The sequence below is a fragment of the Winslowiella iniecta genome (assembly GCF_001267535.1).
Lineage (GTDB): Bacteria > Pseudomonadota > Gammaproteobacteria > Enterobacterales > Enterobacteriaceae > Erwinia > Erwinia iniecta.
In genome coordinates, this window is the sequence record NZ_JRXE01000003.1 from 57,672 (window position 1) to 115,342 (window position 57,671).

The following is a 57,671-nucleotide window of genomic DNA, read 5'->3' on the forward strand; positions in this document are numbered from 1 at the left end:
TTGTTCCGCAGGTATTCCCGGATATATTCCGCTTGATATTCCACCACCAACAACACTAACGAATCAGCATTTCTGAGCACCACCTTGAGTAATTTGCGCCGGTCGGCGACCAGCTCACTCAAAAATTGTGCCGGGGTGTGGTATTCCAGCCCGGCTATCTCTGCGATGCATTCCCATAATTGGTGATCGGTAACAGAGCTGCGTAAGTTATTCAGCCAGGATTCGGAAGCCTGATAACTTTCCTGCATTTCCTGCAGGAAATCTTGCCACTGGCCGTCATCCAGTATCGCTTCTTTGGCGCGTTCAAACACCCGGCTATGTTGCGCCAGCGTCAGGTGGGGCGGTCTGGCGCTGCCAGACTGGATGGAATCAAAAATATTAGAGAGAATTAAGTCCCGGAACCCAAGTGGCGTGTAAGCCAGCGAGTTCTCTTCCAATATATCGGATAAGAGGGTTTCAGTGGTGGTGCTGTTATTCGCAATACCATAATGCAGCACATAGAAAAGGTCTTCGGCACGATTATCGCCATCCATCATATGGCTTATTTCATGGGGAATAGCGCGCAGTATCTGGATAAAAGGAGAATTTGTTATGCCGCTGGTGAGAATAATCCGTTTGTGCGGATCGTCAGGAAAGGCTTCAGCCAGCACACCGCGACAGGAATCATTAGCCGAAGAGAGAATAAACTGGTTACCATACTCTTCTGTATAGCGCGCGGTCATCTGCTGGTATTCCACCAGATGCGCCCGGGTTTCCTGAATCATCTCCTCGCTCACCTGAGCCAGTCCAAGATTCAGCTGGCGGGCAAGCAGTTTTTTCAGACGCGCACTGTCGTGGCTGATATTAACCAGCATATGCCATAAACAGTCGTCAAACAGCCGCAGCGCTTCACGAAGCTGCGGCATTTGCCGATGGGTGTCCTCCCCTCTGGCACGTACAGTAAATCCCATCTGCGGCAGGTTTTGTTCAAAGGGATCATTATTGCCCTGATAAGGAAAATCCGTTACCACCGGCCCCGGCATCCAGTGCCGGAAATGCTGATTAATATAATACTGGCAGGGTTCATCGTCCGCCAGCAGTGCCGACAACTGCTGGCGAAAGCGTAAGACTTCCATGCTACCAATTTGATGTGGCATCGAATGATATCTGGCGGCACAGAGCGCGATAAGCAATTGATCGCCATACACAGGTGAGGTTATTTCTTCGAAATAATCGGCGATTAAAGGCCGAAAGAAACGTTGATGCGAGGGGCTTTGCTGCTGCTGCAACACCACCAGATTATCGGCAACACCCGACGCCGCCGGCAAAAACAGGATTTCATGATTGTTCTCATCCTCAATACGCAGCGAAAAATTTTGCCAGTCGGGAAGATTAAGCGCAATAAATGGCACCATTTCCATCGCCGCAGTGCTCCACAGCCCGGGATGGTTGATATCCTGGATAATATTATCCCGCTGTGAGGCGCTAAGAGTATGCAGATAATTGTTCATTACGGGTCTGGCGACAGAGAAAGAATATAACGATGTGCTGCCCCCACTTACCGGAGTATTGATTTCCATGTCATCACCTGGTTTATTTAGAACGACGTACTATAAGCTGAGTACCGGTTTAGACAGCTATTATAAAAAGCTCATCGCTGTCATCTCTGACAGGCAAAAAAAAACGCCCGGTGAGAGCACCGGGCGTTGATTAATACTGCTGTCGCTTAGCGATTATTTCTGGTCAGGCAGCGCGTAAGCAACAATATAGTCACCCAGCTTAGTACCAAATGAACCATGGCCACCGGCCGCAATCAGCACATATTGCTTGCCGTTAACTTCATAGGTCATTGGTGTCGCCTGGCCACCTGCCGGTAAACGCGCTTCCCACAGTTTTTCACCGTTAGAAACGTTAAAGGCACGCAGATAGTTATCCGCCGTTGCCGCAATAAAGAAGATGTTACCAGCAGTGGTGATTGGCGCACCCAGCATTGGCATCCCCATTTTAAACGGCAAGGGAACCGGAGAGCTGTCGCGAACGGTACCGATGCGCTTTTTCCACACGATATCGTTAGTTTTCAGGTCAACCGCAGAAATGTAGCCCCATGAAGGTTGCTTACAAGGGAAGCCCAGCGGCGACAGGAACGGGTTCAGCGTCACGCCATACGGCACGCCGTACTGCGGCTGAATGCCGGATTCAGAACCGGTACCGCCTTTGTCGTTCTCGTCTGGCTCGATTGGGTTACCCGGACCACGTGGGATCAGGCGGGAAACAAACGGCAGCGCCATTGGGTTAGCCACGGCAATCTGACGGTGAGTATCCACCGAAATACCGCCCCACTCGAACATACCGAGGTTGCCCGGGAATACCAGCGTACCCTGCTCGGACGGCGGTGTGAACGGACCTTCATAACGCAGGCTGTGGAACATCACACGACAGATCAGCTGATCGTAGATGGTCGCGCCCCACATATCTTTGCCCTTCAGATGCTCTTTCGGACGGAATGACAGCTCAGAGTATGGCTGGGTCGGCGACAGTCGGTCACCTTTCGCCGGGCCCTGCGGTACTTTCATTTCCGGTGCCGGAGTGACAGGCTTACCGTCGCGACGATCCAGCACAAAGATGTCACCGGTTTTGGTCGGAATGTAGATTGACGGCACTTTATTACCGTTCTTATCGGTAATATCAGCCAGCGTCGGCTGTGCCGGTACATCCATATCCCACAGATCGTGATGCACAGTCTGATAGAACCACGCCAGTTTGCCCGTGGTGGCATTCAGCGCCAGCATACCGGTCGCGTAACGCTCCATTTCCGGGGTGCGGTTACCGCCCCAGATATCCGGCGTTGCCACGCCGATTGGCAGGTAGACCAGATCCAGATTCGCATCATAGGCCGCCGGTGCCCATGAGTTTGGCGAGTTTGGCGTGTAGTGTTCATCAACGCCTGGCACTTTATTGGGATCTTTCGCGCCGGTGTCGAATGCCCACAGCAGTTTACCGGTATTCACATCAAAACCACGGATGACGCCGGAAGGCTCGCGGGTTGAGTAGTTATCGGTCACCGCGCCAGCAATAACAATCACTTTATCGGTGATTACCGGTGGTGAAGTCGGCTCATAAGCGCCCGCTTTGGCAAACGGCATATTCGCTTGCAGATTCACATCACCGTTATCACCAAACTCCGCACAACGTTCACCGGTTTCTGCGTCCAGCGCATAAAGGTGGCCGTCATTGACCGGCAGAATGATGCGACGTGAACAGATAGCCGGTTTCGCGCCCTGACCTTCAGCTTGCGCCACTGCTGGCGTTTCATGATAAGAAACACCACGACAGGTGACGTGCTGGAAAGTCGGGTTAGTTTTCATCTGCGGATCAAAACGCCATTTCTCTTTACCGGTGGCCGCATCCAGCGCAATCAGCTTCTGGTGAGGCGTACACAGGTAGAGTGAGTCACGGATTTTGATTGGCGTCACTTCATCGGTGATTTCGCCCGGATCGTTCGGGCCTTTCAGATCGCCAGTACGGAAGGTCCAGGCTTCTTTCAGCTCGCCAACGTTTTTGTCGTTAATCTGCTTCAGCGGTGAGTAACGGGTACCTTCCTGGGTACGGCCATAAGCTGGCCAGTCGGCATCAGGAATACCCTGCGCGTTTTTCTCAATTTCCGCCGTCTGCTGCTGACTCAGGGTGCCGTTGATCTCTTGCGGATCGTTAAACACGGAGTAAGCCAGCACAATAACGGTGAACACCAGCGAAGCCGCCAGCGCACCGCGCGGCAGCTTGCCGCTGGAGGCGACGCCGCGCCAGATAAATGGCAGCGCAATCCACAGGCCGAAGAAGAAGGTCACATCCAGACGCGGAGTCAGCGCCCAGAAATCAGAGCCGACTTCCCACAGTGACCAGATCGTGGTGGCCAACAGGAAAACAGCGTACAGCAGCAGCGCAGTGGCGCGACGACGATACAGTAACCAGGCAGTGATCAGCATCACCAGGCCCGCAACGATGTAGTACAGCGAGCCTCCCAGTTTTGCCAGCCAGATGCCGCCCACTAACAAATATACTCCGCTCAGGGCTGCGAACAGCACCGTGAGTATCACCAGAATTCGTGATAACGAAGTTCCATTTTTCATAGTTTAACCTTACCGAAATTTAAGAGCGTCGATTTAGCGTAAGCTAAATCGTCAAAAACACCCGATTACTGCTCAATATCCACTCGGGTGTTCCTAACCCGCCTTCAGACATCACCTGGTGTTGTTGTCCGGGGCTGGCTTTTTCTGGATTCTGTTTTGCATGTTACTCAAAGGTATAGCTCAGCGTGGCACCCACGCCATAATTTCGACCCGGTGCCGGTTCGAAGTAACGACCGTTACCTTCATTGACGATCACCGAGCCGACATATTCACGATCGAACAGGTTATCCACCCGGGTGAACATATCCAGCGACCAGTTGCTGCGCCAGTTCAGACGGTAACCGCCACTGAGGCCGACCACGGTATAGCTCGGTGCCTGGGCGCTGTTCTGGTCATCGACCTGAATATCGCTCATGTAACGCACATCCGCACCGGCGTGGAAGCCCTCTTCCGGTGCCCACTCCATTGAAGCGTAACCCATATTGCGCGCAATGCCTGGCAGGCGATTACCCGCCGGGGTGCAGGAGGCAGCACAGGTTTCATTACGATAGGTGGCGTCGAGCAGAGTCCACGCCATTTTCAGCCGCCAGTCCTGCGCGAACTGCTGGTCGAGCGCGAGTTCAACACCGCGACGACGGGTTTTACCGGCATTGGTATAACTGGTGCGCCCACCGGCACTTTCCGCCACCACCAGTTCATTATCGGTATTGGTCTGAAACAGCGCTGCCGTCACCAGTCCGTTACCGACACGGGTTTTACTGCCCAGTTCGTAAGTATCGCTGGTGGAAGGTTTCAGTCCGATATTCAGCCCTGACTGACCGTCCGAACGGTAGGAGAGTTCGTTAATGGTCGGCGTTTCAAAACCGCGACCCGCGGAGAAATAGAGATTCCACGCCGGGGTGACAGCATAGTTTATCGAAGCCATCGGCAGTAATTTGTGATAACGCGTGCTGCCGCTGTCATCGCCATTGGTACTGGTGATGTAATAATCTTCGGAATCAAAGTTGACGGTGCTGTAGCGCAGTCCGGCATCCAGCGTCCACTGTGACGTCAGGCTCCAGCTGGTTTGCAGATAAGGATCGAGGTTCCACATCTTATTTTTTTCATTACGACGCTGCGCCCCCTTCTCACCATATTCCGGCACACCGTTGTTCAGATTAAAGTTTTCAAAACCCTGACGGCGTTCGGTCATGGTTTCATAATCGAGGCCCGCAATCAGGCTAAACGGCACCGAACCGAGATTGTCCTCGTGTTTCCAGCGCGTATCAATTCCCTGATATTTTCTCTCCAGCACGATTACGCCACCGGCATGGGTTGGCCGTAGCTGGGGAGCCATCGGGATCGACTGATACTGAGTGGTATGACGCTCGCCGTGCCACGCGGTCATCGTCAGCTGGTCGTTTTCACTGATTTCGCGCTGATAACGCAGGCCAAACTGGGTCTGGTCGAGGGATTTACGGGTATTGTATTGATCGCCGCGTGGCGACTGGCGTGGATTATCTTTCCATTCCGCTTCAGACAGGCCGCCGGGATCGTTAGCATCCACCGAGACACTGTTAAACAGCAGCGTCAGGGTGCTGACGTCATCAAGACGCACACCAAATTTACCGTTGCCGAGACTCTTCTGCGTACCGCTGTGATCGCGATAGCCGTGGGTGGTAAAGCGTGAACCGGAGATCGCGTAATTGACGTCGCCCGCCTGGCTGCCGTCACCGGTTGCACCGGTCGCTTTGACACTGTTACGCCAGGTATTGTCACTGCCAAAATAACTCCCGGCTTCCAGCGTGGTCGGCTGAGTACCGGTCTGGGTTTCGATATTGACCACCCCACCGGAGGCATTGCCATACAGTGCGGAATAAGGGCCGCGCAGCACTTCGACTTTTTCAATCGAGTTAATATCGATATTCGAGGTCTGACCCTGTCCGTCCGGCATGGTGGCCGGAATGCCATCGACATAAATACGCACGCCGCGCACGCCATACATTGAACGACTGCCAAAGCCGCGCACCGACATTTGCAAATCCTGTGCGTAGTTCTGGCGGTTCTGAATCTGTAGACCAGGAACGCTGCCAAGGCTTTCTGACAGGTTAACTTGCGGTTTACTGTTGCGCAGCTGCTGCCCTTCGACCACGCTGACGGCAGCCGGCGTATCCAGTTCGGATAAACCACTGCGTTGCTTAACCACCATTAGCGTGGAATCCTGCGCGGTGACAGAATCATGGCTGACACCGGAAACTGAAGTCTGAGCGTAACTGAGCGCGAGCGGTTGCATCATCAACAACGGCGTCAAAATAAAAGCAGAGGTTTTTTTGTTCACTGGAATGGTTCGATTTTTTTAGTTAATACTTCAACAATTTTTCCCGACCACCTGAGCCGGAGAAAAGTCACCCGCTGATCATCTGCATCGTGCTGAGCAGCAACGGTAAATCACCGCTGCCGAAAGTATAAAAGCTATTGACTGATTTGCCGGGTTTTTATCCGTCGGGCGTCAACGCTGTTCACCCCTGACCGAACGCCTTATGCAAACGAAACTGTTATGTTGCATAAAAACGTGATCATTGTAACACTTCATAGTTCGCTTGCGAACTATTTATCTCTTCAGGCTGAATCAATTCAGCCTGAATGCATGCCTTCGGCCCTTTACCTTTACGGCTGAGCTGCCTCTTCCAGTACCTGATGGATCACCTGTGATAACTCATTCACCTCAAACTTTGCCACATAGCCATTGGCACCAACCTTGCGCACGTGATCTTCATTGGCGCTGCCAGAGAGCGAAGAGTGAATCACCACCGGAATATTTTTCAGCCGGTGATCGGATTTAATATTGCGCGTCAGAGTAAAACCATCCATCTCCGGCATTTCCAGGTCGGTCAGTACCAGCGAGATTTTGTCGTGGATCGACTGCCCCGCCGCTTTCGCCTCGTCGGCCATCAGCTTGATTTTCTCCCAGGCTTCCAGACCGGTATTAAACATCAGCGCCGGAATGCCCATCTCTTTCAGTCCCTGCTCCAGCATTGATCGCGCCACCTTCGAATCTTCCGCCACAATCGCCAGCGCACCGGGCTTGAGGTTGAAGCTGCGCACGGCGACCGGTTCGCTCTTCACATTGCGCGCCGACGGAATAATGTCATACAGGATCTGCTCAACATCCAGCACCAGCGCCATTTCATTGCGGTTTTCTTCATTATTTAGTAGCGCAATACTGGTGACATTACGATTGCTGACACCAGCATCCGCAGCATGCACCTGGCTCCAGTCAAGCCGCACAATATTATCCACCGACTCGACGGCAAACGCCTGAGTATTACGGGCGTATTCGGTGACCAGCAGCAGCTTCAGACCGGAACCCGGCGTACAACCGGCAACGGCGGCGAGATCAATAACCGGGATAATCTGCCCCCGGATATTTGCCATCCCCAGCAAGGGTGACTTCATCCCGGCCGCTTTGGTAATGGTGGTCATCGGCACAATTTCGCGCAGCTTAAACACATTGATACCAAACAGCTCGGGTTTTTCGCCCTCAGCCGCCGCTCCCAGCCGGAACAACAGCATTTCAAATTTATTGGAGAGGGTGAGATTCGCTCTGTCATCGATATCTTTCTGAAAGTTATCCATTTTTTCCTCTGAATACTCATTTTTACAGGTGGACTTATCGCGATATCCAAAGCAGAGCGCGGCTTGCGGTACGGGCTGGCGTGCCTGAAATCACTGTCAGAGGTTATCGGCAGAAAGCGGAAAAAATAGAGGGGAGGATTCGGCTTAATCAGCTAAATGCCTCAGCCCTTTAGCCACCCGACAAAATGGTTTACCCTGTAGTATGCGCGCGCAGCCTCTGCGTGCCAGCTCATTTTGTGACAGGGACATTTACCGTGAAACAGCCAGCCAGTCAGCCAACCTTTCTCTTCCATGATTATGAAACCTTTGGAAAAAGTCCGTCACTGGACCGTCCGGCGCAGTTTGCTGGCGTACGCACCGATATGGATTTCAATATTATTGGTGAACCGGAAGTGTTTTATTGCCAGCCCGCTGACGACTATCTGCCGCAGCCGGAAGCGGTGATGATTACCGGCATCACGCCGCAGCAGGCGAAAGCACGCGGCGTCAGCGAAGCCGAGTTTGCCCGCCGTATTCACGCCCTGTTCAGCGAACCCAACACCTGCATAGTGGGCTACAACAATGTGCGCTTCGATGATGAAGTCACGCGCAATATCTTCTATCGCAACTTCTACGATCCCTATGGCTGGAGCTGGCAAAACGGCAATACGCGCTGGGATCTGCTGGATGTGATGCGTGCTTGCTATGCACTGCGCCCGGAAGGGATTAACTGGCCGGAAAACAATGATGGTATGCCGAGCTTCCGCCTTGAGCATCTGACCAAAGCCAACGGTGTCGAACACGCCAATGCGCACGATGCAATGTCAGACGTTTACGCCACTATTGCCATGGCAAAACTGGTTAAACAGCAGCAGCCAAAGCTGTATGACTATCTGTTCAGCCATCGCAGCAAACAGAAAATCACCACGCTGGTGGATATTCCACAAATGAAGCCACTGGTGCATATTTCCGGGATGTTTGGCGCATTTCGCGGCAATACCAGCTGGATCGCCCCCCTTGCCTGGCACCCGGATAACCGCAATGCGCTGATTACCTGCGATCTCGCCGGTGATATGTCGCCGCTGCTGGAGCTGGATGCTGATGCACTACGTGAACGGCTGTACACGCCACGCGACCAGCTGGGCGACGCGGCGGCGGTGCCGATTAAACTGGTACATATTAATAAATGTCCGGTACTGGCACCGGCCAATACCCTGCGACCGGAAGATGCGCAGCGCATTGGCATTGACCGTCAGCGCTGTCTGGCGAATCTGGCACTGCTGCGTCAGCACCCGGAGATCCGCGAAAAAGTGGTCACGCTGTTTGCCGAAGCAGAACCTTTTGCCGCCGTCGATGATGTTGATGCCCGGCTGTATGATGGCTTCTTCAGTGATGCCGACCGGTCGGCAATGAATATTATTTTGCAGACGGATTCGTCAAATTTACCGGCGCTGGATTTGACCTTTAACGACTCGCGTATTAAGCAGTTGCTGTTCCGTTATCGGGCACGTAACTTCCCCGGCACGCTGGATGATGCTGAACAGCAGCGCTGGCTGCAACACCGTCGTGAAGCGTTGAACCCGGAACGGGTACAACGTTATGTGCTGGAACTGGAGTCGTTGTTTAATTTGTATGAAGGCGATAACGATAAAATGGCGCAGCTAAAAGCGCTGTTTGATTACGCCCGCGATCTGGTTTCCTGAGCATAACCGTGGCCGCAAAAGCGGCCACCTGCTCCACCCGTTGAGCTTTTACACACTACTGGTGGTCGCTTGATCTGCCTCAATCGCAACCGGCCTCACGGCCTTTTTCTGCGGCAAACAATCAACGATGGCCTGCAACTTATTGAGATAATGAATCATTATCTCAATAACGATTTCCAGTTGTGCCGTCCCTGCGGTTTCCAGACTATCCACTCGCTCCTTCAACAGGCGGGTCACTTCAAGCAAGTTGGCGTGCGCTGACTCGGCATTTTTGACGCTTTTGACACTGGAAATATTCGCCGACGCTTCGGCCAGAGACAGCACAAATTCGATGGCGACTTTTACATCACTACACACTTCGTGCCAGATTTTAAGATTTTTCGGCGTGTCGAAGGGCACAATCCTGCCGCTTAAAACGGTTACCGTGGCACGGATAAAACGATAAATATTACTGCCGACAATCGCAATACTTTGTGAAGAAGTCTCAGAGTAACCATATTTCGTCGCGCTATAAAACAGAATGTTACCGAACATATCGGCATCCATCGGCCAGCCTTTTTCACCCCTCGCCTTCGCCGACCAGTTTCTCCAGGCACACCAGGCATCCGCCCCCGCTGAGCAAACCCAAACGAGATTTACCCCCATTGAAATCTTACCAAATATCCCGTTGGTAAATACGGCCACCAGCACAGAAGGTATGGATAACGCCGCCGTCGCCAATAGCAGCAATGTCTGTTTATAAAATGTTCGCTCAGCCGCATCAACGCCATGTAGCTTTGCTTTCTCCAGGCAGTCATTGGCTTTTTTAGCCACATTATCAATAAATATGTTAACCGCATCAGGGCTATTAAAGTTGTCAGGTGCCGTCATCCCCAGTGTGGCGGTTAACGATGTACCCGAAACAGTACTGGCGAGAGAATGCGCGCTATCCTGGCGTCTAACTAAGCGGTTTAAATTTTCAGTGCTAACATTTCGTGGACACATTAAACCTCCAAAAGTTTAATAGCTTAAATCAGCCAGCAGGCTTTTCGCCTGCTGATGGAGCCAGTGGTGACTGGCGGCGTCATTGTTTAGCGAGCGGCATAAAGTGAGCGTGGACTCCAGTGCGTCACAGGCCTCGGTGATATTGCCCAGCGTATTAAGGCAACCGGCGATATGAAAATAAGCCCAGGGTTCATCGGCCTGGAGAAAAATGCAGTGCATAAAGAGTTTCAGTGCTTGCTCGGTCTCGCCTTGTTGCTTAAGTGCGCAAGCAAAAGCAAACAGGAAGCGGCGTTCCAGTGGGTGGTAAATGGCAGCTTCAGCAAAACATTCCGTGGCTTGTTCAAAAAAACCGTCATTCCAGAGGTTGTAACCACGCTCATAGATTTCCTCCAGCTCATTGTCGGGCGGAGGGTGACATTCATTAACGATGGTTGGATTTTTCATCTGTTATTGTTATCCGAATTGAGCATTAATTATCTAATTTAAAAATCATTCATATTTAAATTATCAATTAGCGCATAATAAATGTTTATTGCCGACTCAGGATAAGTTGAATTAATCACAGTTAATTGACGAAATTGTCATGAGAATTGAATTATGATTTTTAAAATTCTTACACGCCTAAAACATCTGTTTTGTAAGCATAAAAAAACGCCCATGAATTATCATGAGCGTTTTATTTTACTCGCTGTCGGTCACTCTGACCGTTTTCAGATTACATCAAATCTTCACTGCACTGCGGCACCGGGTTACGGAAGCTGCGTGTCACCACGGCCAGATAGGTCAGGCCAATCGCCCCCCATACCAGGCCGAGAATCATCGAGCTCTCTTCAAGGTTAACCCACAGCGCGCCAACGGTTAACGCACCGCACAGCGGCAGAATCAGGAAGTTGAAATTATCTTTCAGCGTTTTATTGCGACCTTCACGGATCCAGAACTGCGAAATTACCGACAGGTTAACAAAGGTAAACGCCACCAGCGCACCGAAGTTAATCAGCGCAGTCGCCGTCACCAAATCAAAGGTGATGGAGGAGAGCGCAATTACGCCGACCAGCACCACGTTCAGTGCCGGAGTACGCCATTTCGGATGGATATAACCGAAGAAACGCTCCGGGAACACGCCATCACGACCCATCACATACATCAGACGGGAAACGCCTGCATGTGCTGCCATACCGGAAGCCAGTACCGTTACGCAGGAGAAGATCAAAATGCCGAACTGGAAGGCTTTGCCTGCCACATACAGCATGATCTCAGGCTGTGACGCATCCGGGTCTTTAAAGCGGCTGATATCCGGGAAGTACAGCTGCAGGAAGTAGGAGACCACAATAAAGATGACCCCACCAATCAACGCGGTCAGGAAGATCGCTTTCGGGATCACCCGGCCTGCGTCTTTGGTCTCTTCCGACAGCGAGCTGATGCCGTCAAAGCCGAGGAACGAGAAGCACAGGATAGTCGCACCGGTAATCATCGGCACCACATGCGCATTCTCAGACCAGAATGGACGACTGCTGGTCAGCGTGCCGGCACCTTCGCCGTGCGCAACGCCGTACACCACCATGCCCATAATCGCGACCATCACTGCGACCTGCAACACCACAATCACGCTGTTAAAGTTAGCAACGGTTTTGATGCCACGCAGGTTGGAAATGGTCATAAAGCCCACCAGCAGCACGACAAATATCCACGAAGGAATGCCGGGCACCAGTGCTTCAAAATAAATTTTCGCCAGCAGAATGTTGATCATCGGCATAAACAGATAATCAAGCAGTGACGACCAGCCCACCATAAAGCCAACGTGCGGGCTGATCGCTTTCTGTGCGTAAGTGTAAGCGGATCCCGCAGATGGGAAGCGGCGTACCAGCTTACCGTAGCTTAACGCGGTAAACAGAATCGCAATCAGTGCAAAGGCGTAGGCGGTGGCAACGTGGCCATCAGTCAGACCTGAAACGATGCCAAAGGTATCGAACAGTGTCATCGGCTGCATATAGGCCAGACCCATCATTACAACAGGTAACAGCGTCAGCGTTTTTTTCAGTTGCGCGCGCGACTGTGGCGCAGCAGAGGCGGAATTATGCGTCATGATTCAGCCTCCCCATAGTGCCAACCTTTCTGGGTTGAACCACAGGGAAACTTCGCGAGGTGCGATAGAGACTACTTTTCAGAGGGGAATTACTGGAACAGGCAGGCGAAATACGTCCCGCAGCGGCGCCGTAGTCATCACGTTGGCGAATACCGGTAGATACCGGTGCAGTGTTAAAATGTTGCCCCATCTTTCTTTTCCTCAACAAGACACGTTCATGCGTGCTTAAAGCGACTATCTATCCGGAACCAGGTCCGGCCTCTGTGTGTGATTTGGTTTAATGCAAAAAATAACCGGCGCTTTACGCGTCGGTTATCATTTCTATACCCAAAATCATTATGGATGCTAAAAGCACCACCGCAAATTCATTAACTAAGGGTATGTTTTGCAGGGCGCATATTCTGCACTACCTCAAGGGCAGATGACAAGATGTTGAGACCTTCAGTAACAATTTCTTTGCTGGCGGTCAGTGGAATCAGAAATCTGATCACATTTCCGCGCACGCCGCAGGATAATAAAACCAGCCCCTGACGCCCGGCTTCCTGTACCAGCGCCTGGGTTAACACTTTATCCGGTTTGTGGCGATCGCGCTGTTCCACCAGCTCAATGGCAACCATCGCGCCGAGGCCGCGCACGTCACCAATGCAGTCAAAGCGCTCGGCCAGCTGTTGCAGATGTTGCGTCACCCACGCGCCCTGCGCCTGCGCTTTAAGATTCAGTTGCTCCTCTTCGATCAGCTCGACGACCGCCAGCGCCGCGGCAATCCCCAGCGGCGAACCGGCATAGGTGCCACCCAACCCGCCAGCCTGCGCTTTCTGCATCAGCGCCTGTTTGCCAACCAGCGCCGAGAGCGGGAACCCCCCGGCAAGACTTTTTGCCATGGTGACTAAATCCGGCTCGACGCCGCTGTGTTCAATGGCAAAGGTTTTACCGGTGCGGCAAAAGCCACTCTGGATTTCATCAACAATCAGCACAATGCCGTGCTCATCACAGAGCGTGCGCAGTTGTTGCAGAAAATGCGCCGACGCGGCGTAGAATCCGCCTTCTCCCTGTACTGGCTCAATAATAATCGCCGCCACTTCGTCCGGCGACACATCGGCGGCAAAAATGCCCTGCAACGCGCCAATCGCCTGCAATTCGCTGATGCCAAGATAACTTGCCGGATATGGAGCATGAAAAATCCCGCCGGGGAACGGGCCGTAACCTTTTTTATACGGCTGGACTTTGCCGGTCAGCGCCATACCCAGTAAGGTACGGCCATGAAACGCGCCGCGAAAGGCAATCACCGCCGTACGGCCGGTTGCCACTCGCGCCACTTTGATTGCATTTTCCACCGCCTCCGCGCCGGTCGACATCAACAGCGTTTGTGTCGGCCCGCTAATCGGCACCAGCTTATTGAGCTTTTCTGCCAGTTCGATATAGCTGCCGTAAGGCGTGACCTGGAAACAGGGATGGGTAAATTTCTCCAGTTGCGCGCTGACGGCCTCGATCACTTTTGGATGGTTATGACCGGTGTTAACTACCGCAATGCCGGACGCAAAGTCGATATAACGTTTGCCCTCCGCATCCCATAATTCCGCATTGCGCGCTTTTTCAATATAGACCTGCAACGAATTGCCGACCCCTGGCGTCACCGCCGCCTCACGACGCGCCTGCCACTGCTGATTACTTTGCTTCATCTCGTGCTCCCCTGGCAAAACTGCAAATCATCAGCATGGGCGGCAATCACGCCGCCGCTGGAAATAACGTTTCTTTATTCACGTAACGTATCAGGCATTTTTTAACATCCAGTCGATCTCTGTCGCTGTGATCAGTCGCTCAAAATGCATCAGTTCATGATGTTTACAACTGTGCCAGACAAAGCTGAAACGCTCGCCGAACAGTTTTTGCAACGGGTAACTCTGTTCAAACTCATACAGCGCATCGCTCTGGCGCGTCGGTAACGGATTTCCTGCCGCCTGATGACCGTTTCCTTTTACCGGATGCGGTAAAGGCAACGGGTTATCAATCCCGTGCAGGATCCCGGCCAGAATCGTCGCCACCACCAGATAAGGGTTAGCATCCGCCCCGGCGACCCGATACTCAACGCGATGATTATCAGCGTCACCACAGGGAATTCGCAGCGCCACCGTGCGGTTATTGTGCCCCCACGACGCCTGTAGCGGCACAAAAGCATCGGGCAGAAAGCGGCGATACGCGTTGACGTTGGGAGCCAGCAGCGCCATGGAAGCCGGCATCAGATCGATCATACCGGCCAGCGCGCGTTTCAGCAGCGGCGAATCACCGCCGTCATCGCTGGCAAAAGCGTTGTGATCGGCGGCATCCAGCATGCTGATATGCACATGCATCCCGCTACCGGCATACTCTTCGTAGGGCTTCGCCATAAAGGTGGCGTTCATTGCGTGGTTTTCCGCAACCTGACGCACCAGCCGTTTCAGCAGAATGGCATGGTCGCAGGCGCTGAGCACATTTCGCGTGTGATGCAGGTTAATCTCAAACTGACCGGGCGAGGCTTCCGCCAGCGCACCCTCTGCCGGAATCCCCTGTAACCGCGCCAGCGCGTCGATATCCCCCAGCACTTCGGCAAAGTGATCGAGATTATCCAGCGAGTAAACCTGGCTCTGCATATTGCGCTCATCGCTGCCCGGTGCGCAGGGTGGCTGGATATAGCCTTCAGCATCGCGTTTTTTATCCACCAGATAGAACTCCAGCTCTACCGCTACCACCGGAAACAGACCTCGGTTACGCAGTTGCTGCCAAAGGTTATTGAGCACGTTTCGGGGTTCAACGTCAAAGGGAGTGCCATCTTGATTACGCATGGTCAGCAGCACCTGCGCAAGATGTCTGGGATCGGAAGCTGAAGGGATAAGCGTGCCACTGACCGGAAGACAAAGATTATCGGGTTCACCCAGCGCCTGACCTAAACCGGCCTCTTCTACGGTATTGCCGAGAATATCCATGGCGAACACCGATGCCGGGAAGTAACAACCTTTTTCTGTTTTTGCCAGGCTGGCGAAGGGAATGCGTTTACCGCGAAAGACACCGTTGAGATCGTTAAGAAGGATATCGACATACTGCGTTTCAGGATGGCGTTCCAGATAGGCTTTTACCTCATTCTGGAACGCGCTGGTTCGTTTCTCTTCACTGTGTCTCGTGAAGTCTTCTACTTCCACCAGATTTGTCATGATTTCACCCGCCATTGACCAGAGATAATCGGTTGTGCGTGATGCTCAAACTAACGGCCACATCTCTAACATAGCGCCAACATAAAAAGTGTGCAAATGTTACAATTTGGTTTGAATAATGAACAACTGATTGCTAGATTGAAAATCTGATGCACAGCTTTTCGCCATGTGCGCCCTGCCGATAATGACTTCAGACAGTGCTGCGAGGGAGTAATGGGCATTATTTTTAATAAGCCATTGATCGGCGTAGTGATGTGCCAGATTGTCAACGGCGGTCATCCCAGCCAGACGGTACATAACAAATACCTCGATGCGATTCTCTCCGCCGGTGGCGTGCCGCTTGGCCTGCCGCACGGGTTGATGAATCAACCTGAATTATTGGAAAATGCGATGGCGGTGCTGGACGGGATTTTACTCACCGGCAGCCCCAGCAATATCGAACCCTTTCATTATGGTGCCACCGGCACTGAGCCACACGCTGACCCTGGCCGCGACAAACTCGCTTTTGCCCTGATTACCGCAGCGATTGCCCGGAAAATGCCGATGCTGGCGATCTGTCGCGGCTTACAGGAACTGGTGGTGGCAACCGGCGGCTCATTATATCGACAGTTACATTTGCAAGCTGGCTTGCAGGACCATCGCGAAAATGAAGCGCTGCCGCTGGAACAACAGTATGCGCCAGCGCATGACGTGCAGCCGGAACCCGGTGGATTGCTGGCGGATTTGCTTAACAGCCGCGAAAAACTGCGGGTCAATTCGTTGCATCAGCAAGGTATTCGAACCTTAGGTTCACAGCTGCGCATCGAGGCGCGCGCCGCTGATGGGCTGATTGAAGCGGTCAGCCTGCGGCAGCACCCTTTTGCTTTGGCCGTACAGTGGCATCCCGAATGGCAGAGCGATAACTCAGCGCCCTCACGTGAGTTATTTGCTGGCTTTATTCACGCCTGCAACCGCTATCAACAAGAAACCCGACGATAATCGTTTAAAACCGACATGCTGGCTCCGGAGGTGGGATGAAACACGTGGAGAGTTATTACGCGGCGACGGCCCATTGTCATCAACCCTGGCCTCAGCTCACGGAAAGTGTTCAGTGTGATGTGTGCATTATCGGCGGCGGCTTTACCGGCCTCTCCTCAGCGCTGTTTCTTACCGAAGCCGGTTACGACGTGGTGCTGCTGGAAGCCGCGCAGATCGGCTATGGTGCCAGCGGACGGAACGGCGGACAAGTTGTCAACTCTTACAGCCGCGATATTGATGTGATTGAGCGGCGATACGGTGCGAATATCGCAAAAATACTGGGCAGCATGATGTTTGAAGGCGCGGATATTATTCGCGACCGCATCGATCGTTACGCCATTGACTGCGACTATCGTCCGGGCGGGATTTTTGCCGCGCTGAATGCACGACAAATGGGGCATTTGCGTGCGCAGCACGCGCTGTGGGAAAGTTACGGTAACTCTCAGTTAACGCTGCTGGATGAAACGGCTATTCAGCGCGAAGTGACATCCGGGCGCTATGTCGGCGGGCTGCTTGACCAACGCGGCGGGCATTTGCATCCGCTAAACCTGGCGCTTGGCGAGGCCGAAGCGATTCGCCGTCATGGTGGTCGTATTTATGAACACTCCGCCGCCACTGCGGTGGCGTATGGCAGCCCCCATCGGGTAAAAACCGCCAGCGGTGAGGTCAGCGCGAAATTTGTGGTATTTGCCGGGAATGCCTATCTTGCGCCGCAGCTGGAACCACGACTCAGCAGTAAAAGTATGCCCTGCGGCTCGCAGATTATCACCACCGAGCCGCTAAGCGCAGAGCTGGCGCGCTCGTTACTGCCGACCAATCGCTGCGTGGAGGATTGTAACTATCTGCTGGATTACTTCCGCCTGACGGCCGATAACCGCCTGTTATATGGCGGTGGCGTGATTTATGGCGCAGACGAACCGCAAGATATTGATGCGCTGATTCGCCCTAAATTACTGAGGACTTTTCCGCAGCTTGACGGCATTGCATTCAGCTATCGCTGGAGCGGCAACTTCCTGCTGACGCTGTCACGCATGCCGCAGTTTGGCCGGCTGGAAAATAATGTCTACTACATGCAGGGAGACAGTGGGCATGGTGTAACCTGCACGCATCTGGCGGGCAAGCTGATTGCCGAAACGCTGCGCGGTGATGCCGAACGTTTTGACGCCTTCGCCACGATTCCACATTTGCCGTTTCCCGGCGGGCGACGTTTTAAAGTGCCATTAACCGCCATCGGTGCCGCGTGGTATGCGCTGCGCGATCGGTTAGGTGTGTAGGGGAGCCGTTTTCGGCTCCCGTGCTGAGGGGCGGCGAGAACGCCGCCCCTGCGACACGCATACCAGGATGCATTTAACTACGCCAGCGGCATCTTCTGCGGATCGGGCCAGCTGTACTCAAACCCCAACTCATGGCAAATTTTATTGCCGTCGATAATTTTACCGCTCGCCGCATCACTGTCCGCTATAAACGTCGGTGGCGTCAGCCCCAGCTGGCGGGCAACCGCCGGATAGAACTGGCTGCGCGCCGGATGCTGCGGCGCACTCAGATTGTAAACATGGCCGCCTTTCGGCGTTTGCAGCAGCAGGCTAATCGCCTCGACCACATCATCCAGATGCACTAAGTTGACGCCATGTGCGCCGTCGGCGACATCGGTTCGGCCCGCCAGGAAGCGCCCCGGATGGCGATTTGGCCCGACCAGACCGGATAAACGCACGATATCCACAGAGGTTCCCGGCAAATCATGCAGCCAGTTTTCCAGCTCCACCAGCGTTTTACCTGCCACGGTTTCCGGCTGTAGCGGGCTGTTCTCGCGCATCACTCCGCCACCTTTGCCATACACCGAAGTTGAACTGGTAAACAGAATGCGCGGCACGTTAAAGGCCAGCGCGCTGTCAACAATCTGCTGAACCGCCTGCACATAGTGCTCTCCGCCCTCAACTGTGCGGCTGGCGGGCAGCGTCACCACCAGTGCATCCACACTCAGCAACGCTTCAAGATCGTCAGCATCGCAGATTAACTCCGGCGTTAACTCCAGCTGATAACCATCAATACCGCACATGCGGGCGGCTTCGACGCCATCCGGCGTGGTCTTACTGCCGCTAACCTGCCAGCCACGTGCCGCCAGCGCCATCGCCAGTGGCATTCCCAGCCACCCCAGCCCAACTATCGCGACTTTTTTCATGCCTTAACTCCATGCAGTTTCGCCCTGAACTCTTAGGCTACGCCACAGACTCCATACTGACAATCAACGCTTAATAAGAGAATCTTTCATGGTCGATAAAAAAGGGTTGCCATTAGCGCATATTCTGGTTAGGTTATTTACACATTAAATGAATACACATTCATACGGAATTTTTATGACACGCGTTCAGTTCAACCACCATCATCACCATCACCCTGACTAGTCTTTCAGGCGATGAGTGCTGGAAGACATTTAGATCTTCCAGTGGCGCAGAACGCATAGAGAGCCCCCGGAAGATCATCTTCCGGGGGCTTTTTTTTGGACTTAACGCGGCATCAGAACCGTAACAAATACAATATTGCTAACCAGCAGACAGAGGACAGAATCGATGTTAGATAAAAGCCGTTTACGCATAGCTATGCAAAAATCAGGGCGTTTAAGTGATGATTCACGCGAGCTGCTGGCCCGCTGCGGCATCAAAATTAACTTACAGCAGCAGCGTCTGATCGCCTTCGCTGAGAATATGCCTATCGATATTATGCGTGTGCGTGATGACGATATCCCCGGTCTGGTGATGGACGGCGTAGTCGACCTGGGTATTATCGGTGAGAACGTACTGGAAGAAGAGCTGCTGACCCGCCGTGCGCAGGGCGAAGACCCGCGCTACTTCACCCTGCGTCGTCTGGATTTCGGCGGCTGTCGTCTGTCGCTGGCAATGCCGGTTGACGATGAGTACACCGGTCCGCAATGCCTGCAAAATACCCGTATCGCCACCTCTTATCCGCACCTGCTGAAGCAGTACCTTGATAAACAAGGCATCAACTTTAAATCCTGCCTGCTGAACGGTTCCGTTGAAGTTGCACCTCGTGCCGGCCTGGCGGATGCCATCTGTGACCTGGTGTCGACCGGCGCCACGCTGGAAGCCAACGGCCTGCGTGAAGTTGAAGTCATCTACCGTTCGAAAGCCTGCCTGATTCAGCGCGACGGCGAAATGCCAGCTGAAAAACAGCAGCTGATCGACAAACTGATGACGCGTATTCAGGGCGTGATCAAAGCACGTGAATCCAAATACATCATGCTGCACGCGCCAAGCGATCGCCTGGAAGAAGTGATCGCCCTGCTGCCAGGTGCAGAACGTCCGACCGTACTGCCGCTGGCTGGCGATCAGAGCCGTCTGGCGATGCACATGGTCAGCAGCGAAACGCTGTTCTGGGAAACCATGGAGAAGCTGAAAGCGCTTGGTGCCAGCTCAATCCTGGTGCTACCAATTGAGAAGATGATGGAGTAAGGCAATGAGCGCGTTCAATACCGTTATCGACTGGCAGGCATGCAGTGCCGAACAGCAGCAAAGTTTACTGACGCGTCCGGCTATTTCGGCTTCTGAGACTATTGCGCAGACCGTGCGTGGCATTCTCGACAAAGTGAAAAATGAGGGTGATGAAGCACTGCGCTATTACAGCGCCACCTTCGATAAAACCACCGTGGATGCGCTACGGGTCAGCGAACAGCAAATCAGCGCCGCTGCGGCGCGTCTGGGTGATGAGATCAAACAGGCGATGGCGGTGGCGGTGGGGAATATCGAAAAATTTCACCTTGCGCAGCAGCTGCCGGAGGTGGATATCGAAACCCAGCCTGGCGTGCGTTGCCAGCAGATTACCCGTCCGGTGGCGTCGGTAGGCTTGTATATTCCTGGCGGTTCGGCACCGCTGTTCTCAACGGTATTGATGCTGGCAACCCCGGCGCGCATCGCCGGTTGTCAGCGCGTGGTGCTGTGCTCGCCACCGCCTATTGCCGATGAAATTCTCTATGCCGCGCAACTGTGTGGCGTGCAGGAAGTGTTTCAGGTTGGCGGTGCGCAGGCGATTGCCGCACTGGCGCTGGGTACGGAATCCGTACCGAAAGTGGACAAAATTTTTGGTCCGGGCAACGCGTATGTTACCGAGGCGAAACGCCAGGTGAGCCAGCGTCTGGATGGCGCGGCAATTGATATGCCTGCCGGCCCTTCTGAAGTGCTGGTGATTGCCGATGCCGAAGCCACACCGGCTTTCGTCGCTTCGGATCTGCTGTCGCAGGCGGAGCACGGCCCGGATTCGCAGGTGATTTTGCTGACGCCCTCCACCGGGATGGCTGAAGCCGTCGCCGTCGCAGTTGAGCAGCAACTGGCCGAATTGCCACGCGCCGAAACCGCACGTCAGGCCTTAGCCAGCAGCCGCCTGATTGTGGCACGCGATCTGCAACAGTGTATCGAGATTTCTAACCGCTACGGGCCGGAACACCTGATTATTCAGACCCGCCAGGCACGTGATCTGGTTGACAGCATCACCAGCGCCGGTTCGGTGTTTCTCGGTGACTGGTCACCGGAATCGGCTGGTGATTACGCCTCCGGCACCAACCATGTGCTGCCGACCTATGGCTACACTGCCACCTGCTCCAGCCTTGGTCTGGCAGATTTCCAGAAGCGGATGACGGTGCAGGAACTGACGCCACAAGGCTTTATGAACCTCGCCGCCACCATTGAAACCCTGGCCGCCGCCGAGCAGCTGACCGCTCATAAAAATGCCGTTACATTGCGCGTTGCTGCGCTGCGGGAGAAAGCATGAGTACGCAGAATATTGAAGAGCTGGCACGTGCCAATGTGCGCGCCCTGACCCCTTATCAGTCGGCACGCCGTCTCGGCGGCAACGGCGACGTCTGGCTGAATGCCAACGAATACCCGCTGGCAGTGCCGTTTGACTTAAGTCAGCAGACGCTGAATCGCTATCCGGAATGTCAGCCAAAACAGGTTATCGAGCGCTATGCCGCCTATGCTGACCTGACACCGGAGCAGGTGCTGGTCAGTCGTGGTGCCGATGAAGGCATTGAGCTGTTAATGCGCGCCTTCTGCGAACCGGGTAAAGATGCCGTGCTGTTCTGTCCACCGACGTATGGCATGTACAGCGTCAGTGCAGAAACGATTGGCATTGAGTACCGCACCGTCGAAGCGCGCGCCGACTGGCAGCTGAATCTGCCAGCAATTGCTGAACAGCTTGATGGCGTTAAACTGGTGTATGTGTGCAGCCCGAACAACCCGACCGGCAATCTGATTAATCCGGACGATCTGCGCGAGTTGCTGGAAATGACCAGCGGCAAAGCGTTAGTGGTGGCGGATGAAGCCTACATTGAGTTTTGCCCGGACGCGACGCTGGCAGGCTGGTTGCAGGAGTATCCGCATCTGGTGGTGCTGCGCACGCTGTCAAAAGCGTTTGCGCTGGCCGGACTGCGCTGCGGTTTTACCCTCGCCAACAAGCCAGTTATCGATCTGCTGCTGAAAGTGATCGCCCCCTACCCGCTTTCGACGCCGGTGGCCGATATCGCCGCGCAGGCGCTGAGCGCACAGGGTATTGCGCTGATGCGCCAGCATACCGATGAGCTGATCGCTAACCGTACCTGGCTGATTCAGGCGCTGAGCAGTTGTGACTGCGTGGAGCAAGTGTTCGACAGTCACACTAATTATGTCCTCGCGCGCTTTACCGCTTCGAGTCAGGTATTTAAAACGCTCTGGGATCAAGGCATTATCTTACGTGACCAGAATAAACAACCGGGTCTTGCCGGATGCCTGCGCATCTCGATTGGCACCCGTGAAGAGTGTGAGCGTGCCATCGCCGCACTGAAACCTTTACCCGGCGCAGCTGTATCCAGGGAGCAAGCATGAGCCAGAAGACGCTTTTTATCGACCGTGACGGCACCATTATTTCCGAACCACCTGAAGATTTTCAAGTCGACCGTATGGACAAACTGGCCTTTGAGCCAGACGTAATTCCCGCGCTGCTGGCGTTGCAGCAGGCCGGTTATCAGCTGGTGATGATCACCAATCAGGATGGTCTTGGCACCAGCAGCTTCCCGCAGGCAGACTTTGACGGCCCGCACAATCTGATGATGCAGATCCTCAGCTCGCAGGGCGTCAAGTTCGACGACATTTTGATTTGCCCGCACAAACCGGAAGATAACTGTGACTGCCGCAAGCCGAAAGTGCAGCTGGTCGAAGGCTGGCTGGCGGAAGGTGCGCTGGACAAAGCCAACAGCTATGTGATTGGTGACCGCGCAACCGATATCGAACTGGCCGAGAATATGGGCATCACCGGCTTGCGTTATAGCAAAGATGGCCTGAACTGGCAGCAAATCAGCCAGCAGCTGACCAAACGTGACCGCTACGCCAAAGTCAACCGTAATACCAAAGAGACGCAGATTGAAGTTGAAGTCTGGCTTGATCGTGAAGGCGGCAGCAAGATCAGTACCGGCGTCGGCTTCTTCGACCATATGCTCGATCAGATCTGTACCCACGGCGGATTCCGCATGAATATCGAGGTGAAGGGCGACCTGTACATCGACGATCACCACACCGTAGAAGATACCGGTCTGGCGCTCGGTGAAGCCCTGCTGAAAGCGCTGGGCGACAAACGCGGCATTGGTCGCTTTGGCTTTGTGCTGCCAATGGATGAGTGCCTGGCACGCTGTGCGCTGGATATCTCTGGTCGTCCGCACCTCGAATATAAAGCCGAATTCAGTTATCAGCGCGTGGGCGATCTGAGCACCGAAATGGTCGAGCACTTCTTCCGCTCGCTCTCTTATTCGATGGCCAGCACCCTGCACCTGCGCACCAAAGGCAAAAACGATCACCACCGCGTCGAGAGCCTGTTTAAAGCCTTTGGCCGTACGCTGCGTCAGGCTATTCGCGTTGAGGGCAACACCCTGCCGAGTTCGAAAGGAGTGCTGTAATGAACGTCGTCATTCTGGATACCGGCTGCGCTAATCTGTCGTCGGTAAAATGGGCGATTCAGCGCCTCGGCTATGACCCGGTGGTCAGCCGCGAAGCAGAAGTGGTGCTACAGGCCGATAAACTGTTTCTGCCGGGCGTGGGCACCGCACAGTCGGCGATGGATCAGTTACGCCAGCGCGAGCTGATTGAACTGATTAAAGCCTGTACTCAGCCAACGCTGGGTATCTGTCTCGGTATGCAGCTGCTCGGTTCGTCCAGTGATGAAAGCGGCGGCATTGAGACCCTGGGGATTATCGATCATCCGGTCAAACTGATGCAGGACGTCGGTCTGCCGCTGCCGCATATGGGGTGGAACCAGATTACTCCGCAGGCCGGCAATCACCTGTTCCGTGGCATTGAGGACGGCGCTTATTTCTACTTCGTCCACAGCTATGCGATGCCGGTCAATGAATTTACTATCGCGCAGTGCAGCTACGGCGAACCCTTTACCGCCGCAGTGCAGAAAGATAATTTCTTTGGCGTGCAGTTCCACCCTGAGCGCTCTGGTGCCGCGGGTGCGCAGCTGATGAAAAACTTCCTGGAGATGTAACCGCGATGATAATCCCGGCTTTAGATTTAATTGATGGCAAAGTAGTGCGTCTGCATCAGGGCGATTATGGTCAGCAGCGCGACTACGGCAGCGACCCGCTGCCACGCCTGCAAGATTATCAGCGTCAGGGCGCCGAAGTTCTGCACCTGGTCGACTTAACCGGCGCGAAAGATCCGGCGGCACGGCAGATCCCGCTGCTGCAAAAACTGCTGGCTGGCGTCACCATTCCGGTACAGGTCGGCGGCGGCATTCGGACTAAACAGGACGTGGCAGCATTACTCGACGCTGGCGCAACGCGCGTGGTGGTCGGCTCCACGGCGGTCAAACAGCCGGAAGACGTGCAGAAATGGTTCGAAGAGTACGGCGCAGAAGCGATTGTACTGGCGCTGGATGTGCGCATTGATGCAGATAATCGCAAAGAAGTGGCGATTAGCGGCTGGCAGGAAGCGGCTGACGTTACGCTGGAGCAAGTGATTGAGCAGTTTCTGCCGTTTGGCCTGAAACATGTGCTCTGCACCGATATCTCCCGTGACGGCACGCTAAGCGGCTCTAACGTCACGCTGTACCAGGAAGTGACGGCGCGTTATCCGCAAATTGCTTTCCAGTCTTCCGGCGGCATTGGTTCGCTGGAAGATATTGCTGCGCTGCGCGGTTGTGGCGTTCAGGGCGTGATTGTTGGTCGCGCACTGCTTGAAGATAAATTTACCGTGACGGAGGCGATTTCATGCTGGCAAAACGGATAATTCCTTGCCTTGATGTACGTGACGGCCAGGTGGTTAAAGGCGTGCAGTTCCGCAACCATGAAATTATTGGCGATATCGTGCCGCTGGCGCAGCGCTATGCGCAGGAAGGCGCCGATGAGCTGGTGTTTTATGATATTACCGCCTCTTCCGATGGCCGGGTGGTTGATAAAAGCTGGGTGTCACGCGTCGCTGAAGTGATTGATATTCCGTTCTGCGTCGCCGGTGGGATCAAATCCGCCGAAGATGCAGCTCAGATTCTGTCGTTTGGCGCGGATAAAATCTCAATTAACTCACCGGCGCTGGCCGATCCTGAGCTGATTACCCGCCTCGCCGACCGCTTTGGTGTGCAGTGCATCGTGGTCGGCATTGACACCTGGTTTGATGAAAAAAGCGGTAAATACCACGTTAATCAGTATACCGGCGACGAAAGCCGCACCCGTGTTACGCAGTGGGAAACGCTGGAATGGGTGCAGGAAGTGCAAAAGCGCGGCGCGGGTGAAATCGTACTGAATATGATGAATCAGGATGGCGTACGTAACGGCTACGATCTGGTTCAGCTGAAAAAAGTGCGTGAAGTCTGCAAAGTGCCACTGATTGCTTCTGGCGGTGCCGGTACGATGGAACATTTCCATCAGGCATTTCGCGACGCCGACGTTGACGGCGCGCTGGCCGCTTCAGTGTTTCACAAACAGATTATCAATATTGGCGAGCTGAAAAGGTTCCTGGTTGAACAAGGTGTGGAGATTCGCGTGTGTTAACAGAACAACAACTGTCCCGACTGGATTGGGTAAAAACTGATGGTATGATGCCGGTTGTGGTACAGCATCGCGTCTCTGGCGAAGTGCTGATGCACGGTTATATGAATCAGCAAGCGCTGGATAAAACTCTGAGTGAAGGCAATGTCACCTTCTTCTCACGCACCAAACAGCGCTTATGGACCAAAGGTGAAACCTCGGGTAACTTCCTCAAGGTGGTCAGCATCACGCCGGATTGCGATAACGATACGCTGCTGGTGCTGGCGGATCCGATTGGCCCAACTTGCCACCTCGGTACCTCCAGCTGCTTCTCTCCGGCGGCCGCGGACTGGACTTTCCTTTATCAGCTGGAACAGCTGCTGGCAGAGCGTAAGCATGCCGATCCGAAAAGCTCTTATACCGCCAGTCTGTACGCCAGTGGCACCAAGCGTATTGCGCAAAAAGTCGGTGAAGAAGGCGTCGAAACGGCGCTGGCCGCAACGGTTAATGACCGTCACGAACTGACCAATGAAGCATCAGACCTGATTTATCATCTGTTAGTGCTGTTACAGGATCAGGAACTCGATCTGAGCACCATTATCGCCAACCTGCGCGAGCGCCATAAGTAATTATCCCTGTTCGCCGCCCGTCCGAGGGTTAGCACCCCGCATGTCCTCAGGACGGGAGCCGAAAACGGCTCCCCTACAACAAAAAACCCGGCCTTGGCCGGGTTTTTCATTATCAGTGATTATTAACGGACTTGGTGCGTATCACGATAGTTATGAACCATATTACGTCCCAGTACGATTGCTGAGCCTATAAGCCCGCCAAACACGATAGCCAGCAGCATGGTCAGCGTTCGTTTTGGACTGTCGCGACGGAACGGCAGGTCGGGTTTCATAATAAAGCGATAAGATTGCAGGTTATCCACCTGAATTTTGAGGTTCTTAATGGATAATAATGCACGCTGTGTGGAATAGTAATAATCGTCAAACGGCAGAGGTTTAGTACTCTCGTTAACGATCATCGCGTTTAACGCCGTGGTTCCCAGCAGATAAAGCGTATCGTCCGATAAAAATTCTGCCTGACGCAACTGTGACTGCTCAACACCTGATGCTTCAGCAATTTTCAGCGCCTGTTTCAACACCTCAACCCGCTGCTGCTTTTTATCCTTGGCAACTTCAACCTGCGAAATCAGCAACTCACCCAGCTCACGCTCTTTTACTGCCAGGTTACGCTTGATATCCGCCCCGAAATCATCGACCACATCATCATTGACGGACTTAATATATTCCATCAGCTCCTGCTGAGCCTGTTTGGCATTCTCAGCGCTAAAAGTCACGCTTAAAGGATCATTCTGCCCTTTCACTACCTGATCCACTTTCAGGTCGAGCGGATCTTCAAGATTTTGTAACGAACCGGAAAGCGCAGAAATTGACGCGCTGAAACGTGCGAAAAGCTGGCGCTGAAGATCATTAATCGCCAGTTTATCCTGCGGATACTGGGCATAGAGCACATTCAGCGCCGCATTGTAGTTAGCTACCTGACCGGCACTGGGCGTAGTGATAATCGATTCAGAAGTCCACTTCTCTTTGGCAACAACGAGATAGATACCCGCAATAATCATCATTACCACAGTCGCAACAATAATTGTTACTTTTCCTCGCCACAGCTGAGCAATCACATCGAGCAAATCCAGCTCATCATTATTATTGTAAAAGGTCTGACGCAGCGGAGACTGTTCAACGACTTCAGGCTTGTTGTTATTACTCATAATTTCCTTGCAAAATCACTCAACGAAGAAACACAGGGCGAATAGTGGCAGTACCAGAGTGTTCTGCCAATTAAAGGAGAAAAATAGCTGAAATATGGGAAAAACCGAAGAGAAAATATCTGAAAATTGTGTCCGGAAGAAAAACTCCCGCCGAAGCGGGAGTTTATGACTGTCTTAATCCAGCCACTCGGTGTGGAACACACCGTCTTTGTCGATGCGCTTATAGGTGTGCGCACCGAAGTAGTCACGCTGAGCCTGAATCAGGTTAGCTGGCAGTACCGCTGAACGGTAGCTGTCGTAGTAGGCAATTGCCGCCGAGAAAGTCGGGGTTGGAATACCGTTCTGAACGGCATAAGCCACCACATCACGCAGCGCCTGCTGATACTCATCAGCGATGTTTTTGAAGTAAGGTGCCAGCAGCAGGTTAGCGATATTCGCGTCATCAGCATAAGCATCGGTAATTTTCTGCAGGAACTGAGCACGGATAATGCAACCGGCACGGAAGATTTTAGCAATCTCGCCGTAATGCAGATCCCAGTTGTTCTCATCAGATGCAGCTTTCAGCTGTGAGAAGCCCTGAGCGTAAGAAACGATTTTGCCGAGGTACAGTGCACGACGCACCTTCTCAACAAACTCAGCTTTATCACCGCTTACCGCCTGAACGGTTGGGCCGCTCAGTACTTTCGATGCGGCAACACGCTGGGTTTTCAGTGAGGACAGGTAACGTGCAAACACCGATTCCGTGATCAGTGACAGCGGCTCGCCGAGATCCAGAGAGCTCTGGCTGGTCCACTTACCGGTACCTTTGTTAGCCGCTTCATCCAGAATCACATCAACCAGGTATTTACCCTCTTCATCTTTCTTCGTGAAGATATCCTTGGTGATGTCGATCAGGTAGCTGCTCAGCTCGCCTTCGTTCCACTCGCTGAAGGTTTTCGCCAGATCTTCGTTGCTCAGATTCAGGGCATTTTTCAGCAGAGAATAGGCTTCAGCAATCAGCTGCATATCACCGTATTCGATGCCGTTGTGCACCATCTTCACATAATGACCCGCACCGTCCGGACCGATATAAGCAACGCACGCTTCACCTTCTGCACGTGCAGCAATCTCTTCAAGGATTGGCGCAACCAGCTGGTAAGCTTCTTTCTGGCCACCAGGCATAATAGATGGGCCTTTCAGTGCACCCTCTTCGCCACCGGAAACACCGGTACCGATGAAGTTAAAGCCCTGCTCGGACAGCTCACGGTTACGACGGATGGTATCTTTATAGAAAGTGTTGCCGCCGTCGATCAGGATATCGCCTTTATCGAGGTGTGGAGTCAGGGAGGCGATAGTCTTATCGGTCGCTTCACCGGCCTGCACCATCAGCAGGATACGACGTGGTTTTTCCAGTGAATCAACAAACTCTTCAATGGTGTAGTGCGGAACCAGCTTCTTGCCTGGGTTCTCAGCAACGACTTCATCAGTTTTTTCACGTGAACGGTTGAAGATAGAAACTGAATAGCCGCGGCTCTCAATATTCAGAGCCAGATTGCGGCCCATTACAGCCATACCTACAACGCCGATCTGTTGCTTGGACATTACATACTCCTGTCTGATTAAAACCCTATGCAGGCCAAACCTGCAATGAGATAATAGTTCTGATGTTAACTCAGAACATATCAAAGTGGGTAGCAATTGGTGTGATAGATAGTAAGAATAATAACCTTATAAAACCTGGTTGATGAGGTTATTATTTCACCCCTTGCTGCGTACCTTCAACATAGCTGATGGCTGTTTTTTCATCAGTCTCTGGTTCACATCCACACATAAGATTATTTTATAAACTTATTCTTAGAGAGAACCCGCTTTAGTTTCGCCACAATACGCTCTGGTACTGATGGTCGCCAGGAATAATTCCAGTGATGGATGGCGTGAGTATTCTCTGTCAAATCGCTAAACATCAGATTTTTTATCGGATAAGCGAAAGGATTATAGGGATAGAAATAATCCCGCGGATAAACTTTCAGCGAAGGGAAACGATTATTTTCATAAACATATTGAAATATTTTCGGCATCGGAATGAAGTCTTTCACTAAAGAGGTTCTGACTTCATCCAGACATTTCGCCATAAACTCGTTGCCCGGCTGCGCACCGATAATCGCGCATCCCATATACTGCTCGGACTCCATGCCGACAAAGCACTCATGCCCGAGGAAAGGATCAAAACTCTTCACTAACTCCACATCAGTATCGAGATAAACGCCACCATGCTTAGCCAGTATATCTAACCTTGCGTAATCCGCACAAAAGGCCCACTGTTTTTTGGCAAAAGCTTTAGCAAAGCCGGGATCGTCAGAAGTATAGTTAGTCTCATCCCAGCGTTTGATTTCGTAATCTGGCAAATACCTTTTCCATGATTCGATGCACCTGGTCTCCAGCGCAGGGAAATCACGGCCGCCAAACCAGATAAAGTGCAGAACTTTCGGTATCATAATTTCTTTTCCATTTTTAATTTAACAAACATCATTAGCGTCATCAGGGAAAAAGAGATAAACCGCCCTGGCGAAGTGGCACCAAAAATTTTACGCAGATTTTTGAAAGAAAATATCGGGCAAAAATGGTATGCGCTTTGTTTGTAAATATTTGCATCAATTGTTTTAAGCTGCAGATTGGAGGTTATAAAAGCCAGCACGCCCTGCGGATTTGCCTGTAACAGCTTAAAATAGTTATTTGTCAATCCACCAGATAAATACTCGCCCAGATAAATAATCCGGTTGAAGCCCAGAAGACCGCCATTATCAAAAATGCGGTTCCACATATAAGACTCAGTGACGAATCGCTCGCCGGAGAACTGTGGGAACGGATGGGCAAGCATATACGCTTTACGCACGATAATTGCTTTATCACCTTTAACTGCCACAAATTTACAGCTGTTTAACTCACAGCAATCTTGCGCGAAATTCCCGGTCGGAACAGGTTGGTCAGAATAACCTCGCGTCATCCCCCTGAGATAAACCAGGCCTTTAATCGAGTCATCACTTTTTTCAATTTGCTGGCTGACAACGGCTATCGCATCTGTTACTAAAGTATCATCGCTATCAACAATAAATATCCAGTCAGATTGCGCCTCAGCCACACCACGGTTGACTGCGGCGTGCTTACCCTGATTTTTCTGCCTGATATACTGTATGCGGAAACCTGCCAGCTGACGAAAACCCTCGATATCGTCTTCGAGCCGGTCAACTGAACCATCGTCAACAATGATCCACTCAAACCGCTGATCAGTTTGAGAGAGCAAAGATTGAAACAGAGACTTTATAATATCCTTGCGGTTATAAACCGGCGTCAGGACTGAAATAAGCATTTTATTTTCCGATAATCACGAATGACACCCAGAGGGTTAAATACCGCCAGCAGCGCTTTGCACTGCAGAACAAATATCGATCTGACTCGCCTGATAAACAGGAAAAACAGGAAGTTAGCGATAAAATAGGACGCTAATGATACTACTGATGCTCCAACCGCGCCGTACGCCGGGATAACCAGCAGGTTCAGTGCCACGTTGAATACCGCGGCAACCACCGTTTTATAGATGTCCAGATTGATCTCATCGTTGGCATAAAGCCACTTAGAGGAGAATGCCCCCATAAAGACAAACAAACTGGACCAGATATGAATCGACAACACTTTAGCCGATGCCACCATTGGCTCACCGTATAATATTTGCAAAATATCACCACCGAAAAAGGTAATAAATATTGAAGCAAACAGCGTCAGATAGATAACCAGCGTAATCATCCATTGCAGCAGGAACAGACAATCACTCTTACGGCTTTTAAGCTGAATAATTTTCGGGAAAAATGCACTGGCAATCACACCCGCCATAAAAAACCAGATAGTCGATATTTTAAGTGCGGCGTTAAACACCCCGACTTCCTTGACCCCAGAAAACTTCTCCAGCATCAGGCTGTCAACCTGAACAAATATTGCCACGCTGAGGGTAGAAATAATCAGTTTTGCGCCGACGATCAGATAGCTTTTGGTGATAGCTTTGTCGTAGCTCCACAGCACACGTTTATCGAAACAGAAAAAGTAGATAACAACTGCCACCAGGAACTGCACAAAATAATAAAAGGCAAACGAAAAGAAGATCAGCTCAGGCCACTGTAAATTAGCGAAGAAGGAGAAACCGAAGCCGAACACCATCGATAACATAATGGTGATAGCGCGAAACTTCGATTCAACCAGAGCACTGTAATGCCAGAAGATGGTCTTACTGAAAATGCTAAAGAAATTGGCAATAACAAAGACAATAAAGTAGGTATTGACGTGGGCAATATCCTGATAAAAAGCCTTAATTATCAACCAGAAGAATAAGCTATAAGCGATCGCACCGAAAAACTGAATGGTTATCGCCGACCCAATCTCTACCCCTGCCCGCTCCTTGCTCTCAACAATCCTTTTGACCACCACCACATCAATGCCCAGCATAAACAGAGACATCAAAAGCTGAGAAAGATTGTTAATCGTCGACCAACCACCGAGGGTCTCCAGGTCGTAAAGTCGTTTGATAGAGACAAAGATATATAGCTGAAAGACCAACATCAGTAACCGATCTGCCAGCATCCAGATAAGGTTAAAAAGATATTTTTTCATCTGGATTATTCGTTACCATTATCAAGATAAACCACCCCATGCTGCACTCTGTCTGCCAGCTCATCAATAACCTGGAACAGATTATAAGTTAACGGTTGGTTGTTATAGAAAGTGTAATCATTACCTTTCGCGCTGACCACACTCATTGAGTACATAAACGGCAGCAAATTGATCGCCAGCAGCACCGCAACACGCTTATAGGCAATAGCGTTATTCGCAGGATTCTTGAAGAAATAGAACATAAACACGGCAGAGTATGAAAACAGGATAATACCCAATCGATTAGAAACTGTCGGTAACGGTAAAAACAGGAAGAATACCAACGCCTCTTTCAAAAACAGATAATAGGTAACCGTATCAATGCCTTTGGATTTGCTAATCAGATACAGCAGCACCAGCGTATTGATTGCCGTCAGGGCAACATAGGACAACGGCATCAGGCTAAATCTGCTATTATTAACCACCGCATTTGATTTAAGCAGCAGTGATTCTCCGAGGGGAGTAAATTTGACAAATGTCAATAGTGCCAGTCCGATTATAAATACGACCAGCAGCATTTTAAAAACGCTCTGAATACCGGCGATTTTCTTCTTATAGATAACGGCAAAGTAGTAAACAGAAATATTAATAATACCGGAGATATGCGCGGTAAAGCTCAGTAGAAAAAGCACAAATCTGACTTTACTGTTACGTACCGCATATACGGCATAGAGAAAAATAAACAAGGATAAATTTTGTCTTAGTACATAAGACATTGACTCAACAAAACCCAGAGTAAAAAAAAGCAAACCGAATAACGCCAGATGATAGCGGCGATTAACTTTAATACAAGTCGCATAGATCACTGCGAATATAAGAAAATAAATCGTAATTAGAAACATCTGATCGTTATTTGAAAAAATCCATCCTGTTACTTTCATTATTATCAGGATGAGAAATTCAGCGCCATGCCCGAAACGCTGATAATTGAATATATCTATCGTCCCATCATTAACCTGATGGTAAACGTTCATATATTCGGAAAGATCGGAAAAGGGTTGTAATGATGAATAAAAGGTCACTGCGCACAATGGAATCAGCGGTGAAAATAACATCCTCAAGCGAGAATCAATATAAGGTGAGGCAAAACAGAAAAACAGGATAAATAGTAAGGGTGAAAAAAATAATAAAAACAGACTCAAGGTGAGTGCGACTATATTAGAGTATAACCTTATCTGTTGCTTAGAAGGCTCATGATCACCGATTGAATTAACTTTTTCCACACTCAACATAACCTTTAATTAATAATTTCAATGAAGTCAATTTGCCGAACTTATTCTTATCGGAGGGTCTGATAACGAACTTTCGCATCCAGAACAGCAAGGTAACCATTAACCCCTTCGCGGCACCATAACAACGGCGAAACAGCACACCACGGGATTTAAGCATTAATGCATCATAATATAGTTTTTCCCCGGTGCTCTCATCAGGATGATTGGTCACTGCTATCGGCAGAAAAACGATCTCCTGACCTGAATTTTGCATATCCGCCAGCACAACAGCTTCTTCCCCTACTGGCCAGACCGCACCCAAACCAAATGACTCATCAAAACAAATGTTTTGCTGTTTCAACAACCCAAGATTCAAACACATCTCAATGGAAGAAACCTTCAGGACATCCAACGAACTCAAAGTAAATGACTGATTTTTATATTTTTTTCTTAGCTTCCCATGCTCGTTAGTGCTTTGAAACTGCAGGTGCTGATGACGATATGCGGAGAGATTATCGATTAATTCACGCAACCCCTCAGGGCTATACTTAACATCATCATCACTGATGATCAGAAAATCATAGCCTTGATCGATTGCAGCTTGCAGCAGGGTGTTTCTGCTGCGGCTTAATCCTGTCTCAAATTTGGTGATAACATTTACTGAGCTGAGGTCATGGTTATCCATTGAGAAAGCAGCAGCCTTATCTGTCACCTGCTGGCAGATGATAATATCACACACCCGACTTGCTTCCTTCGAATTGGTCAGCGCACGAAACACGCCCTCATTCATCGTCGAGATGCCAATAGCTATTTTCATCTTATCCCCGGAACACTGCACGGTATGCATAGTTTGCAAAAGAATATACCGTTTTTAAGAAATTTAACTTTTCTACATCGCGATAAATTTGCCATTGTCTTGCGGCTTTTTTTAATTTATTTCGGGAAATAGAGTTCTGCACAATACGATAATCAGTGAGACATTCCTGCAGCAGATAAGCCGTTTTCTGCTGTTTTAAAATCTTCAGCCAGAAAGCATAATCCTGGCCGGTACGTAACAACGGCATGGTCATATCGCTAATAATATCTTTTTTAATTACTACCGTAGAACAACCCAGCGTTGCCCTCTTACATAACATATCACTGTAGGTGAACGAGGTTTTCTTATTTCTCAGGTCAATTTCTTTATTTAAAACAACACCTTGCTCATTAATCAGTCGGTAAGCGGTGAAAGTAAAGTTGTATTGATTCTCTTGCATAAAGGCGATCTGCTTGCTGAGTTTTTCAGGATGCCATAAATCATCACTATCAACAAAAGCCAGATATTCACCTTTAGCCCGGCTCAGACTTTCATTTCGGGAAACCGCCGCGCCCTGATTAAGATTATTTTTTTTAATACAGACACGAGAGTCTTGCGCGGCAATTTTTTCCAGCAAAGACCATGTATTATCTTTTGAACAATCATCGGTTATCAACCACTCCCAGTTTTCGTAAGTCTGGTTCAACAGACAAGCGAAAAGCGCTTCAATAAACTCAGCCGAATTATAGGTTGCAGTTATAATACTGACTTTAGGATTCACAAAACACCTCAAATGATTGATCACGAATGCGTATAGTATTCAAATTTATTACAATTAAAGGCTAAATTTATCGTTAGTTTATTTTGGGGAACCATATAAGTCGGATTATCAAAGTCATCACTCTCACTTCGACACAACTTTTTAACCACGCTACCGCCCCTGGCTCCCAGCAACCAGTTGCTGAAGTGACGTCAGCGATGTGAACTCAGGCGACAGGATACGCGTTTTGGCGGTGGATTTCACTCAGGATTTATCCTGGAGGTACGGGCAAGATGCCCCGGCCAGAAGCCATCTGCATGCTCAGGCCAGCGGCGAGTTAGGTACTCACTGAACACTTCGACAAGATTAGGTTGGGGAAGGAGTAGATCAACCTGACGAAACAGGGCTTAACCAATGATTAGGTGCATGTTTAACAGGCAATATTTTACCTTATAGTTGCCAATAAAAGTTGATCACGAAGTATTAGACTGATTACAAAATGAGTATTTTTGCATATCCTTTGCGTTAAAAGCGCTGTTATCTGTCTATCAGATAGTATCTGTCTGAAGGTAGGCTAACTGCACTTTAGCATAGCAGGATAACATCCCCTCTCACAAACGAAAATCATCAGGAACAGCACCGACAAAAAGCATAAATAAATATAAAAAACAGTAAGATATAAAAATTTGCTTTTGCGTATGTTGTTTCGAATGGGAAGTGATACACGGGCTTCAGAAAATACCTTATATAAGTCACTTTGTCTTCACCTGGTGCTAAAAGAATAAGAATTCAATGAATCAAGCCGGGTGTTCAATAACTAACCAAATACAATAATTTCACTATTGCGCAAGCAAATCAATGTTGATTGAAACTTAATCGGATGGTTCGAGTCAATTAGACAAAAACTGGACATGTATCTCACAACCTTAAGGGGAATCCTAATTTAGCTAAAATGCTAGCGAAGAGTTGATCTTTAAAACTGGGTAACATAACATTCAATTACTTGAGAAACTTCTTATAATGTTTATATTATTGATCTGCAGTAAATATTTCTTATCATAGCTAAGTTACTGCTCTAATAAAATTTAATTAATAAGAACATTCCTATCGTAATTTTTTGAAAGATTTGGAGTACTTAGCTCATTAAGCAGAAATCCACGACATATCACTCTATTGAAATAACCGTCATTAAATGGATATAGGGTATTTTACATAAGGATCAAGTTTGAATTCATCATGGTGACGATTCAAGACATCATGATTATTTTGTAAAAATGCTAATAAATTAGGTGAACCGAGAATGGAAAAAAGCAAGTATAATTACACGATCGATAGCGTGAAGTTGTTACTGGCGGCCACTGTAGTCATCATGCATGGATTTTTAAGTCGCGCAGAATATAAAGATAGCTTTGAATGGCATTTTATAGCAAACTATGCCTTTAGGGTTGCGGTTCCATTTTTCTTTATTGTAAGCGGATACCTTTTTTATTTCACAAAATTAAAAAGCAAACGTGTAATTTGGTTTAAACACATATTAAAAATCTATCTAATTTGGCTTGCAATTTATTCTTATGGATTATTATCACCTATATCATCAGAAGAAATAAGCCTTTTTGCAAAAGCAAAAACTCTTTTTAAATATGTCTTCTTCGGCCCAAGGCATCTGTGGTTTATTCCAGCATTAATTTTATCCGCCATTATAGTCCCTTACCTATCCGAGCGCCTAAAAACAAAACATCACGCGCTGCTTATTTTATTTATATGGTGTTCAGGATGTTCGCTTAATTACTATATGTCGTATCATGGCATCTACCGTTATGAATACTATAGTAATTTCTTTTTTTTCGGCATCCCTATTTTTTCAGTCGGGTATCTCATAGCTAAATGCAGATCGCAATTAGAATGGTTTGTTGATAAAAGTGTGCTTTGTTTCTCTATCCTGGCTAGCCTGACGATACTGGAGTCTATACTGTCATTTTATGTACTGGGTAAAATCGGTTCAGCTTCTTATATTTCAATGGATCTTTTTTATACATCAATATTCTTGTCTGCCTCAATATTTTTCATTTGTTTAAAACACGAAAACTTCAATATCCTAAAGGGAAAACAAAGATACCTTTCGATGTTTTCATATTATGGACACATAATCCTACTGGATGCTTTGATATTAATACTTTCTAACACTGGCAGAGTAACTATAACAATGATCGTTATTCCAGTTATTTTGATATTATTCTATTTATTTGAACCTCTCGTGAGAAAAATCATTTAAAAACCTCTCTATTGCGGCCAAACAAAATCCGGTTTAGCCGCAGTGATTAAATACAATATTATTTGATTTAATCCATGAAGCATCTTACCCAGAAAAAACGCGTGCTAATATTTTCATTATGCAAATCAAGCCTGCAGTTATGCATAGATGAACAGAGATATGATAAAGACTGTGGATCACAGGTACAAATGGGATATAAGATGAATTATACTTCAGGTTAATGAGTAAAAGGAAAATATTTCTATGATGAGCAACACGGCAAAAGGAATAAAGAAGTCGTAGCTTCCCAATAAATTAACACCATTGACTAGATTTTCTATATATACATACTAAATGCTGGTGACACTCGCTTTAGCCCCTCAATTAAGGGGCTAAGATTAAGGCAGCTACTTATAACCCTGCGGATTCTTCGACTGCCAGTTCCAGGTATCGCGCATCATTGCATCTATCCCGCGCGTTACACGCCAGTTCAGCTCTTGATCGGCTAAAGCGGCATCAGCCCAGAAAGCAGCCAGGTCGCCATCGCGACGTGGAGAAATTTGATATGGCACTTTACGACCTGAAGCATGTTCAAATGCTTTAACCATCTCGAGCACGGAATAACCTTTCCCGGCTCCAAGGTTAAACGCTTTGTAACCATCGATCGCTGTCAGATGATCCAGCGCTTTCAGATGCCCTTCTGCCAGATCGACCACATGGATATAATCACGTACGCCCGTACCATCCGGGGTGTCATAATCATCACCAAAAATACCCAGTTTTTCCAGACGACCAATCGCAACTTGCGCGATATATGGCAGCAGATTGTTTGGAATACCGTTAGGGTCTTCACCGATCTCACCGGACTCATGTGCCCCGACCGGATTGAAGTAACGCAACGCAATGGCTCTGAAGTTGCAATCCGCTTTGGCGTAATCCTGTAAAATCTGTTCAACCATCAGCTTAGAGGTACCGTAAGGACTGGTGGTACCGCCAATAGGGGTGGTCTCAACATAAGGAACAGGCGCGTTAGCACCATATACCGTCGCACTGGAGCTGAAAATAAACTGATAAATGCCAGCGCTGCGCATCTCTTCCAGCAGTACTACTGTGCCCGAAACGTTGTTCTCATAGTATTCAAGGGGCTTACGGGTTGACTCACCTACCGCTTTTAAACCGGCAAAATGGATCACCGCAGTGATGTTATGACTGGCAAAAATATCGCGCAGACAGGCGCGGTCAAGGATATCACCTTCGCAAAACACCGCACTCTTACCGGCAAGCTTTTCGACGCGACTCAGCGATTCGCGTGAAGCATTGCTCAGGTTATCCAGCACTATAACATCGTCACCGCGCTCCAGCAGCGCCAGCACCGTGTGGGAACCAATATAGCCTGCCCCACCGGTTACCAAAATAGCCATCTGAACTCCTTCCAGCCGCGACTGATGCGCGGGGTAAATGTCGAATTATTTTGCCAACAACTTCTGAATCTGTTCGCGGAACTCACGTCCCTGAGCATTGTTACGCAGCCCATAAGAGACGAACGCCTGCATGTAACCGAGTTTGCGTCCACAGTCGAAACTGTTGCCGGTCATCAGAGTAGCATCAACCGGTTTTTTCTTGCTCAGATTAGCAATCGCATCGGTTAACTGAATACGGCCCCAGGCACCCGGCTCAAGGTTTTCAAGCTCTTGCCAGATATCGCCAGAGAGGACATAGCGACCTACCGCAGCGAGATCGGAATTAAGCGATTGAGGATTTTCTGGCTTTTCAACATACTCGGTAATTACCGCAGTATGCCCCTCATTTTCCAGACTTTCTTCCGTCACGATCACGGAGTACTCAGATAGATCGGCATCCGGCATATGTTTAGCCAGCACCTGGCTGCGACCGGTCTCTTCAAAACGAGCAACCATAGCAGCAAGGTTATAGCGCAGTGGGTCGGCGCTGGAGTCGTCTAACAACACATCTGGCAGCACCACCACAAAGGGATTATCGCCGATCATCGGGCGAGCGCACAGTACCGAATGCCCTAATCCCAGTGGCTGCGCCTGACGAACATTCATAATGGTCACGCCTGGTGGGCAGATGGACTGAACTTCACTCAGCAGCTGGCGCTTCACGCGCGCTTCCAGCAGCGCCTCGAGCTCATAAGATGTATCAAAATGGTTTTCAACCGCGTTCTTGGACGCATGGGTGACCAGCACAATCTCTTTGATACCCGCGGCAACGCATTCATCAATGATGTACTGAATCATTGGCTTATCGACAACAGGTAGCATCTCTTTAGGGATGGCTTTTGTAGCCGGGAGCATATGCATACCGAGTCCCGCGACCGGGATTACTGCTTTCAGCTTGGTCATAATTTATCCGTATAATGTTGAAAAGACATTCTGTCATTATGCATTAAAGGCATGAAAGGTAAGTATAATCTTAATCTGAAAGTTAAGAAAATTTTTAAACTAACAGGCACTTGTAGTCAAAGATTGATAAGAAGTTAATGTTATCAACTGTTACAAACTCGCACTTTATACGCTGTAAATGAAAAATGTTTTTGGAATCACCTAATGAACCAAATTTTCGGAATAACTATATGGTATAAATTTAAGAGCAATCTTAAGCATTAATACTTTGTTAGTTGTGGCACGAAATTTAAAATTGACTTATTGCTATATGTAGTGACAACTTCTCACATCAACCTTTGAAAATTTTAATTTAAACAAAACTAAGTGAGGTTCATAACATGAGCATCGATGAAAAAGACAATGAGCGTCGAGGTAATTTGTCCCGCCGTCACGCACTAGGTAAGATTCTGCTATCTGCGGCTGCCGTAGGTTCGATTGGCAAGCTCGCATATGCCAATGAAAATGTTGCCAGCACTCCAAAGAAAGAATTATCAAAGGACAGAACACCAGCTCAGATTAATGGAGCTCCCGGAATCATACTTGATCATGCAACCACCTCATGGGCCATGGGGCACAATCAGTTACGCAGATTAAAAAATAATGGCCCTGAGGATAACTATCCTCTGCTACAACAGCTTGTTGAAGACAAAAAATATCTAACAATAGACACTCCAATTAGTCTTGACAGAAAAATAAAGCTAAGTGTTAAAGACCAAATCATTAATGGTAGAGCAAATGGCATCGTTACTGCTCTCGCTAATATGAAAAATGAATTTCTGTTTGAACTGACCGCGGATGGGGCTCGCCTACATGATATGATAATGGACAATCCATTGATGCTAAAAAGTGCAAGCGGTGGACGTCAGGGTGGCGTTATGATTTCAGCTAATTTTTGCGAAGTAGCTGATTGTTATTTCTACCGCATGTTACAGTCGGTAATTGCCCCAGCGAATTTTGGTGCTTATGGTACTAAAATTATTAACAATTGGTTCCTTGAATGCCTTGGCGCAGGGGATGGAATGAATGACCTGACGTCTTCAAGAGGTGAGGACCGAGGAGATGCTGTTACCATCTGGGGTTCAGGGACCATTATGACGGGTAACCATGCTTTTTGTAAGGAAGGTGAAGATGCACGACTGGCATTTCATGCGGAAGGATTATATAACGCGAAGAGAAAAGCCCGTGATTTCGACCATAAAGATATAATCATGGCCAACAATATGGCTAAAGGAAGCTTCCGTCGTCACTTTGCAATGGAAAATATTAACGGCGGCATATCAATTGGAAATGTTTCAATGGGGGGAGCTACGTGGTGGGGTGAAGCTTATATTCAGTGTAAAAATATCAATGTAAAAAACACGATTCGTTATATAAATGATCCAAAAATATTAAATGGTCATGCCTGGAAACCCATCAAGGCTGCAATTGCAGTACTTAATTACAATGAGGGTATAAATATTGACAGCACGGTTCTTATTGGTAAAGGAACCCGTGCTTATGGCTTCGCTATAGCGACTCAGACTGGTGAACATCACATTACGCTCTCAGGAAGTATGCTCAATGAGGGCTCACCAACTAATACCGCACTACTCCTGAATCAACCGAAAAGTTTCAGGGTACATAATTTCGATACGCGTGGTTTTTCTCGAGTAGCACAAATTACCAGTAAGCCAGGTGTAAACATCACCAGTAGCAATTGCTATCATGAGCTAAATGGCAGTGGTGTCGGCATGAGTATTGCCAGAAGTAATGGTGGCACCATCTCCATTGATGGAGATACCTATAATGGAGTGGAAACAGCATTTAAATTACCGAATATTGACAACCTATCAATTAATAATACACGAGTCAGTGGTAATGGACGTTTCGCATCCTTAAGTGGTATTAAGAGGTCATTGGTAATCACTAACAATAATGTAACATCAGATAAGAATATGAGTATTTTATACTCTGAAGGCCCGTCACCAGATATTGCAGTAAATATAAATAACAATATCGGTATCAATTCAAATATAACCTACAGCCAGTCACAACTGGAATCAATTAATTCTGTGCTTAATCAAAAAAACAAGTATGCCGGAAAAAGCATCAGCGTAGGTAATAAAGCTGTTTTTGTATCTCTGGGAAATGACCCTGCCTCCCCATGGCTTAATCTGACAACGCAAAAGCAAGTTAAGCCTTCTGGTGAATCCTGAGAAATCATCGAAAGAATAAACATGGAAAAAAGTAAGAGGCTATAGGTTCATGAATTGAATATTGTTCAATAAGTGGAGCGCTGCTAATAAGCGCTCCTTTTATTTTTCCAGCAAAACCAACATAGTAAGTCAGAGAAAACTCATCATTTCTTGAAATTGAATGAAGCTAATATCTTCCTGTTAACCATTCTTAAACCAATTACATTACTAATAAATTCCAAAGGGTCTTTTATAATTGCTTTAGGAGAAATGATCCTTCTAATTATTGATGGTGTTTGGCTGGTAGAGCTTGGTATACCAATGTTATAGATAGCACCTGGAAAAGGAAGGGGATGATATTCATTATTCATGGATTTCATGTAATCCTTAATGAATTTATGACTTCCAAGCAATTCCTTTATCTTGTCCATAGGTAAATGACCATGCTCGTCGAAAAATTGCTCTAAAAATGATACTTTAATAATATTCGACGTACCACATACCTTATCAAAATGCCTGTGTTTTAATATAAAACCACCACCAGAGTAAAAGTAACCACTTGAAATAAACCAGCCTGATTTAGTGCTGTTTTGGGCTACAAATTCTGAAAGAGAATTATGCACAAAATCATCATAGTCAACGACCATAAAATAATCATCGCTGGAACATAACTTTATGGCTTCATAAACCCTAAGACCCTTATCTTCTCTGACCTTATCATAGAAAAGTTGAAGGTCGATATTTTTGTCTGGCAAATGATTAAGAGGGAAATTAACCTTAACTATAGTGAAATGATCGTCTATCTCTGGAAGTTCTGTTCCTTCATTGGCAACGATATAGCAATGCCAATTATCGGAAACTTGACCACATATTGAATGGAGAGTGTTTTTTAAATTATTTTTTACTGAAACCCAATCCTGTACAGACAAATAGTGCCTGACAGGAATAATAAAATTCAAAATTGACTTTCTCATCGTAAATTTTCGACCTGGTTAATTTTTAACTAATTTCATCATGGCCATGATGTCTTTCTTAGCAATTACAACCATCACTAAAGAATAAGTCACAGCACAGGCAATCATTTCAATAAAAATAAATACAAGAGGGTTACCCACTGGAATGTAGTAAGCTATCAATTTAAAGACAGCAAACATAATTACTCCACCAAACATAGGTTTATATATATTTTTCATGTATTCCCATACATTTAACTCCAGGCATTTAGAAACATAAAAAATTGTAAATGGCCATATAAGGTAAGTTTTAATAGCGATTGCTGCCATTACATAAGTAGCGCCATACTTTGCGAATATTACAGCCAGCAGTCCGGTTGTTATCTGTTGCACCAATTGATATTTTAGAATCCAGGAGGTTTTGCCTAAACCCTTTAAAAGGGACATTTGCAAAGCTCCGATACACGATACAAAGCCGATAGTACAGCATAATTGCAGAGCCGGTATTGCCACGCTCCAGTGCTCACCAAAAACAATAGGAATTAGATAAGGTGAAATCATTATCAAACCCAGGAATGCTGGTAAGCTCACGAGAGATGAAATGAAGGTTGTTTTTAAAAAAATATTCTTCAGTTTTGGAATATTGCTCTGAACTGATGCATACAACGGATAAGAAACATTTGATAAAGCACCATTCAGCACATCTGAGATAACGCTAAATATTCTACGACTGAAAGCATATATACCCAACGTTGCAGCATTACCTACAAATCCAATTACTATATTATCTACGCTTACAGAGGTTACCAGTTTAGTCAGCGTTGTAGTGATACCGAATTTTTTTAATTCCTGGAAGCTTTGTCGATCGAATGAAAAACCAGGTTTTAGTTTAGCTGCAGACCATAATATTACAGCACTAATTAATGACGATGTAATCTGGCTAATTACAATAGCCCATACACCTCCATCGAAGAGTAATATTGGAACACAAACCAAACAAGAGCCTAATGAACAATAAATTGTTCTAATTCCTATCGACTTAAAATCCATTTTTTTCGTCAATAGAGAAAGTGGTAGTACGGCACAAGAGTCAAGAACTAATTTTATACCTATAACTGGATAAACCATTCGGAACGTGTCATCGAAAGATTTTAAATCCAGAGTCATTACGATTATCAGTGATGATATATATAAGGCACAAGAAGTTAATAGCATTAATAAAAAAACACTGTTTAAATGCTTTTGTTTAATATTCCTGTGCTGAATCAGAGCATCACCAAAACCTGCTGCACTCATACTTGTCAGCAACATCACAATTGTGGTGGCTAAAGTAATTGAACCTAGTTCTGCAGGTATAATCTGGCGTGAGGCCAAAGAGAATATTATAAATGAACTAAGCGCTGGAAAAAGACTACTGATGAAATACCAAATAAAGCCAATGAAGGTTTTTTTCGCTTTGTTATCTTCACCAAGAGTATCACTAACTTCTGTTTTTTTCATAAATTTTGATTACGTTATAGATGGAGTATATACGCCTATTTAAAGCAATACATCATGAAATTATCATAGTAGAAAACTATAAATATCATTTTTACGGCTGAGAGGTAATACCCATCCGCGTTCAGAACTTTTACTACTTGTAATGTTGAACTGTGAAATTTATTCAGGCGCTGAATGCATTATGTTTTTATTAATGATACACATTTTCATTAGGATATTAAGGCAGAGAACGGTGCTAAAACATCTATGGCATTCAGCGCAATATTAAAATAATGCAGTGAGCTTACTTTTGAGCCATTGCAATTAGCTCTACCTGGCGTAACCGCTCAAGTAATTTACTAACATTATCATTGAAAATCGTATCATCACTGAGCTGACCACTTGATAAGCTAGCCTGTCGTAATTTTTCAGCAGCCTGTTCGAGATAACTCTCATTCCAGCGTAGATTCATTCCTGTCTCCACCCCAGTAAAGATTTTATTTGGCAAAACGTGTGAGAGATATCGAGAGTATTTCAGATAAGTTGGCCACCAACTTGAGCTTTTTTGTTTACGTACCCGAATAAATCTTTCGATTGCAGAATCAACCGTAGCATCTTTCTGATAATATTTCTCACCATAAAGTCCGAGGCTCTTATTACGCATTGCCTCCCTGAATGAACTGCTGCCTAAAACTAATGGCTGATAACGTTCATTTATTGTTTGTGTCCAGTCCAGCCATTTAAAAGTATTTATTTGATCAGAACTTACCAGCGGAACCCATGGCACACGCATAGCATCAGCAATGATGGCAGCATGCATTGCATCAGCAAGGATGAGCTTTGCATGGCGAATTTTATTAATAATTTCCTTAGCATCGCCTTGAGGACTAACGTACTCTACGCCAGCCCTGCGACAGACCTCCTCCCATTGCCCTGTTTTAAGCGCATCATGATGTGGAATAAAAATGATTCCTTTACGCTCAGACTCAGGCACTACAGGGAATTCCGCTAAAGTGCTCAGCAAAGCTGCCCCATCAGTAATTGCTTTTTCCTTAGGTAGCCCTAATACATGCGCACTCAAAGGACCACGGACACTCAGGATATTCCAGCTGGCATCACCAAAGTTTGCTGGGGGAATGCCATACCCGACACCGCTACTAAAGACGACCCAATTTTTTGCTGCAGGCAAGTTGGCGCTTATGATTGTACCGATCCCAGCAAAACGAAAGCTTTCATCATTATCGAAAACACCAGGTAACAAATCTTGCCATAACCAGTCATTTAAATCGTCGCCGAAATTACCCTCTGGTGCTTTAAAATAATGAACCTTCACTTTACTCTCCTAAAATTGAAACTGTTAATTTTTATAAAGAAACTATAAGCTGTCATCGAAAAAAATCACATCAGACAAAACCAAATGGCCTGTCATTTAAAGCACAAATTATAAATTATTAGCATCTATTTATTCTCGCTTAGTTTTTTTTATTATCAATCTAAATAACCACTGAGTCCGAGTCATTAGCGTAATAAACAATATCATTTCTGCGGATGATAAGAAGGGTAAGATTCTTATTTTATATTTTTTATGTTCCCGCAAATAAAAACTGGCAACGCCTTTATCCTTAATCATAGCAAGTTCTTTACTAATCTTATAAATATGTACTTTTTGATCTTTTTCAATCTTACGGAATTTTGATAAAGTAGCCAGGTTCTTCAAGTTTGCTTCGATGATGTTATTGATTCTCTCCTGCGTTCGAGCAGTACTGAGCGTTCCAGAAGGATACTTATTATACTGATATATTAAAAAAGGAGCAGTAACGGTAGTTTCAGAGTTGGTTAATACATCAAGATTAAAGCAGCGATCTTCTGAATGATGCATATCCAGGGTGAAACGAATATCACCAATAGTTTTACGCAGGAAAAATTTATTCCAGATTGTACTTATACCATTATTTTTACTGAAGAAGTTAAATGCATCGAGAAACTGTTCTGAAGTCATTTCACCTTGAGGAGTAAGGTGCCGTGCAAAGCTTTTATCATCTTCAACATCATGCTCAATAAATGAAAATGCCCATACATCTGCCATACTACCTTCTATGGCAGCAATAGCGTCTATTGCTTCTGTCATCACAAGATCGTCCGGATCGCAAAACCATATATAATCTGATTTTGCCAAATCTATTCCCATATTTCTTGCTGTCGATACTCCGCCATTTGGTTTATTGATTAAATAAAAGTTTTGCAATCCTTCACTTTCAATAATTTTATTTATAATATTTTCAGTTCCATCAATGGAACCATCGTTAATCATAATGATATTGACAAGATCAGCTGGCAGTTGCATAGCCGACCGCATAAAATCTTTTACCAGATCGCGTTTGTTATATACAGGACATATAACATCTACTCGCTTACAGGTAATATCAGCCATTTCTTCCACCGAAATAATTTATTAAGGATGCATTTTCACAGAAAACAATAGATTCGCCTATTTATGGCGTTTTTTTTGAATTAAATTATTAGTTAACAGTTACATGCTTAAACAAAATGATTAATCATTTACAGTAATGAAAATTTGCATTCAGATCAATTCATAACAGTTTCATATCAACATATCTAAACAATGATTATGATAAATCTCGAAGCTTTTTTAGTAACCTTATTACTTAGGCACAGTAAAATATAGCCAGATCACTATCCGGCTATATTTTATTCTGAATGTTAGTAAGCCGTTTTACTTATAAAGCCTTTGAATATAGTCAAGAATATAATTCTAAGGTCTAAAGCAATACTCCAGTCACGGATATAAGCCAAGTCATACTCGATACGCTTTTCCATTTTTTCCAAAGTATCAGTTTCACCACGCCAGCCATTGATCTGTGCCCAGCCAGTAATACCTGGTTTAACTTTATGTCTCAACATATATCCCTGGATGATAGTACGATATTGCTCATTATGAGCTACTGCATGTGGTCGGGGACCAACAATCGACATATCCCCTTTAAGCACGTTAATGAATTGTGGTAATTCATCCAAAGAAGTCGAACGTAAAATTCGCCCAATTCGTGTTATACGTAAGTCACCTTTAGTAGCCTGAATGACTTTGTCACCATTCTCCATAACACTCATAGAGCGGAACTTCCAAACCATGATCGGTTTACCATCCATTCCGTAACGAATTTGGCGGAAAATAACCGGCCCAGGGGAAGTGATTTTGACCATCACTGCAATAGTTAACAACACTGGCGATATGAATAGCAAAATACATGTTGACAGGATGATATCTTCGATACGCTTCAACACCATATTCATACCGTTCATTGGAGTTTCAAACAACGGTACTACTGGTACGCCATTGATTTCTTCAGTGCGTGACTGCAAAACATTAAATGTAAAAATATCTGGAATTAACATTACTGAACAAGTCGTATCTGTGAGTTTTACCACCAAATCGCGAATTGACACTTCTTCCGACATTGCCATAGCAATATAGATTTTATCAATTTTTCCTTCACGGGCATCACTGACCAGCTTTTCCAGATTTCCACAGTATTCAATATTTTCATCCGAACCTTCAGCTACTTCATTCGCTACGTCAGAGTAGAGGCCGAGGACGTTCAAACCCATCCATGGAGCTCTGATGAAACTATTTGCTAACGTTACACCTATCGGCATATTGCCAACTATAGCCACATTTCGCGTGTTATAGCCCAACTTTCTAATCATACGAGCCAAGAAACGAATAGCAGATCGGCAAAATATAAAGCCAACAGAAACCAGAATAAACCACAGAAAATAGCTTTTAAAGTCGATCTCAATGGCATCTATGAAGGACATCAGCCCTGCAGTGATTAGAATGCTCAATGCCCAATTCCGTAAAATTAACTGAAGCTCAGTCGCAAAGCTAACTCCACGCCATGAGCGATAGAAGTCAGTAATACCACCTATCATTTGAAATAAAGTCAAAGCTGTCAGAAATAGCAGCCACCATAACGATGAGAATGTTTGAGAATGAATATGAGTAAGTAAGTAGAGTCCTGCAAACATCACAAAAATATCCGAAAAACGCTGCAACATCGAAATGATTGAAGCATTTGTTCTGGTGCGCAATCCGTGAACGGTTGTCATCTTATCTTCCTTGCCTAAGTCATGCGTTATCAGAGACATGATTTAGACCTCACTTTAGTTGATATGGTTATCACTTATTAAATAATTCAGCATACAGGGTGTGCGTTTTCGATATCATAGCTTGAGAGGTAAAGTTTTGGGTAAAGAAAGCGTTGCCTTTCTGTCCCATAACCCTCAATTCAGATTTGTCTAAGTTGTTCAACACTGATACTAATGAGTTCACATCCCCGTTTTTGAAAAGATATCCCGTATCGCCGTTTACGACCACTTCGGGTAAAGAAGTGGCATCACTGGAGATGACAGGCAAAGAGTAACTCATTGCCTCAAGGGGAACCATAGCAAAACCTTCCCAACGGCTAGGTATAACTAAAACATCGGCAGCGCGAAAATAATATTCCATCTGTCCGGACTTTAACCACCCTGTATATTCTGCATCAGGCAGTTTCTCTATTGCTTGAGAACCATGGACAGTATCACCGATTAATGTAAGTTTGATATTTGGATTGGCTACTTTTTTCATCGCCTCAATTAAAATATCATAGCCTTTTTGGTAATCGAAACGTCCAACAAAGAGTAGATTGATCTCATGGTTATCAACATCACTGTTATCTTTATTTGAGAGTGTCCTAAACCCTACCCCATTATGAACAACAAAAAGCTTATCCGGGTTAATACCATGTTCTTTTGCCTTGTCAGCTTCATATTGGCTAACGCATATAATAGCATCGGTCATAGGCAACAGTGCTTTTTCAATCAAAGCATATAATCGTTTCTTTTTACCGCTGGTTTCCATCAGAAAACTGAACGCATGTGGACAATAAAAGACTTTAGGTCTTACCACAGGATAGAGAAAAATAAGGCAAGTACGTCCAATGACGCCAGCGAAAGAACTATGTAGATGGACAATGTCAGGTTTAAATTTAAGTACGGTTTTACAGAAAGACACTGCAAAAGCAACTAACGCTCCAACCGAACGCCCTTCTCTTTTCCACCTGACAATATTTTCTTCATGTGCGGTATCCAGTTCAATCGCCTGGTCTTCAGGAATCAGGCAGCGAATTTGATAAAGTGCCTTATCATCCTGCTGTGCGGAGACCAGTTGCTTAAGTACGGTTGCAACACCGCCTTTAATCGTCTCTGCAGCATGAAGGATCTTCATTTAATCTTCCTTTTTGAATTTCCCAAAGTTTAAATACACATAAAACATCAAGGGATAAAATGGTGCCAGGTGACGAAGATAACTACCATAGTCCGGTTCAAATATGCTTTGCACAACGGTAAATGAAATAATTATCAGTGAAAATATAATGAGTATCGGATTACCTCTGGTTTGTAGTGCATTGTGTAAAGTTTTCCAGATACGATGAAACATTATAATAATAAAGAACGAAATCAGCACATAGTACGGTGATAGCAACAGTATAAGCGGGAATGGGAAATAAAACGTTACCCATGTAATTGTAACATTTATCCAGCCAAATATTGGATTCCCGGAACCTACCCAAGGTGTAATTAGAGTATTACTACCGTCGCCAGTTCTCTCGAGCCTATGTTCATTCACTGCAGTACGAAATGAGTCAACATCTATTCCCAATCCGTATTGAAACCCAATAGCCAATACTAGCAGGGATAGTATACACATAACAAAAATCCATTTTGCATGACTTATAAAGCGCGTCATGAATAACAGACCATAAAATTCAATTAAAAACAAAAACCAATAAGTTCGAAAATAGTAAGCATAAAATAAAGCAAATAGTGTCCAGATAATAAGACCGCCAATGCGACTATAAAAGGTCAGCAATAACGGCATAATCATGAGGAAAACTATAAAATCCTTACTTTGCCAGGTAAGGTTAATCATTGATGAGAAGCAAAAGAATAAAAACACTGATAAATCGATAAGATTAAGCGTCCCTCCTTTCACTTTTACAAAAATAAAAGTGTAAACACTAATTAATATCAGTGACGAAATGAGTGCAAAGACTATCGAACTTTGCTCAAAACCCAATAACTTATAAAAGTATGCAGTACTACCATATGAATTCCCCATGGCAAATCCATATGTATATTTCATAAAACTGAATATAGTTAGCTGGTCTGAGAAAAAGTAGGAATTCATCACCGATTCTTTAATCAGCGCAACACCTATCATCATAATCAGCATTAAAAGGAAAAGCATAAAGGTCATATGCGGATCGAAATAAAGATAGCGATCTTTTCTTAAACCAACCTTAAGTGATATAAATTTCATTCTTTTTCGCCAATTTGGATTTTCGAATTTTTATTATTCTCCGAGGAAATTTTTTTCATCATTATGGACATTAGTTTTTTTATTCTTTCATTCATCATTGCCATAAAATGTGTCAGTTTTATTTTCCCTGTGAAAAGAAAACTGAGATATATTTTAATCCCTTTAATCTTTTCATCTGAAGATAACAGATAACTATCTGCAATTATCTTTGCATAGAATCCAAACCAGATATGATCAGGAATTCGCGTTTTTATACTCTCCAGCCAGATTAGAGATTTATCGCGTTTACCATCGGATGAGATACGTGTAATAGCATCTGAATCATCATAAATGGTTAAAGCTTCATCAAGATAATAGAACTTAGCATGATTTTCTTGTAAGCGTAGAGCAAAGTCCCAGTCCTGATGTTTTTTTAGTTGTGGATCAAAACCAGTTATTTTTGCAATATTCGCATCCAACATCAAGGTGCTTGTTTGAAAATCGTTGCCAAGGAGCAGATACTCCATAATCGAACTAACATTCTTTACATTTTTATTTCTTCTAATGTGTAAACCTTCTGCACGCTTATTAAATTTAGCCGTCATGCATACACGGTCTTGAGTTGGTTGTTGCTGTAGAAAATCAAGTTGAGTGGCCAACTTTTCAGGTAACCACTCATCATCAGAATCAAGCAGGGCTATAAACTTACCCGTGCTACGCTCTATTCCTTCATTACGAGGACGCGTGCCACCACTATTGGCTTTGAGTTGTATAAAATTAACTCGTGGATCCATTACCGTCGCCATAACCTCTGCGGTATGGTCTGTAGAAGCATCATCTACCACAAAAACTTCAATATTCTCATGGGTCTGTTCAAGAACGCTGGTTAGGGTTTTTAGAATGATGTCAGCACGATTAAAGGTAGGAATTACTACACTAATTAAGGGTGCGGTAGAACTATCCATATTACTTATCTCAATATGATTCATTTTAAAAACCTTAAAAGCCAACCGGTTATCCGGTTGGCTTTTATCGAAGGTTTATTTATTAAGGCTTAGTTGATTCGTAGCTGTAGTGATAATAACCATAGCCATAGTAGCTGGCAGCTTTTTTCATTACCAGGTTGAGAATGGCCCCTCGGATTTCAATGCCACTCTGTTCAAACCTGCGCATACTGACTTCAACTTCTTTAACAGTCGTTTTCTCAAAACCTGCAACCAACATACTGGTTCCCGCCTGCAAACCAATTATTGCTGCATCGGTTACCGCCAGAATTGGTGGAGTATCGATAATCACAATGTCATACCGCTTCTGCACATCGTCCATCAAATCTACAAACTTCTGGCTCATCAATAGCTCAGAAGGATTCGGTGGTAACTGACCACGTGGAATGAAGTCAAGCCCTTCCACGTTTGTATTGCGGATTGCTTGTTCTACATTCGCCTGGTTTGACAACACATCAGACAGGCCGTGTTTGTTATCAGACTGGAACAGATCATGCGAGTAACCTTTACGTAAATCACCATCAATAAACAGGATGCGCTGACCAGACTGTGCCATTACCGCTGCCAGGTTACTACTAATAAACGTCTTTCCGATATCAGGACTGGTACCTGAAATCATAATTACGTTATTTTTCGCATCCATCATTGCGAAGTGCATAGTAGTACGCAGACTGCGTATTGCTTCAATCGATAAATCAGCCGGATTGGCGATTGCAAGTAATTCACCAGCACGTAGTTCTTTTTTGCCTTTGAATTTGCCAAGATCGCTAAGCTTACGATCTTTTTGCTGCTGCCATTCAGAAATAGGGATACTGGCGTAAACGTTAATACCGCTACTTTCCAGCTGCTCAGGACTTTCAATTCCACGAATAAGGATCGTTTTCATGATCACATAGATTGAGGAAATAATCAGACCCAAAATCAGTGATACTGCAATAATGATTACTGAACGAGGTGCAATTGGGCTTGCAAGTGCCAGTGCGGGATCGACTATACGCACATTACCTACAGTGCTGGCCTTATTGATGCTCAGTTCTTGCTGCTTGTTTAAGAGTTGCATAAAGACTGCCTGACCTGCATCAACATCTCGCGTCAGGCGGATGATTTCTTGCTGTGTTCCAGGTAAGCCGCTAATTTTCTTCTCGAGGTTTTTTTTCTCATCTGCCAGAGTCTGACGCTTTTCCAGCAAAGTACGGTAAGCTGGGTGCGATTTAGTATAGAGCTTGGATATTTCTGCCTCGCGGAATGTCAATTCATTCAGCTGATTATCGACGTTTACCATCGTATCCAGCATCGATTTTGCTTCCAGTGACAGATCTACTGAATCATTAGCCTGACGGAACTGATTCAGTTTATTCTCGGCCTCGTCAAGTGTTTGACGTACCTCAGGCAACTGATTTGTTATGAAGTTGAGGCTCTTTTCTGCTTCAGCTGATTTACGCTCAACATTCTGCAACAAGTAGTTTTCGGTAATTGAACGCAGAATCGCCTGAGTTTCATCAGGATCGGTACCATTAAGCGTTAGGGATAAAACGCCAGTATCCTTACCTTGATCAATTACAGTCAGCCGCGACACAAGATTGTTATACGTTTGCAGATACCCATTCTTTACTATGGTAAAAGAATCACCTGCCTCAGCATCAGTATCGGAAATCAAAATACTGTTGTTATCTTTCTTTGCCAGTACACCAATCTTACCACTCAGTACTTCGCCATCGCTGGAAGAGAGCGTGAAGGATTTATTATCGCCGATCTTCAGCTCCAATCCCTGGCCAATTAACTCTGGCGCAATGTTAAAGCGCGATACGTTGATCCTTTTTGGCTTTTCTCCCGTTAAGCGAGCCCAGCCAGCGCCGATAATAGGCGTATGATTTTCTTTAACTATTGTCTGAAGATTGAGATCTTCAACCGTTTTACCTAACACCATACGAGACATTAATAGTCCGATTTCGGCATCAGATCTCGGCTTGGAATCCGGCATGATACTGGATAACTGACTTAACACCAGGCTACCCTGACTCTGCTCTACCTGAACCAATGCATCAGCTCTATAAATTGGTGTTGCAAGCATTGAGTATATTACACCGACTAATGTAAATAAGGCGGTGACACCGAGGATAAGCCAACGGTGATCAACTAATGAACCATATATACGTGCTACATCAATTTCATCTTTAGCATCTGCAACTTTCTGCGTGCTATCTGATTTTTTATCTACCATTATTATGCCTGATTATCGGTTTAGTGCGTGAGCCCATTTCTGAGCGGCGTCATCCAATAAAAGATATACGGATTCAAAAGCTTCCATACTTTTTCTGTATGGGTCAGGAATCTCTCGTCCTGATGCCCAATGCCCAAACAGCATCGTCTTACCCCGGACTTCAGGTGCAATTTTTGTAATGTCATTGATATGTTTTTTTTCCATAACCAGGATCAGATCATAACTTCGGCACATTGAAGCTGTAATTTGTTGTGCGCTGTGGCTTTCCAGGGAAAGCTCCCTTTTCTCTGCCACAGCCTTGGCGCTGGCATCAGCTTCATGGCCAACCAATGCCCCCAATCCTGCGGAGTCAACTTTCAAATTGGGGCAGTACTTTCTTAACAGCCGTTCTCCGGTCGGAGAGCGACAAATATTGCCTACGCAGACAATTAATACTGAATTAAACATACAGGTTTACCAAGTTTTGATCTGATGGGTAGTACTGACACCATAGCGAACAGTGTTAATCGTCGGCAGCAACTGGCTGATAACACGATTCCAGCGCGTGAGTGGCGTTGCCGTGACGTAAACAATATCGTATGGCTGAAGCTGGAACTCAGTTCCCATCACCATTGCTGTGGCATCTGAGGTATCTAACTGATAGATATTGGCCATTTTTCCGCCTTGCTCACGGTTAGGACGTATTACAAATACCCCTGTCGCGTTAGCTACAGTCTGATCGACACCCTCTGAATTGCCCAAAGCTTCCGTCAGCGTCATACCGCTGCGATCCATTTTTAATGTCTGTTGCTTATTCACTTCACCCATCACAAACACTTTCAGGTCATCATTACGTGGCACGTAGAGAATATCACCTGGATAAAGCAAATAGTTTTGCGTGAGATCTCCATTTTGCATTAATGCTTGCAGCGAGATACGTTTCTCAACACCATTATGAGTCAGAACCACATTGCGCCAGTCTGCATTGGCAGATAAACCACCCGCTGAGTTAATGGCATCGAGAACAGTTAACGGAATGTTGGTAATAGCCTGTTTACCCGAAGTTCCAACTTCGCCGGTCACATAGACCTTTTGTGAGCGGAAACCAGCAATATTTACATCCACCTGCGGACTTTCAATATAAGTCGCAAGACGACGCTGTATCTCATCGCGCACTTGCTGGATGGTTTTACCCAATACACTTACCTTTCCAATGTATGGATAGAAAATAGTGCCATCAGAATGAACCCAGTTACCCGTATCGCTGGCACTGCGGTATTGACCTGCTGGAGTAGTCAATTCTGGATGATCCCAGACGGTGACGCTCAGGACGTCGCCGATACCAATGCGGTACTCATAGCCTGCAAGCTCTCGATCCAACTGAGGATTTGGTCGGGCAACTACAGGGGCAGTTCGCATCTGCTCAATCAACATCGGAGTCATTGGGTAAACGTTGACCATTTTATCGATATCATAATCAGCATCTTGCTGCTTAATCACATCTTTACCGCTTGTCGAAACGTTTTGCCCAGGGATTATGGTACAACCACCGAGCAGTGTTATTGACACCAGTAAGGGAGCCAACTTAAGTTTTGATTTCATCATTGAATTTTCATCGCTGTTGCTGATTTATTATCTTGAGCGGCCAACACCGCAAAGTGTTCGTGAACCATCTCCATCCACGTCCAGCTTTTTACCCAACTATTTAGTCCCATCATCAGGGAGCTACTCCCTGAAGCCAGCCTAATCAAATGCTGATTTACGCTGCTCATCAGGAAGTCCAAAAATTCGCATGCAACCGAAGGAGGAAGTGTAGCAATATGCCGCTAACCGACAAGCCGTAACTGTACGAAATCGCTGATTTTTGTCAGATTCATCCGAAGATACATTTTACGCAGATTATCACATCAAATTAAATAGAAACCACTTTATAGCTTTTATCTTAAAGTGGCCTGATAAAAGATATTTATGTTGACTGGCTGAATAGTAATGCTTAAGCAATTTCAGACACGCTACCGCCCCTGGCTTGCAGCTACCAACGCTGTTAGGAGGGACAGAGCTATTACGAGGACAAAGATTAGGTGAATTCCAGCGTTAAAACTGAAAACCCACCATTAAATCCGTTTCAGGGTTGTCTGCTTACCAGAGGCCCATTTATCACGATGTGATCACATAAGTTATGACCAGATTTTCATACTATTGAATGTTTGTTACAAGGGCGGGAAGCCAGATCCCGGCCACTTTCAGATTAAGACTAACTTAAATTATCCTATCACATTAATAATCAATAGGTTAGGCTTAAAAAAGAAATCAGTCGTTTCCGGAAAATTCTATGTTGATAATACTATTTTTATCGTTATTAACCTAAATTCGCTGCAATTTCCATCAGTATAAATTTTCCGCCTGTCATGCGGTGGATAAAAGTCGTGCGACACGCGTGTCTTTTGCCCATTTATCCTCAACTTAGGATTAGTCTTAGATAGCATTGCGTTTTTGCGCTTCCCGTTCCAATATCAGCATTAATCTGGTTAATGCATCTTATAAGGTAAATTACGTCGTATGGAATGGATCGCCGATCCGTCAATTTGGGCCGGTCTGGTCACGTTGATCGTGCTGGAGCTGGTGTTAGGTATTGATAATCTTGTTTTTATAGCCATCCTCGCAGAGAAACTGCCGCCTGCGCAACGCGATCGCGCGCGCGTAACGGGCTTGTTACTCGCGCTGGTGATGCGTTTGCTGCTGCTGACCTCTATTTCCTGGCTTGCCACCCTGACTAAACCGCTGCTTACTCTGGCAGGGCATCCGTTCAGTGCGCGTGACCTGATTATGCTGGTTGGCGGAGTATTCCTGTTGTTTAAAGCCACCATGGAGCTAAATGAGCGGCTTGAAGGTAAGGACGAAGAGCAGAATACGCAAAAGCGTGGCGCACGTTTCTGGCCGGTAGTGGCGCAAATTGTGGTGCTGGACGCCGTGTTTTCACTGGATTCGGTGATTACCGCAGTGGGTATGGTGGATCATCTCGCGGTGATGATGGCCGCTGTCGTGGTGGCAATTTTCCTGATGCTACTGGCCAGTAAGCCCCTCACCCGCTTTGTTAACAGTCACCCGACGATTGTTATTCTCTGTCTCAGTTTCTTGCTGATGATTGGTTTTAGTCTGATCGCCGACGGTTTTGGTTTCCATATCCCTAAGGGCTATCTCTACGCGGCTATCGGTTTTTCGGTGATTATCGAAGCGCTGAATCAGCTGGCGCAGTTTAATCGTCGTCGCTTCCTGTCGGCGAAGCTGCCGCTACGCAAACGGACTGCCGAAGCGGTGCTGCGCCTACTGCGCGGGCACCATGAGAATGCCGATCTCGATGCTGAAACCTCATCACTGGTGGCCGACCATAACGAAAGTCAGGGCATTTTTAATAAGCAGGAACGCCTGATGATCGCCCGGGTGCTGGGCATGGGGCAGCGAAGCGTTCGCAGTATCATGACGTCACGCCACGATATTGAGAATATCGATCTCAGTGATGAGCCGGCGAAAATCATGGAGCAGCTCGATCGCAATCAGCACACGCGTATTATCATCACCGAAAAGAGTGACGAACCGCTGGGGGTAGTGCATGTTATTGACCTGCTGCAACAGTCGCTGCATGAAAACTCTCTCGATTTGCGCGCACTGATTCGCCAGCCGTTGGTGTTTCCCGAGCAGTTGCCGCTGTTACAGGCGCTGGAGCAGTTCCGTAATGCCCGTACGCACTTTGCTTTTGTCGTCGATGAATTTGGTTCGGTGGAAGGCGTGGTGACGCTAAGTGATGTGATGGAGACGATTGCCGGTAATTTGCCCAATGAGAGCGAAGAGCTGGATGCGCGTCACGATATTCTGCAAAACGAAGACGGTAGCTGGACCGCCAATGGTCATATGCCGCTGGAGGATCTGGTGATGTATCTGAAACTGCCTCTCGA

At 47.1% G+C, this 57,671-nt stretch carries 46 protein-coding genes and 1 other annotated feature (2 of these 47 cut by a window edge); of the genes, 15 read left to right on the plus strand and 31 right to left on the minus strand.

Going from position 1 to position 57,671, the window contains the following annotated elements; translation table 11 throughout:
- The 4 genes from NG42_RS02570 to NG42_RS02585 all read right to left on the minus strand — a co-directional run.
- On the minus strand, nt 1-1,559 hold the 5' portion of the coding sequence (locus NG42_RS02570; RefSeq protein ID WP_156322174.1) for a hypothetical protein. The gene continues 2,842 nt to the left of window position 1, outside the view; 1,559 of the gene's 4,401 nt are visible here — the first part of the coding sequence; its start codon is at nt 1,557-1,559; its stop codon lies beyond the left edge, outside the window.
- A 153-nt stretch (nt 1,560-1,712) separates the two neighbouring features.
- Nucleotides 1,713-4,106 (minus strand): glucose/quinate/shikimate family membrane-bound PQQ-dependent dehydrogenase, encoded by a 2,394-nt coding sequence (locus tag NG42_RS02575; RefSeq protein WP_052897510.1) that lies wholly within the window; start codon nt 4,104-4,106, stop codon nt 1,713-1,715.
- A 163-nt stretch (nt 4,107-4,269) separates the two neighbouring features.
- The gene (pqqU, locus tag NG42_RS02580; RefSeq protein WP_156322172.1) at nt 4,270-6,381 is read right to left on the minus strand and encodes a TonB-dependent receptor PqqU; all 2,112 of its coding nucleotides are present in this window, start codon (nt 6,379-6,381) and stop codon (nt 4,270-4,272) included.
- A gap of 371 nt (nt 6,382-6,752) precedes the next feature.
- The gene (locus NG42_RS02585) at nt 6,753-7,721 is read right to left on the minus strand and encodes a chemotaxis protein (RefSeq protein ID WP_052897515.1); all 969 of its coding nucleotides are present in this window, start codon (nt 7,719-7,721) and stop codon (nt 6,753-6,755) included.
- Nucleotides 7,722-7,975: 254 nt separating this feature from the next.
- On the opposite strand from NG42_RS02585, the gene sbcB reads away from it, so the two are divergent.
- On the plus strand, nt 7,976-9,403 hold the full coding sequence (gene sbcB / locus NG42_RS02590; RefSeq protein ID WP_052897517.1) for an exodeoxyribonuclease I: 1,428 nt from the start codon (nt 7,976-7,978) through the stop codon (nt 9,401-9,403).
- Nucleotides 9,404-9,451: 48 nt separating this feature from the next.
- Here the strand turns inward: sbcB and NG42_RS02595 are convergent, their stop codons facing one another.
- The 5 genes from NG42_RS02595 to NG42_RS02615 form a co-directional block, all read right to left on the minus strand.
- Nucleotides 9,452-10,273: a hypothetical protein gene (locus NG42_RS02595; RefSeq protein WP_052897519.1), complete on the minus strand. Its 822-nt coding sequence runs from the start codon at nt 10,271-10,273 to the stop codon at nt 9,452-9,454.
- A gap of 129 nt (nt 10,274-10,402) precedes the next feature.
- A complete protein-coding gene (locus NG42_RS02600) occupies nt 10,403-10,831 on the minus strand; it encodes a hypothetical protein (protein WP_053115891.1) in 429 nt (142 codons plus the stop codon).
- Between the two features lie 271 nt (nt 10,832-11,102).
- Nucleotides 11,103-12,470, minus strand: a complete 1,368-nt coding sequence (locus NG42_RS02605; RefSeq protein WP_052897521.1) for an APC family permease — start codon at nt 12,468-12,470, stop codon at nt 11,103-11,105.
- 368 nt (nt 12,471-12,838) lie between these two features.
- Nucleotides 12,839-14,149 carry a 4-aminobutyrate--2-oxoglutarate transaminase gene (gene gabT / locus NG42_RS02610; protein ID WP_052897522.1) on the minus strand — a complete coding sequence of 437 codons (1,311 nt, stop codon included), beginning with the start codon at nt 14,147-14,149 and terminating at the stop codon, nt 12,839-12,841.
- 90 nt (nt 14,150-14,239) lie between these two features.
- Complete coding sequence (locus NG42_RS02615) at nt 14,240-15,658, minus strand: glutamine synthetase family protein (protein WP_173581499.1); 1,419 nt, start codon at nt 15,656-15,658, stop codon at nt 14,240-14,242.
- Nucleotides 15,659-15,868: 210 nt separating this feature from the next.
- Here NG42_RS02615 and puuD point away from each other — a divergent pair, with 210 nt between their 5' ends.
- Both puuD and NG42_RS02625 read left to right on the plus strand, forming a co-directional pair.
- Nucleotides 15,869-16,633, plus strand: a complete 765-nt coding sequence (gene puuD, locus NG42_RS02620; RefSeq protein WP_052897524.1) for a gamma-glutamyl-gamma-aminobutyrate hydrolase — start codon at nt 15,869-15,871, stop codon at nt 16,631-16,633.
- A gap of 35 nt (nt 16,634-16,668) precedes the next feature.
- Nucleotides 16,669-17,946 carry an NAD(P)/FAD-dependent oxidoreductase gene (locus NG42_RS02625; RefSeq protein WP_052897526.1) on the plus strand — a complete coding sequence of 426 codons (1,278 nt, stop codon included), beginning with the start codon at nt 16,669-16,671 and terminating at the stop codon, nt 17,944-17,946.
- A 77-nt stretch (nt 17,947-18,023) separates the two neighbouring features.
- Here NG42_RS02625 and NG42_RS02630 read toward each other — a convergent pair whose 3' ends face one another.
- Nucleotides 18,024-18,851 carry an SDR family oxidoreductase gene (locus NG42_RS02630; RefSeq protein ID WP_052897528.1) on the minus strand — a complete coding sequence of 276 codons (828 nt, stop codon included), beginning with the start codon at nt 18,849-18,851 and terminating at the stop codon, nt 18,024-18,026.
- A 175-nt stretch (nt 18,852-19,026) separates the two neighbouring features.
- Here NG42_RS02630 and hisL point away from each other — a divergent pair, with 175 nt between their 5' ends.
- The 9 genes from hisL to hisIE all read left to right on the plus strand — a co-directional run bounded on the left by hisL (nt 19,027) and on the right by hisIE (nt 26,302).
- The gene (hisL, locus tag NG42_RS22565; RefSeq protein WP_100396937.1) at nt 19,027-19,074 is read left to right on the plus strand and encodes a his operon leader peptide; all 48 of its coding nucleotides are present in this window, start codon (nt 19,027-19,029) and stop codon (nt 19,072-19,074) included.
- Nucleotides 19,050-19,171: a sequence feature (His leader region), on the plus strand. It overlaps the preceding gene by 25 nt.
- Nucleotides 19,172-19,239: 68 nt before the next feature.
- Nucleotides 19,240-20,139: an ATP phosphoribosyltransferase gene (hisG, locus tag NG42_RS02635; RefSeq protein ID WP_052897531.1), complete on the plus strand. Its 900-nt coding sequence runs from the start codon at nt 19,240-19,242 to the stop codon at nt 20,137-20,139.
- Between the two features lie 4 nt (nt 20,140-20,143).
- Nucleotides 20,144-21,451: a histidinol dehydrogenase gene (hisD, locus tag NG42_RS02640; protein WP_052897533.1), complete on the plus strand. Its 1,308-nt coding sequence runs from the start codon at nt 20,144-20,146 to the stop codon at nt 21,449-21,451.
- Complete coding sequence (gene hisC, locus NG42_RS02645) at nt 21,448-22,542, plus strand: histidinol-phosphate transaminase (RefSeq protein ID WP_052897535.1); 1,095 nt, start codon at nt 21,448-21,450, stop codon at nt 22,540-22,542. Before hisD ends, hisC begins: the two co-directional genes overlap by 4 nt.
- Entirely contained in the window at nt 22,539-23,606 is a 1,068-nt protein-coding gene (hisB, locus tag NG42_RS02650; protein ID WP_052897537.1) for a bifunctional histidinol-phosphatase/imidazoleglycerol-phosphate dehydratase HisB, read from the plus strand. Before hisC ends, hisB begins: the two co-directional genes overlap by 4 nt.
- Nucleotides 23,606-24,196 carry an imidazole glycerol phosphate synthase subunit HisH gene (hisH, locus tag NG42_RS02655; RefSeq protein WP_052897539.1) on the plus strand — a complete coding sequence of 197 codons (591 nt, stop codon included), beginning with the start codon at nt 23,606-23,608 and terminating at the stop codon, nt 24,194-24,196. Before hisB ends, hisH begins: the two co-directional genes overlap by 1 nt.
- 5 nt (nt 24,197-24,201) lie before the next feature.
- A complete protein-coding gene (gene hisA, locus NG42_RS02660) occupies nt 24,202-24,939 on the plus strand; it encodes a 1-(5-phosphoribosyl)-5-[(5-phosphoribosylamino)methylideneamino]imidazole-4-carboxamide isomerase (RefSeq protein ID WP_052897541.1) in 738 nt (245 codons plus the stop codon).
- Complete coding sequence (gene hisF, locus NG42_RS02665) at nt 24,921-25,697, plus strand: imidazole glycerol phosphate synthase subunit HisF (RefSeq protein ID WP_052897543.1); 777 nt, start codon at nt 24,921-24,923, stop codon at nt 25,695-25,697. Before hisA ends, hisF begins: the two co-directional genes overlap by 19 nt.
- Nucleotides 25,691-26,302, plus strand: a complete 612-nt coding sequence (hisIE, locus tag NG42_RS02670) for a bifunctional phosphoribosyl-AMP cyclohydrolase/phosphoribosyl-ATP diphosphatase HisIE (protein ID WP_052897545.1) — start codon at nt 25,691-25,693, stop codon at nt 26,300-26,302. Before hisF ends, hisIE begins: the two co-directional genes overlap by 7 nt.
- A gap of 122 nt (nt 26,303-26,424) precedes the next feature.
- Here hisIE and wzzB read toward each other — a convergent pair whose 3' ends face one another.
- The 8 genes from wzzB to NG42_RS02710 form a co-directional block, all read right to left on the minus strand.
- Complete coding sequence (gene wzzB / locus NG42_RS02675) at nt 26,425-27,447, minus strand: LPS O-antigen chain length determinant protein WzzB (RefSeq protein ID WP_072133285.1); 1,023 nt, start codon at nt 27,445-27,447, stop codon at nt 26,425-26,427.
- 174 nt (nt 27,448-27,621) lie between these two features.
- Nucleotides 27,622-29,028 carry an NADP-dependent phosphogluconate dehydrogenase gene (gene gndA / locus NG42_RS02680; protein ID WP_052897548.1) on the minus strand — a complete coding sequence of 469 codons (1,407 nt, stop codon included), beginning with the start codon at nt 29,026-29,028 and terminating at the stop codon, nt 27,622-27,624.
- Between the two features lie 233 nt (nt 29,029-29,261).
- A complete protein-coding gene (locus tag NG42_RS02685) occupies nt 29,262-29,921 on the minus strand; it encodes a glycosyltransferase family 32 protein (RefSeq protein WP_052897551.1) in 660 nt (219 codons plus the stop codon).
- Nucleotides 29,918-30,793 (minus strand): glycosyltransferase family A protein, encoded by an 876-nt coding sequence (locus tag NG42_RS02690; protein WP_052897553.1) that lies wholly within the window; start codon nt 30,791-30,793, stop codon nt 29,918-29,920. The genes NG42_RS02685 and NG42_RS02690 overlap by 4 nt, the downstream gene beginning before the upstream one ends.
- Nucleotides 30,775-32,085, minus strand: a complete 1,311-nt coding sequence (locus NG42_RS02695; protein WP_052897555.1) for a flippase — start codon at nt 32,083-32,085, stop codon at nt 30,775-30,777. The genes NG42_RS02690 and NG42_RS02695 overlap by 19 nt, the downstream gene beginning before the upstream one ends.
- A gap of 5 nt (nt 32,086-32,090) precedes the next feature.
- Complete coding sequence (locus NG42_RS02700) at nt 32,091-33,347, minus strand: EpsG family protein (protein ID WP_162231011.1); 1,257 nt, start codon at nt 33,345-33,347, stop codon at nt 32,091-32,093.
- A complete protein-coding gene (locus NG42_RS02705; protein WP_052897559.1) occupies nt 33,334-34,152 on the minus strand; it encodes a hypothetical protein in 819 nt (272 codons plus the stop codon). Before NG42_RS02705 ends, NG42_RS02700 begins: the two co-directional genes overlap by 14 nt.
- A gap of 1 nt (nt 34,153) precedes the next feature.
- Nucleotides 34,154-34,912 carry a glycosyltransferase family 2 protein gene (locus tag NG42_RS02710; RefSeq protein WP_052897561.1) on the minus strand — a complete coding sequence of 253 codons (759 nt, stop codon included), beginning with the start codon at nt 34,910-34,912 and terminating at the stop codon, nt 34,154-34,156.
- A 1,279-nt stretch (nt 34,913-36,191) separates the two neighbouring features.
- On the opposite strand from NG42_RS02710, the gene NG42_RS02715 reads away from it, so the two are divergent.
- Complete coding sequence (locus NG42_RS02715; protein ID WP_052897563.1) at nt 36,192-37,163, plus strand: acyltransferase family protein; 972 nt, start codon at nt 36,192-36,194, stop codon at nt 37,161-37,163.
- Between the two features lie 386 nt (nt 37,164-37,549).
- Here NG42_RS02715 and galE read toward each other — a convergent pair whose 3' ends face one another.
- Together galE and galF are read right to left on the minus strand one after the other, a co-directional pair.
- On the minus strand, nt 37,550-38,563 hold the full coding sequence (gene galE / locus NG42_RS02720; protein WP_052897565.1) for a UDP-glucose 4-epimerase GalE: 1,014 nt from the start codon (nt 38,561-38,563) through the stop codon (nt 37,550-37,552).
- A 45-nt stretch (nt 38,564-38,608) separates the two neighbouring features.
- The gene (gene galF, locus NG42_RS02725) at nt 38,609-39,505 is read right to left on the minus strand and encodes a UTP--glucose-1-phosphate uridylyltransferase GalF (RefSeq protein WP_052897567.1); all 897 of its coding nucleotides are present in this window, start codon (nt 39,503-39,505) and stop codon (nt 38,609-38,611) included.
- 380 nt (nt 39,506-39,885) lie between these two features.
- Between galF and NG42_RS02730 the strand changes: the two genes are divergently transcribed.
- Nucleotides 39,886-41,742 (plus strand): hypothetical protein, encoded by a 1,857-nt coding sequence (locus tag NG42_RS02730; RefSeq protein ID WP_052897569.1) that lies wholly within the window; start codon nt 39,886-39,888, stop codon nt 41,740-41,742.
- A gap of 143 nt (nt 41,743-41,885) precedes the next feature.
- On the opposite strand, the gene NG42_RS02735 is transcribed toward NG42_RS02730, so the two are convergent.
- The 11 genes from NG42_RS02735 to NG42_RS02785 all read right to left on the minus strand — a co-directional run bounded on the left by NG42_RS02735 (nt 41,886) and on the right by NG42_RS02785 (nt 55,323).
- Nucleotides 41,886-42,695: a hypothetical protein gene (locus tag NG42_RS02735; RefSeq protein WP_052897571.1), complete on the minus strand. Its 810-nt coding sequence runs from the start codon at nt 42,693-42,695 to the stop codon at nt 41,886-41,888.
- Between the two features lie 18 nt (nt 42,696-42,713).
- A complete protein-coding gene (locus NG42_RS02740; protein WP_052897573.1) occupies nt 42,714-44,174 on the minus strand; it encodes a lipopolysaccharide biosynthesis protein in 1,461 nt (486 codons plus the stop codon).
- A 283-nt stretch (nt 44,175-44,457) separates the two neighbouring features.
- Nucleotides 44,458-45,486 carry a polysaccharide pyruvyl transferase family protein gene (locus NG42_RS02745; protein ID WP_052897575.1) on the minus strand — a complete coding sequence of 343 codons (1,029 nt, stop codon included), beginning with the start codon at nt 45,484-45,486 and terminating at the stop codon, nt 44,458-44,460.
- Nucleotides 45,487-45,615: 129 nt separating this feature from the next.
- Complete coding sequence (locus tag NG42_RS02750) at nt 45,616-46,584, minus strand: glycosyltransferase family 2 protein (RefSeq protein ID WP_052897577.1); 969 nt, start codon at nt 46,582-46,584, stop codon at nt 45,616-45,618.
- Nucleotides 46,585-46,874: 290 nt separating this feature from the next.
- Nucleotides 46,875-48,281 carry an undecaprenyl-phosphate glucose phosphotransferase gene (gene wcaJ / locus NG42_RS02755; RefSeq protein ID WP_052897579.1) on the minus strand — a complete coding sequence of 469 codons (1,407 nt, stop codon included), beginning with the start codon at nt 48,279-48,281 and terminating at the stop codon, nt 46,875-46,877.
- Nucleotides 48,282-48,351: 70 nt separating this feature from the next.
- Nucleotides 48,352-49,440 (minus strand): glycosyltransferase, encoded by a 1,089-nt coding sequence (locus NG42_RS02760; protein WP_052897582.1) that lies wholly within the window; start codon nt 49,438-49,440, stop codon nt 48,352-48,354.
- Nucleotides 49,441-50,535 (minus strand): hypothetical protein, encoded by a 1,095-nt coding sequence (locus tag NG42_RS02765; RefSeq protein WP_052897584.1) that lies wholly within the window; start codon nt 50,533-50,535, stop codon nt 49,441-49,443.
- Nucleotides 50,532-51,503, minus strand: a complete 972-nt coding sequence (locus NG42_RS02770) for a glycosyltransferase family 2 protein (protein WP_156322227.1) — start codon at nt 51,501-51,503, stop codon at nt 50,532-50,534. Before NG42_RS02770 ends, NG42_RS02765 begins: the two co-directional genes overlap by 4 nt.
- Nucleotides 51,504-51,561: 58 nt before the next feature.
- Entirely contained in the window at nt 51,562-53,739 is a 2,178-nt protein-coding gene (gene wzc, locus NG42_RS02775; protein WP_052897586.1) for a tyrosine-protein kinase Wzc, read from the minus strand.
- 12 nt (nt 53,740-53,751) lie between these two features.
- Entirely contained in the window at nt 53,752-54,186 is a 435-nt protein-coding gene (locus NG42_RS02780) for an arsenate reductase/protein-tyrosine-phosphatase family protein (RefSeq protein WP_052897587.1), read from the minus strand.
- A gap of 6 nt (nt 54,187-54,192) precedes the next feature.
- Nucleotides 54,193-55,323, minus strand: coding sequence for a polysaccharide export protein (locus NG42_RS02785; protein WP_052897589.1), 1,131 nt, complete (start codon nt 55,321-55,323; stop codon nt 54,193-54,195).
- Between the two features lie 954 nt (nt 55,324-56,277).
- Between NG42_RS02785 and NG42_RS02790 the strand changes: the two genes are divergently transcribed.
- A protein-coding gene (locus NG42_RS02790; RefSeq protein ID WP_052897591.1) for a TerC family protein crosses the window boundary here: on the plus strand, nt 56,278-57,671 show its 5' portion. It continues 178 nt past the right edge of the window; 1,394 of the gene's 1,572 nt are visible here — the first part of the coding sequence; the start codon lies at nt 56,278-56,280; its stop codon lies beyond the right edge, outside the window.

Excerpts from the sequence above, each read along its gene's own strand:
- NG42_RS02575 (WP_052897510.1), bottom strand. The coding sequence starts at position 4,106 with ATGAAAAATGGAACTTCGTTATCACGAATTCTGGTGATACTCACGGTG.
- pqqU (WP_156322172.1), bottom strand. The coding sequence starts at position 6,381 with ATGATGCAACCGCTCGCGCTCAGTTACGCTCAGACTTCAGTTTCCGGT.
- NG42_RS02585 (WP_052897515.1), bottom strand. The coding sequence starts at position 7,721 with ATGGATAACTTTCAGAAAGATATCGATGACAGAGCGAATCTCACCCTC.
- NG42_RS02595 (WP_052897519.1), bottom strand. The coding sequence starts at position 10,273 with ATGACGGCACCTGACAACTTTAATAGCCCTGATGCGGTTAACATATTT.
- NG42_RS02600 (WP_053115891.1), bottom strand. The coding sequence starts at position 10,831 with ATGAAAAATCCAACCATCGTTAATGAATGTCACCCTCCGCCCGACAAT.
- NG42_RS02605 (WP_052897521.1), bottom strand. The coding sequence starts at position 12,470 with ATGACGCATAATTCCGCCTCTGCTGCGCCACAGTCGCGCGCGCAACTG.
- gabT (WP_052897522.1), bottom strand. The coding sequence starts at position 14,149 with ATGAAGCAAAGTAATCAGCAGTGGCAGGCGCGTCGTGAGGCGGCGGTG.
- puuD (WP_052897524.1), top strand. The coding sequence starts at position 15,869 with ATGGGCATTATTTTTAATAAGCCATTGATCGGCGTAGTGATGTGCCAG.
- NG42_RS02625 (WP_052897526.1), top strand. The coding sequence starts at position 16,669 with ATGAAACACGTGGAGAGTTATTACGCGGCGACGGCCCATTGTCATCAA.
- NG42_RS02630 (WP_052897528.1), bottom strand. The coding sequence starts at position 18,851 with ATGAAAAAAGTCGCGATAGTTGGGCTGGGGTGGCTGGGAATGCCACTG.
- hisG (WP_052897531.1), top strand. The coding sequence starts at position 19,240 with ATGTTAGATAAAAGCCGTTTACGCATAGCTATGCAAAAATCAGGGCGT.
- hisD (WP_052897533.1), top strand. The coding sequence starts at position 20,144 with ATGAGCGCGTTCAATACCGTTATCGACTGGCAGGCATGCAGTGCCGAA.
- hisC (WP_052897535.1), top strand. The coding sequence starts at position 21,448 with ATGAGTACGCAGAATATTGAAGAGCTGGCACGTGCCAATGTGCGCGCC.
- hisB (WP_052897537.1), top strand. The coding sequence starts at position 22,539 with ATGAGCCAGAAGACGCTTTTTATCGACCGTGACGGCACCATTATTTCC.
- hisH (WP_052897539.1), top strand. The coding sequence starts at position 23,606 with ATGAACGTCGTCATTCTGGATACCGGCTGCGCTAATCTGTCGTCGGTA.
- hisA (WP_052897541.1), top strand. The coding sequence starts at position 24,202 with ATGATAATCCCGGCTTTAGATTTAATTGATGGCAAAGTAGTGCGTCTG.
- hisF (WP_052897543.1), top strand. The coding sequence starts at position 24,921 with ATGCTGGCAAAACGGATAATTCCTTGCCTTGATGTACGTGACGGCCAG.
- wzzB (WP_072133285.1), bottom strand. The coding sequence starts at position 27,447 with ATGAGTAATAACAACAAGCCTGAAGTCGTTGAACAGTCTCCGCTGCGT.
- gndA (WP_052897548.1), bottom strand. The coding sequence starts at position 29,028 with ATGTCCAAGCAACAGATCGGCGTTGTAGGTATGGCTGTAATGGGCCGC.
- NG42_RS02685 (WP_052897551.1), bottom strand. The coding sequence starts at position 29,921 with ATGATACCGAAAGTTCTGCACTTTATCTGGTTTGGCGGCCGTGATTTC.
- NG42_RS02690 (WP_052897553.1), bottom strand. The coding sequence starts at position 30,793 with ATGCTTATTTCAGTCCTGACGCCGGTTTATAACCGCAAGGATATTATA.
- NG42_RS02695 (WP_052897555.1), bottom strand. The coding sequence starts at position 32,085 with ATGAAAAAATATCTTTTTAACCTTATCTGGATGCTGGCAGATCGGTTA.
- NG42_RS02705 (WP_052897559.1), bottom strand. The coding sequence starts at position 34,152 with ATGAAAATAGCTATTGGCATCTCGACGATGAATGAGGGCGTGTTTCGT.
- NG42_RS02715 (WP_052897563.1), top strand. The coding sequence starts at position 36,192 with ATGGAAAAAAGCAAGTATAATTACACGATCGATAGCGTGAAGTTGTTA.
- galE (WP_052897565.1), bottom strand. The coding sequence starts at position 38,563 with ATGGCTATTTTGGTAACCGGTGGGGCAGGCTATATTGGTTCCCACACG.
- galF (WP_052897567.1), bottom strand. The coding sequence starts at position 39,505 with ATGACCAAGCTGAAAGCAGTAATCCCGGTCGCGGGACTCGGTATGCAT.
- NG42_RS02730 (WP_052897569.1), top strand. The coding sequence starts at position 39,886 with ATGAGCATCGATGAAAAAGACAATGAGCGTCGAGGTAATTTGTCCCGC.
- NG42_RS02735 (WP_052897571.1), bottom strand. The coding sequence starts at position 42,695 with ATGAGAAAGTCAATTTTGAATTTTATTATTCCTGTCAGGCACTATTTG.
- NG42_RS02740 (WP_052897573.1), bottom strand. The coding sequence starts at position 44,174 with ATGAAAAAAACAGAAGTTAGTGATACTCTTGGTGAAGATAACAAAGCG.
- NG42_RS02750 (WP_052897577.1), bottom strand. The coding sequence starts at position 46,584 with ATGGCTGATATTACCTGTAAGCGAGTAGATGTTATATGTCCTGTATAT.
- wcaJ (WP_052897579.1), bottom strand. The coding sequence starts at position 48,281 with ATGACAACCGTTCACGGATTGCGCACCAGAACAAATGCTTCAATCATT.
- NG42_RS02760 (WP_052897582.1), bottom strand. The coding sequence starts at position 49,440 with ATGAAGATCCTTCATGCTGCAGAGACGATTAAAGGCGGTGTTGCAACC.
- NG42_RS02765 (WP_052897584.1), bottom strand. The coding sequence starts at position 50,535 with ATGAAATTTATATCACTTAAGGTTGGTTTAAGAAAAGATCGCTATCTT.
- NG42_RS02770 (WP_156322227.1), bottom strand. The coding sequence starts at position 51,503 with ATGAATCATATTGAGATAAGTAATATGGATAGTTCTACCGCACCCTTA.
- wzc (WP_052897586.1), bottom strand. The coding sequence starts at position 53,739 with ATGGTAGATAAAAAATCAGATAGCACGCAGAAAGTTGCAGATGCTAAA.
- NG42_RS02780 (WP_052897587.1), bottom strand. The coding sequence starts at position 54,186 with ATGTTTAATTCAGTATTAATTGTCTGCGTAGGCAATATTTGTCGCTCT.
- NG42_RS02785 (WP_052897589.1), bottom strand. The coding sequence starts at position 55,323 with ATGATGAAATCAAAACTTAAGTTGGCTCCCTTACTGGTGTCAATAACA.